Source organism: Dialister micraerophilus (assembly GCF_947090205.1).
Classification (GTDB): Bacteria; Bacillota; Negativicutes; order Veillonellales; family Dialisteraceae; genus Dialister; species Dialister micraerophilus.
Window position 1 is genome coordinate 57,672 of record NZ_CAMUNF010000004.1, and the last position, 57,671, is coordinate 115,342.

Annotated in this window: 48 protein-coding genes (2 of these 48 cut by a window edge); 33 read left to right on the forward strand and 15 right to left on the reverse strand. The window is 36.6% G+C overall.

Annotated features, from left to right (window positions below; translation table 11 throughout):
- The 4 genes from dnaA to recF form a co-directional block, all read left to right on the forward strand.
- Positions 1-1,100: the 3' portion of a chromosomal replication initiator protein DnaA gene (gene dnaA / locus P6922_RS03530; RefSeq protein WP_276874346.1), read on the forward strand. The gene continues 385 nt to the left of window position 1, outside the view; the window shows 1,100 of its 1,485 coding nt (coding positions 386-1,485); the start codon falls outside the window, past its left edge; it ends in the stop codon at positions 1,098-1,100.
- Between the two features lie 201 nt (positions 1,101-1,301).
- Positions 1,302-2,411 (forward strand): DNA polymerase III subunit beta, encoded by a 1,110-nt coding sequence (gene dnaN, locus P6922_RS03535; RefSeq protein WP_276874349.1) that lies wholly within the window; start codon positions 1,302-1,304, stop codon positions 2,409-2,411.
- Position 2,412: 1 nt separating this feature from the next.
- On the forward strand, positions 2,413-2,631 hold the full coding sequence (locus P6922_RS03540; protein ID WP_276874351.1) for an RNA-binding S4 domain-containing protein: 219 nt from the start codon (positions 2,413-2,415) through the stop codon (positions 2,629-2,631).
- Complete coding sequence (gene recF, locus P6922_RS03545) at positions 2,628-3,698, forward strand: DNA replication/repair protein RecF (RefSeq protein WP_276874353.1); 1,071 nt, start codon at positions 2,628-2,630, stop codon at positions 3,696-3,698. Before P6922_RS03540 ends, recF begins: the two co-directional genes overlap by 4 nt.
- Before the next feature lie 30 nt (positions 3,699-3,728).
- Here the strand turns inward: recF and P6922_RS03550 are convergent, their stop codons facing one another.
- A complete protein-coding gene (locus P6922_RS03550) occupies positions 3,729-4,595 on the reverse strand; it encodes a DciA family protein (protein ID WP_276874355.1) in 867 nt (288 codons plus the stop codon).
- A gap of 113 nt (positions 4,596-4,708) precedes the next feature.
- Here P6922_RS03550 and P6922_RS03555 point away from each other — a divergent pair, with 113 nt between their 5' ends.
- Complete coding sequence (locus P6922_RS03555) at positions 4,709-5,002, forward strand: TM2 domain-containing protein (protein WP_276874357.1); 294 nt, start codon at positions 4,709-4,711, stop codon at positions 5,000-5,002.
- 97 nt (positions 5,003-5,099) lie between these two features.
- On the opposite strand, the gene P6922_RS03560 is transcribed toward P6922_RS03555, so the two are convergent.
- From P6922_RS03560 to P6922_RS03570, 3 genes are read right to left on the reverse strand one after another with little or no spacing between them, the layout of a single operon-like run.
- Positions 5,100-5,543 carry a low molecular weight protein-tyrosine-phosphatase gene (locus tag P6922_RS03560; protein ID WP_276874358.1) on the reverse strand — a complete coding sequence of 148 codons (444 nt, stop codon included), beginning with the start codon at positions 5,541-5,543 and terminating at the stop codon, positions 5,100-5,102.
- On the reverse strand, positions 5,540-6,010 hold the full coding sequence (locus tag P6922_RS03565) for a hypothetical protein (RefSeq protein ID WP_276874360.1): 471 nt from the start codon (positions 6,008-6,010) through the stop codon (positions 5,540-5,542). The genes P6922_RS03560 and P6922_RS03565 overlap by 4 nt, the downstream gene beginning before the upstream one ends.
- A gap of 3 nt (positions 6,011-6,013) precedes the next feature.
- Positions 6,014-7,039, reverse strand: a complete 1,026-nt coding sequence (locus tag P6922_RS03570) for a YitT family protein (RefSeq protein WP_276874362.1) — start codon at positions 7,037-7,039, stop codon at positions 6,014-6,016.
- Positions 7,040-7,187: 148 nt separating this feature from the next.
- Here P6922_RS03570 and P6922_RS03575 point away from each other — a divergent pair, with 148 nt between their 5' ends.
- Both P6922_RS03575 and ispE read left to right on the forward strand, forming a co-directional pair.
- Entirely contained in the window at positions 7,188-8,738 is a 1,551-nt protein-coding gene (locus tag P6922_RS03575; RefSeq protein WP_276874364.1) for a ClC family H(+)/Cl(-) exchange transporter, read from the forward strand.
- Positions 8,739-8,745: 7 nt separating this feature from the next.
- Positions 8,746-9,594 carry a 4-(cytidine 5'-diphospho)-2-C-methyl-D-erythritol kinase gene (ispE, locus tag P6922_RS03580; RefSeq protein WP_276874366.1) on the forward strand — a complete coding sequence of 283 codons (849 nt, stop codon included), beginning with the start codon at positions 8,746-8,748 and terminating at the stop codon, positions 9,592-9,594.
- A gap of 85 nt (positions 9,595-9,679) precedes the next feature.
- On the opposite strand, the gene P6922_RS03585 is transcribed toward ispE, so the two are convergent.
- From P6922_RS03585 to trkA, 4 genes are all read right to left on the reverse strand, one after another.
- Positions 9,680-10,711 carry a glycosyltransferase family 9 protein gene (locus P6922_RS03585; protein ID WP_276874369.1) on the reverse strand — a complete coding sequence of 344 codons (1,032 nt, stop codon included), beginning with the start codon at positions 10,709-10,711 and terminating at the stop codon, positions 9,680-9,682.
- A 119-nt stretch (positions 10,712-10,830) separates the two neighbouring features.
- Entirely contained in the window at positions 10,831-12,273 is a 1,443-nt protein-coding gene (locus P6922_RS03590; RefSeq protein ID WP_276874371.1) for a TrkH family potassium uptake protein, read from the reverse strand.
- Between the two features lie 9 nt (positions 12,274-12,282).
- Positions 12,283-13,722, reverse strand: coding sequence for a potassium transporter TrkG (locus P6922_RS03595; protein ID WP_276874373.1), 1,440 nt, complete (start codon positions 13,720-13,722; stop codon positions 12,283-12,285).
- Positions 13,722-15,071 carry a Trk system potassium transporter TrkA gene (gene trkA, locus P6922_RS03600; RefSeq protein WP_007554886.1) on the reverse strand — a complete coding sequence of 450 codons (1,350 nt, stop codon included), beginning with the start codon at positions 15,069-15,071 and terminating at the stop codon, positions 13,722-13,724. Before trkA ends, P6922_RS03595 begins: the two co-directional genes overlap by 1 nt.
- Before the next feature lie 121 nt (positions 15,072-15,192).
- Here trkA and P6922_RS03605 point away from each other — a divergent pair, with 121 nt between their 5' ends.
- Both P6922_RS03605 and P6922_RS03610 read left to right on the forward strand, forming a co-directional pair.
- The gene (locus P6922_RS03605) at positions 15,193-15,999 is read left to right on the forward strand and encodes a class I SAM-dependent methyltransferase (protein WP_276874375.1); all 807 of its coding nucleotides are present in this window, start codon (positions 15,193-15,195) and stop codon (positions 15,997-15,999) included.
- A gap of 63 nt (positions 16,000-16,062) precedes the next feature.
- Positions 16,063-16,947 (forward strand): DMT family transporter, encoded by an 885-nt coding sequence (locus P6922_RS03610; RefSeq protein WP_276874376.1) that lies wholly within the window; start codon positions 16,063-16,065, stop codon positions 16,945-16,947.
- Positions 16,948-17,086: 139 nt separating this feature from the next.
- Here P6922_RS03610 and P6922_RS03615 read toward each other — a convergent pair whose 3' ends face one another.
- Positions 17,087-17,659 carry a flavin reductase family protein gene (locus tag P6922_RS03615; RefSeq protein WP_276874378.1) on the reverse strand — a complete coding sequence of 191 codons (573 nt, stop codon included), beginning with the start codon at positions 17,657-17,659 and terminating at the stop codon, positions 17,087-17,089.
- 228 nt (positions 17,660-17,887) lie between these two features.
- On the opposite strand from P6922_RS03615, the gene P6922_RS03620 reads away from it, so the two are divergent.
- Entirely contained in the window at positions 17,888-22,234 is a 4,347-nt protein-coding gene (locus P6922_RS03620) for an ESPR-type extended signal peptide-containing protein (RefSeq protein ID WP_276874381.1), read from the forward strand.
- 437 nt (positions 22,235-22,671) lie between these two features.
- Positions 22,672-23,139: a thioredoxin-dependent thiol peroxidase gene (gene bcp / locus P6922_RS03625; RefSeq protein WP_276874383.1), complete on the forward strand. Its 468-nt coding sequence runs from the start codon at positions 22,672-22,674 to the stop codon at positions 23,137-23,139.
- A gap of 72 nt (positions 23,140-23,211) precedes the next feature.
- Here the strand turns inward: bcp and P6922_RS03630 are convergent, their stop codons facing one another.
- Complete coding sequence (locus tag P6922_RS03630; RefSeq protein WP_276874384.1) at positions 23,212-25,044, reverse strand: sulfatase-like hydrolase/transferase; 1,833 nt, start codon at positions 25,042-25,044, stop codon at positions 23,212-23,214.
- Between the two features lie 744 nt (positions 25,045-25,788).
- Between P6922_RS03630 and P6922_RS03635 the strand changes: the two genes are divergently transcribed.
- From P6922_RS03635 to P6922_RS03645, 3 genes are all read left to right on the forward strand, one after another.
- Positions 25,789-26,628: a DUF2156 domain-containing protein gene (locus tag P6922_RS03635; RefSeq protein ID WP_338084751.1), complete on the forward strand. Its 840-nt coding sequence runs from the start codon at positions 25,789-25,791 to the stop codon at positions 26,626-26,628.
- 25 nt (positions 26,629-26,653) lie between these two features.
- The gene (locus P6922_RS03640) at positions 26,654-27,820 is read left to right on the forward strand and encodes a class I SAM-dependent methyltransferase (RefSeq protein ID WP_276874386.1); all 1,167 of its coding nucleotides are present in this window, start codon (positions 26,654-26,656) and stop codon (positions 27,818-27,820) included.
- A gap of 306 nt (positions 27,821-28,126) precedes the next feature.
- The gene (locus tag P6922_RS03645) at positions 28,127-28,657 is read left to right on the forward strand and encodes an ECF transporter S component (RefSeq protein WP_007554619.1); all 531 of its coding nucleotides are present in this window, start codon (positions 28,127-28,129) and stop codon (positions 28,655-28,657) included.
- Between the two features lie 41 nt (positions 28,658-28,698).
- Here P6922_RS03645 and pdxR read toward each other — a convergent pair whose 3' ends face one another.
- Positions 28,699-29,796 carry a MocR-like pyridoxine biosynthesis transcription factor PdxR gene (gene pdxR / locus P6922_RS03650; protein WP_276874388.1) on the reverse strand — a complete coding sequence of 366 codons (1,098 nt, stop codon included), beginning with the start codon at positions 29,794-29,796 and terminating at the stop codon, positions 28,699-28,701.
- 205 nt (positions 29,797-30,001) lie between these two features.
- Between pdxR and P6922_RS03655 the strand changes: the two genes are divergently transcribed.
- From P6922_RS03655 to P6922_RS03690, 8 genes are all read left to right on the forward strand, one after another.
- Positions 30,002-31,756: a 1-deoxy-D-xylulose-5-phosphate synthase gene (locus P6922_RS03655; protein WP_276874390.1), complete on the forward strand. Its 1,755-nt coding sequence runs from the start codon at positions 30,002-30,004 to the stop codon at positions 31,754-31,756.
- A gap of 208 nt (positions 31,757-31,964) precedes the next feature.
- Positions 31,965-32,324, forward strand: a complete 360-nt coding sequence (locus P6922_RS03660) for a hypothetical protein (RefSeq protein WP_276874393.1) — start codon at positions 31,965-31,967, stop codon at positions 32,322-32,324.
- Positions 32,325-32,673: 349 nt separating this feature from the next.
- Entirely contained in the window at positions 32,674-32,796 is a 123-nt protein-coding gene (locus P6922_RS03665) for a hypothetical protein (protein ID WP_276874394.1), read from the forward strand.
- Complete coding sequence (locus P6922_RS03670) at positions 32,793-33,329, forward strand: hypothetical protein (RefSeq protein WP_276874397.1); 537 nt, start codon at positions 32,793-32,795, stop codon at positions 33,327-33,329. The genes P6922_RS03665 and P6922_RS03670 overlap by 4 nt, the downstream gene beginning before the upstream one ends.
- Positions 33,308-35,197, forward strand: a complete 1,890-nt coding sequence (locus P6922_RS03675; RefSeq protein WP_276874400.1) for a hemagglutinin repeat-containing protein — start codon at positions 33,308-33,310, stop codon at positions 35,195-35,197. The genes P6922_RS03670 and P6922_RS03675 overlap by 22 nt, the downstream gene beginning before the upstream one ends.
- The gene (locus tag P6922_RS03680; protein ID WP_276874403.1) at positions 35,190-35,612 is read left to right on the forward strand and encodes a hypothetical protein; all 423 of its coding nucleotides are present in this window, start codon (positions 35,190-35,192) and stop codon (positions 35,610-35,612) included. Before P6922_RS03675 ends, P6922_RS03680 begins: the two co-directional genes overlap by 8 nt.
- Before the next feature lie 36 nt (positions 35,613-35,648).
- Complete coding sequence (locus tag P6922_RS03685) at positions 35,649-37,754, forward strand: hypothetical protein (RefSeq protein WP_276874405.1); 2,106 nt, start codon at positions 35,649-35,651, stop codon at positions 37,752-37,754.
- Between the two features lie 197 nt (positions 37,755-37,951).
- Positions 37,952-38,299: a hypothetical protein gene (locus P6922_RS03690; RefSeq protein ID WP_276874407.1), complete on the forward strand. Its 348-nt coding sequence runs from the start codon at positions 37,952-37,954 to the stop codon at positions 38,297-38,299.
- Positions 38,300-38,389: 90 nt separating this feature from the next.
- On the opposite strand, the gene P6922_RS03695 is transcribed toward P6922_RS03690, so the two are convergent.
- Both P6922_RS03695 and nhaA read right to left on the reverse strand, forming a co-directional pair.
- Positions 38,390-38,512: a hypothetical protein gene (locus P6922_RS03695; protein ID WP_276874408.1), complete on the reverse strand. Its 123-nt coding sequence runs from the start codon at positions 38,510-38,512 to the stop codon at positions 38,390-38,392.
- Positions 38,513-38,577: 65 nt separating this feature from the next.
- Positions 38,578-39,726 carry a Na+/H+ antiporter NhaA gene (nhaA, locus tag P6922_RS03700; RefSeq protein WP_276874410.1) on the reverse strand — a complete coding sequence of 383 codons (1,149 nt, stop codon included), beginning with the start codon at positions 39,724-39,726 and terminating at the stop codon, positions 38,578-38,580.
- 326 nt (positions 39,727-40,052) lie between these two features.
- Here nhaA and P6922_RS03705 point away from each other — a divergent pair, with 326 nt between their 5' ends.
- The 5 genes from P6922_RS03705 (at position 40,053) to P6922_RS03725 (ending at position 42,831) form a co-directional block, all read left to right on the forward strand.
- The gene (locus P6922_RS03705) at positions 40,053-41,312 is read left to right on the forward strand and encodes a GNAT family N-acetyltransferase (RefSeq protein ID WP_276874413.1); all 1,260 of its coding nucleotides are present in this window, start codon (positions 40,053-40,055) and stop codon (positions 41,310-41,312) included.
- Entirely contained in the window at positions 41,303-41,587 is a 285-nt protein-coding gene (locus P6922_RS03710; RefSeq protein WP_100069152.1) for a GIY-YIG nuclease family protein, read from the forward strand. The genes P6922_RS03705 and P6922_RS03710 overlap by 10 nt, the downstream gene beginning before the upstream one ends.
- Positions 41,584-42,207 carry a DUF2232 domain-containing protein gene (locus P6922_RS03715; RefSeq protein ID WP_007554627.1) on the forward strand — a complete coding sequence of 208 codons (624 nt, stop codon included), beginning with the start codon at positions 41,584-41,586 and terminating at the stop codon, positions 42,205-42,207. Before P6922_RS03710 ends, P6922_RS03715 begins: the two co-directional genes overlap by 4 nt.
- A 110-nt stretch (positions 42,208-42,317) precedes the next feature.
- Positions 42,318-42,575: a type II toxin-antitoxin system RelB/DinJ family antitoxin gene (locus tag P6922_RS03720; protein ID WP_007555971.1), complete on the forward strand. Its 258-nt coding sequence runs from the start codon at positions 42,318-42,320 to the stop codon at positions 42,573-42,575.
- On the forward strand, positions 42,568-42,831 hold the full coding sequence (locus tag P6922_RS03725; RefSeq protein WP_007554638.1) for a Txe/YoeB family addiction module toxin: 264 nt from the start codon (positions 42,568-42,570) through the stop codon (positions 42,829-42,831). The genes P6922_RS03720 and P6922_RS03725 overlap by 8 nt, the downstream gene beginning before the upstream one ends.
- A gap of 72 nt (positions 42,832-42,903) precedes the next feature.
- Here P6922_RS03725 and P6922_RS03730 read toward each other — a convergent pair whose 3' ends face one another.
- Positions 42,904-43,242, reverse strand: a complete 339-nt coding sequence (locus P6922_RS03730) for a branched-chain amino acid transporter permease (RefSeq protein WP_276874415.1) — start codon at positions 43,240-43,242, stop codon at positions 42,904-42,906.
- Complete coding sequence (locus P6922_RS03735) at positions 43,239-43,943, reverse strand: AzlC family ABC transporter permease (protein ID WP_276874418.1); 705 nt, start codon at positions 43,941-43,943, stop codon at positions 43,239-43,241. Before P6922_RS03735 ends, P6922_RS03730 begins: the two co-directional genes overlap by 4 nt.
- Before the next feature lie 232 nt (positions 43,944-44,175).
- Here P6922_RS03735 and P6922_RS03740 point away from each other — a divergent pair, with 232 nt between their 5' ends.
- The 6 genes from P6922_RS03740 to P6922_RS03765 form a co-directional block, all read left to right on the forward strand.
- Positions 44,176-45,912 carry an MAG1210 family protein gene (locus tag P6922_RS03740; RefSeq protein ID WP_276874421.1) on the forward strand — a complete coding sequence of 579 codons (1,737 nt, stop codon included), beginning with the start codon at positions 44,176-44,178 and terminating at the stop codon, positions 45,910-45,912.
- A 4-nt stretch (positions 45,913-45,916) separates the two neighbouring features.
- Positions 45,917-46,636, forward strand: a complete 720-nt coding sequence (locus tag P6922_RS03745) for a LemA family protein (protein WP_276874423.1) — start codon at positions 45,917-45,919, stop codon at positions 46,634-46,636.
- Positions 46,637-47,159: 523 nt separating this feature from the next.
- Positions 47,160-50,924 carry a DNA-directed RNA polymerase subunit beta gene (gene rpoB / locus P6922_RS03750; protein WP_485442257.1) on the forward strand — a complete coding sequence of 1,255 codons (3,765 nt, stop codon included), beginning with the start codon at positions 47,160-47,162 and terminating at the stop codon, positions 50,922-50,924.
- A 21-nt stretch (positions 50,925-50,945) separates the two neighbouring features.
- Positions 50,946-54,932: a DNA-directed RNA polymerase subunit beta' gene (rpoC, locus tag P6922_RS03755; RefSeq protein WP_276874428.1), complete on the forward strand. Its 3,987-nt coding sequence runs from the start codon at positions 50,946-50,948 to the stop codon at positions 54,930-54,932.
- A 299-nt stretch (positions 54,933-55,231) separates the two neighbouring features.
- The gene (locus P6922_RS03760; protein WP_276874430.1) at positions 55,232-55,909 is read left to right on the forward strand and encodes a hypothetical protein; all 678 of its coding nucleotides are present in this window, start codon (positions 55,232-55,234) and stop codon (positions 55,907-55,909) included.
- A 20-nt stretch (positions 55,910-55,929) separates the two neighbouring features.
- Positions 55,930-57,671, forward strand: the beginning of a protein-coding gene (locus tag P6922_RS03765; RefSeq protein WP_276874432.1) for a phosphoribosylformylglycinamidine synthase. The gene runs 1,996 nt beyond the window's last position; the window shows 1,742 of its 3,738 coding nt (coding positions 1-1,742); the start codon lies at positions 55,930-55,932; its stop codon lies beyond the right edge, outside the window.

Below are 57,671 nucleotides of genomic sequence, written 5' to 3' on the forward strand. Positions count from 1 at the left end.
GCATACAAAATTACTCGAAACAAACAAAAGTAAAAGAAAAACCGGTACATAAAAGTCCCAATCCGATAAACACTGAACACACATTTGAAACATTCGTCCACGGAAACTGCAACGAAATGGCATTCCAATCGGCACTGTCGGTTGCACAAATGGCTGTAAATATGGAAGAAATGGACAAAAAAATGAATCCTCTCTTCATATACGGACCGTCGGGACTGGGAAAAACACACCTTCTTCATGCAATATGTAACTACATAAGAGAAAATGCACCGCATCTCTCATACATATTTGTATCAAGCGAAACATTTACAAACGAACTTATAGCATCAATCAAATCAAATTCGATGCCGAAATTTCGTGAAAAATACAGAAATCCGGACTACCTTCTTATAGACGACGTACAATTCTTCGGATCGAAAAACTCATCGAAAATGGAAATCTTCAACACATTCAACACACTTTTCGACAACAAAAAACACATCATACTAACAAGCGACCGTACACCAAGCGACATTGAAGAACTCGAAGACAGAATACAGACAAGATTTTCAAGCGGACTTATAGTACCGATATCTCCGCCGGACTATGAAATATGCTCGATAATTCTGGAAAAAAGAGCGGAAAAAGAAGGAATAAACATACCGTCTGAAGTAATAAACTATATAGCTGAACACATAAATACAAACGTAAGAGAACTTGACGGAGCATTCAACAAACTCGTCACATATGCAAAAGTACAGAAAAAAGAAATGACACTCGAATTTGCAAAAGAAACACTCAAAGATCAAATTCCTTTGGAACAAAATCGTGAAATTACACCGGAAATAATAATAAATACGGTTTGTAACAAATTCAACGTAAAAAAAGAAAATCTATTAGGTAAAGGACGACCGAAAAATATAGTAATACCCAGACAAATAGCAATGTACCTTTGCAGAAAAGAACTCAACCTTTCATTTCCGATACTAAGAGACATATTCAAAAGAAAAGACCACTCGACAATATTGTATGCATGCGAAAGAGTAGAAAAAGACATTGCAAAAGACAACGAAACGAAAAAAATAATAGAAGAACTTTCAAACATGTTAAAAAACATTTGAAAAAAAATGCGGTTAAATTGTGAATAACTCAAGTTGACAATAAAACTGTGAATAAATTGAAAAAGAATTCAACAATTCACAAGATTTTAAACAATCCGAAAAACGCACAAAAACTGATTTTCACAGACTTATTCACTTTTTCACACCATACTACTACTACTACTGTTTTATTAATAAAAAACAAAAGCGAAAGGAAAAACGATGAAAATAATATTCAAAAAACAAGACTTGATAAACTCACTTGAAACTGTACAACGTGCAGCACAATCAAAAGTTACATCAAATACAAACAACGGTTTCTTTATTGCTGCCAAGGATAATAAAGTAGAATTTCAAGCAAACGATTATATTGTAGGAATAAAAACATACTGCAACGCACAAATCGAAGAAGAAGGCATAACAGTCATTGCAGCACCTCAATTATTGTCTACAATAAGAATGATACCTTCCGAAGAAATAACTATGGAAATAAAAAAGAATGAAACACTTGTAACATTTAAAGCTGGACAATACATAGCAAAATTTCCTACAAGATTACATGACGATTTCCCTGAAATACTGAATATGCAAAATACCTCGAAAGCAACACTTAAATGCAAAGACTTGGTAGAAATGACAAATCTTATACAATACGCTGCAGCAAACGATAAGCAAAAACCTTTATTTACAGGAATTTTATTTGAAATAAAAGATAAAAAATTTATAATGGCCGCAACAAATACACACAGACTTGCGGTAAAAGAAATAGAATTGGAAGAAAATGCGAACGGAGAAGCAAGAATAATAGTTCCGGCGGCAATAATGACAGACGTTATAAAACTTCTTCCTGAAGGCGAAGATGAAAAAGTTGAAATAACATGGGCAAAAAATCATGTAGCATTTACATTCAACAATACATACTTCATAACATCACTTATTAACGGAGAATATCCGGACTATAAACGTGTAATACCGTCACATTTCGATGCAAAAGCCGAACTTGACTTAAATGAATTTATAGATGCAGTAAGATTTGTAAGTCCGATATCAAGAGATGTAAACTATCAGACAATAAACTTTTTCTTCTCCAACGACAAACTTGAAATATACGAAGAAGATCCGGATATCGGTAAATCCGACACGACAATACCTTTGAAACTTGAAGGAGAAAATATTGAAATAACATTCAACTGTACATATATAGAAGACATATTGAAACACTCGAAAGGTGAAAAAATAATACTTAACCTTATAAAAAACGGACCGATGCTCGTAGAACAGGAATCCGACAAAACATATAAGTATGTAGTAACACCTATGAGAGGAAGATAAAATGTATATAATACAAATTACGGGAGAATATATTCAATTAGATCAATTACTTAAAAAAGAAGGACTTATACAAACCGGCGGCGAAACTGCAATGTTTTTAAGTGAGCATAAAGTATCCTTGAACGGTATAAAAGTATTTGAAAAAAGAAAAAAAATACGCAGCGGAGATGCACTCACCATAGACGACACAGTATACAGAATAGTCGGAGTAAATGAATGAAAATAAAGAAATTCAGACTCATACAAGTGCGTAATTTCGAAAATATAGAAATAGAAACGGATAAAAATATAACTATATTTACCGGAAAAAACGGAGCAGGTAAAACAAATCTTTTAGAGTCTGTAAATTTGGCATCATTCGGAAAATCATTTCGTACAAACAAAGACGAAGAACTTATAAAATTCGACAAAAACGAATGTACGACAATACTTACATTCAATAGCGGAAAAAGCAATCATGAAATAAAAATAAAAATTTCAAAGACAAACGGAAAACAAATATTTCTAAATGAAAACAGAATAAAAAACAAAGACCTTGTAGGGATATTCAAAACAGTTTTATTCAATCCGGACGAAATGCAACTTATAAAAGGAAATCCTCAAAAAAGAAGAAGATTTCTCGACATGGAAATATCTCAAATAAATCCGAGATACTACTATGAATGGATAAATTACAAGCGTGCGGTGCAACAAAGAAATGCCGAACTTAAAAATGCACAAATTAGAGGAGTAAAACCTCAAACCGATATATGGGACATGCAAATAGCAAAAGGTGCGGCATACATAGTAAGAAAAAGAATTGAAGCAATACAAAAACTTAATGAAAGTATAGAAAAAACTGAAGAAAGACTCACAAAAAATCGTGAAAATCTGAAACTTTACTACATACAAAAAGAAAGCAAAAAAAATGAAACAAACTTCGATGTAGAATGGTATATACATAAACTTTTGGAAAAAAGACATGAAGACATAAAATTCTGTCAAACATCCGTAGGTCCGCACAGAGATGACATACTTTTTCTCTTAAACGGAAAAGACATATCGAAGTACGGATCGCAAGGACAACAAAGAACTGCAATACTTTCCATAAAACTTTCCGAAATGGAATTTATAAAAAAAGAAACCGGAGAATATCCCGTACTTCTCTTGGACGATGTAGGAAGTGAATTGGACGGAGAAAGAAAAAAAATACTTTTTGAATATGTAAAAGAAAAAGATATACAGACAATTATGACAATGACGGAAAAACCTGCATATATAGAAGGAAAAGAAATACAAATAAAATAAACCCGCAAAAGCGGGTTTTTATTGTATCAATTAAAATTTACTTCTCGGAATATACTTCAAAGCATTATTTACTTCAAGATCACTGATATTTTGCAAAGGTTTATGAATAAGCAAAGAAAGTAAAAACTTCTTTTCATCAACGGTATCCTGATTTTTAAAAATTTTGTCCTTGTAACGTGAAATCAACATATTTCTTGCATCGCTGAAAGACTCGAAAGAACAAGGAAAAATTTCATTTACCTCATTGTAATTAAGATGAGGTTTTTTCTTTAAAATAATAACTATTGCATGCTTTTTCTTTCGTTCCAAAACATTTTCACACAAAACGCAAATTTTTTTACTCGGAGGACAAAGAGCGGAGCATAAAATACAAGGAGTATATGAAGATAAAAGCTCTCCTTTTCTTATTTTAAAAAGCTCCAACATAAAATCTTTAAAAGGTACTTTTAAATCATCATTTTTTATATGATTATCAATCCATCTTAAAATTTGATTTTTTTCTTTTTCATCCAAATCTGCGGAATGAATGTTTTTCAATAAATTATTGTTTTTATTTACCTTGTCTATTGAAAGAAAAGATTTTCTTTTTACAAAATTTGAACCTACGACAAAACGTAAATCCGTAAAATTGAAATTATAAGGAAGAGCATTTATTTTTGAAAGCAAATCTCTTTTCAACATATGCAACTGATTTTTCCAAACGGAATTTGTAACCTGAATGAAAAGAACGGAATTTACGAATTTCAAAACAAAAGACTCTTTTGCAAGGAGAGAACCTGCAATATTTTCCCAAGACTTTTGTAAAATAAAAAGTTTGTAATTTTCATTATTTTTAAAAAGGGAATCCAATAAAGAATTTTCAAAAATTTTAGAAACTTCGACTAATTTTCTATCCATAAATCCCCCTTTATGTTTCATGTGAAACTTTTATATATTTTAACATAAAAAATTATAATTCTGTTATAATGAAAAAAGGATATAAAAAAAGGATATCAAAAAAGGAGACAAATATGAATGAACGTATGATAAATCTCATAAACAGTTTGCCGAATGAACAGAAAAAATATGTACTTGACAATTTCGCACACAAAGAAAAAAGTTTGTTTATAGGATATTTATTATGGTTTTTCTTCGGATGTCACTATTTCTATGTAGGTAAACCTTTTGTAAATATACTTTATCTTATAACCGGCGGCGGATTTTTAATATGGGCATTTTGTGATTTGTTCAGAATGAAAGGTATAATACAAAGGAAAAATGAAGAAATAATTTTGAATTTAATTTACGAATCAAAAATGTTTTAAAATACTTAAACAGTTGTAAATTTTAAAAAGTGAAAAATATCTGATAAATAAAAAAGAATGAAAACAATAATTTCAGCGCTTTCATTCTTTTTTTGTTTTATAAAATTTTCAAAATTTCTTTACATGCTCTTTCTATATCATTGTATGTAGATTCAAAATCTCTTGTAAACCACGGATCGGCGACATTTTTATCTTCACCGACAAAAGACATCAACTTACGTATTTTTTTATCGGGGTCACCATTTGTTATTTTCTTTACCTGATTTACGTTATTTTCATCCATTACTATTAAAATATCCGCATTGTTGTAATCAACCAAAGTCATTTTTCTTGATTGACGTTTTGTATAAGGAATATTTTTTTCATCCAAAACTTCCTTTGTTGCATAATAAGTATCGTTACCTTTTTCATCATTTGTAGCGGCAAGCGAATTTATACTTACATTTTTTATTCCTGCTTTTTTTGCCATATCTTTCAATACAAATTCAGCCATAGGCGATCTGCAAATGTTTCCATGACAAATAAAAAGTATGTTTTTCATTTAATCTCCATATCTTCAAACTTCAAATTTTGAAAATCTACAGAATTTTTATCTACATGACTTGCATCTGTTTCAACAATTTTCCAATGATTTTCATCATCGCCCTCTTCTATATACAAAGCGTACTGCCTAACTATAATCAGAAAAGAGGTTTTATCATTGTTTATTTTTTTTGAAACACGAAAATCTCCGTTACTTACATTGTAAGTTTTTTTCCATACAATCACACCGTTTTGATGGATATTTATCGTCATTTTATTTCCAACACGTTCCATGTCGAATTGTGTAAGTTTATCCATATCGTCTTTCATTATGAAAGTGGAAGTTTCACGATCGGTATTAACATCGGAAACTTTTTTCGAAGTGTATGTCATTTCTTTTGAAATATTTATATTTCCGGCTTTCAATGTAAAAGGAATTGTTGTAAGTGCGAGTAAACAAAAAAATATTTTTGTATATTTGTTCATGATTTACTCCTTTTTGGGTTTTTCGTTATTTTTTAAAAGTTCGCAATGAACTGCTTCCTTGTGAAGTACATTTTCCCATGAATCAGTTGCGACCATTTCTCCTTCTTCATCTATGAAATATCGTTTAGAAGGGAGTAATCTTCCTGTTTTCAAGAAATTCGGAGCGGTAAAACCTTTACCGATAACATCTGTCGCATCGATTATGAAAATAAATGCGTTTTTATCTACTTCTTCCACCAATTTACGCAATTTGCTTATCTGTGTCAAGGAAATAATTGAAAAAACGATTTGCTTTTCACGTCCGCTGAACGTACCTTGACCGTAAAGAAGAGTTGCACCGTGATGGATATTTCTCAAAATAGTATCTGAAATTTCAAGAGGATAATCTGAAATTATAAATGCCGCCTTGCGTTTTGCAAAACCTAAAACAACACGATTTGAAAACATTGCATTCAAGTACATTGCAATGAGAGTGCATACCGCCGGTTCGATTTGAAATATGAACATGCTCGATAAAATTATCAAAATATTTATACATAAAACAACATTTCCTATTTCTATATTGTAATATTTTTTTATCATCGCACCGATAATATCAAGTCCGCCAGTAGAACTTCCGTAGCGATAAAGAAGACCCATGGACGAACCCATAATAAAGGCACCTGCAATTGCCGAAACTATGGGAGTATGTACCGGAACAATTTTTGAAAGTGAAACCGTAAGGTCCAAAAAACCTGAAGAAAGAACCGTACTTATAATTGCAAAGAGCGTGTACCTTTTACCCATGTACTTGTAAGATAAATAAAGTAAAGGTATGTTTGCAAGTAAATTCGTAAGACCGATAGGAAAACCTGTAATGTAGTACAAAATCATTGCAATACCGGTAAAACCGCCGGACAAAAATTTATGCGGTATCATGAACGTATTCAAACCGATTGCATAGATAAAAGTACCTATTAAAGTCACTAAAAACTGTATTAAAAAACTTTTTTTATCGATTGTTTTAATTTTTTTTGATCGAGTAGGCATAAATCCTCCTGAAAATAAAAAATTTAAGCAACCTATATTATACAACGTTTAAAATAAAAAATCTTCTTTATGTATTATGTATGTAATATATCCATATGGTAAAATAAAAAGTGTTTTATGAAGAAGTATTAACAAAAGAGGTGAAACCTTGAACTTCGGCAAAATCGGAAAAATTGCAAGCAAAAATAATGACATGTTCAACCATTTAAATACAAAAATAATTATAGAAATGGTTTTGAAAGGTGCAATTGTAGGACTTTTCGGAGGTATCGGAGGAGCGACATTTAGATACGGAATACAATTCATGGATCATTTCCGTGACAATTTGATGAGTTACACGGATATTACATCTGTAATTTTATGGATAATACTCGTTTCATTTTTGGGAATAATTGCATACTTTCTCTTGAAATGGGAACCGATGTCGGGAGGATCCGGAATACCGCAAATCGAAGGTGAAATGATGGGACTTTTCGACATGCGTGCAGTTCCGGTAGCGGTATCAAAATACCTAGGAGGACTTTTCAATGCTCTTGCCGGTTTTTCACTCGGACGTGAAGGACCGTCAGTACAACTGGGCGGAGCGATAGGAAAAGGAGTATCCAAATTATTCAAATCCACACTGCGTGAAGAAAGAATTCTGATATCGGCAGGAGCCGCCGCAGGACTTACAGCGGCATTTTCGGCACCGGTATCGGGAGCCGTATTCGTATTTGAAGAAGTACACAAAAGTTTCTATCCGAAACTTGTAATACCCACATTTTCGGCGGTACTCGTATCAAACTTCGTCACAAGCGTAATATTCGATCTTAAACCGTCACTGGGATTTTCCGTAATGAAAGGACTTCCTCTATACTACTTCGGACACCTTCTGTTTTTAGGAGTATTTGTAGGAATAGTCGGAGTAATATTCAACAAAGTATTACTTGGATACAAAACACTCTACAACAAAATAAAAATACACAATGCAATAAAACTTGTAATAACGTTTATAGCGGTATCGGCAATAGGATACTCATACCATGAACTCTTGGGCGGAGGAAACTCGCTTGTCGGAATGCTCGCACAACATAGATACGCCGCAATGTACCTCTTTATGATAATTTGCGGAAAAATTCTTCTCACATCATTTTGTTTCGGCAGCGGAGTACAAGGAGGAATATTTCTTCCGATACTAGTCATAGGAGCATCATCCGGAGCATTTATGCAAGAAATAATGCTCACAATCGGAATGAGTCTTCCGGAATACCTTCCGCAAATAGTAATATGTGCAATGGGCGGAATACTTGCATCCACAATCAGATCGCCATTGCTTTCGATACTTCTCGTACTTGAAATGACAAACAGCTTCAACAACATATACGCAATAGGAACGGTAACAATAGTATCCTACCTTGTAGCGGAACTTTTGAAAGAACCGCCCGTATACGACTCGCTGCTTTGGAGAATGATAAAAGGAGTAGTACCGACATCACTTGAACAAACATTCTTTGAAACGAAAATACCTGTCACAAGCACAAAAACAGGTAAAAAACTCAAAGAACTCGGTATACCACAACACATACTCATAGTAAGCATAGAAAGACTCGGAGCACACATAGTACCGGACGCAAATACGACACTGCAAGTAGGAGACTCGCTATCGGTATCATGTCCGAAAAAAGCACTCAAAGAAACAAAGAAATTTTTTAAAACATAAGAGAAAAATGGAAAAAATAACAGAAAAAGCACATGCAAAAATAAATCTTACACTGACGGTAGGAAAAAAACGTAAAGACGGATACCATGAAATAGACACGATAATGCACGCAATAGACCTACATGACACGATAACACTCGAAAAAAGTGAAAACCTGAAACTTACCGTAGAAGAAGGAAAAGCACCCGAAAAAGAAGAAAACCTCATGTGGAAAACGGCAGAAGAATTTTATAAAAAAATAAAAGAAAAACCGCAAGTACACATGAAATTATACAAAAGAATACCCGCACAAGCAGGACTCGGAGGAGGATCGGCAGATGCGGCGGCAGTACTTAGAGGACTGAACAAACTAACAAAAGCAAACCTCACAAAAGAAGAACTATGTGAAATAGGTGTAAAATACGGAGCCGACATACCCTTCTGTATCTATGAAGGAAGTGCAAGATGCAGAGGTATAGGAGAAAAAATAAAAGAAATAAAAAAATACGAAAATATACCCCTCATCATAGTACAAAGCGAAACTACAATAAGCACAAAAGAAGCATACGAAGAAATCGACAAAAGCGGAAAAAGAAACATAAATAAAAACGAAACGGTAATACAAGCAATAGAAGAAAGAAATATAAAAAAACTGAAAGAAAACATATACAACGACTTCGAAAAAGCACTCTTTGAAAAAAACAAAGAACTGAAAGAAATAAAAAAAGAACTGAAAAAAATATCGGAAACAGTCCAAATGTCGGGATCGGGATCCGCATTCTTCATAATATGCGAAAAAGAAGAACAAGAAAAAATAATGAAAAAATTGAAAGAAACAAAAAAATTCAAATTCATACAAAAAGCAACAACAATATAAAAAAAGAGCCGAAAGGCTCTTTTTGCATGTTATAGAGTTTTATTTTTTATTCAACGAACAACTCATAAACTCTCTTATTGTAAGATTATAATTTCAGAAGTTTTTCGGTAGATTTTATTACATTTTCTACCGGTACTTCATCAGGCGAAATAAATTCCGAACTTTCGATAAATTCAAAAGATTTATTTATAAATTCAAAAATTTGCTTTCCTTTAAGGCATATCGAATTTGTGCCGTATGGACCGAATGTTGTAGGATTTCCGGAACTGAAAATTCCAACAATCGGAAGTTTTTGAGATGCGGCGGCATGCATCGGACCGCTGTCATTTGAAATGAAAAGCGAGCAACGTTTCAATGCGGCGATAAATTCTCCTATTTTAAACTTACCGGTTGCAATTATAGGAGTAGTTTTCATGTGTGAAACTGTTTCATTTACAAGTTTTTTATCGAAATTGCTGCCGAAAATAATCGTTTTATAACCTTTATTTGAAAAATAATCTGCAACTTTTGCAAAATTTTCAGGTTTCCAACATTTTCTTAAAACTGCACTTCCTACATGAAAACCGATTAATTTATCGTCTTTTTTTATATTGTTTTCAATGTAAAAATTTTCAGCTTTTTTATCCCATTCGTTAGATGTAAAAATTTGAAGACCGCTATTTTCTTTATCTTTTATTCCTAATTGATTGAGTATATTTATAAAGCGTTCAGCATTATGTAAAGTATAATTTATAGGAGTGTAAAAATTGAAAAATTTTTTAAAAATCGGTGCTGAAGTACCTGTAAGTTTTTTCGATCGTGATAAAAGACATATTAATGAGGTACGTTCATTTGGATGAAGATTTATTGTTATATCGAATTTTTGTTTACGAAGTTTTTTTCCTATACGCCAAATACCGGAAATTGAATTATCTTTTCCTTTTTTGTCGATTGTTTCAATATGGTCTATATTCGGATTGTATTTAACGACATCTTCAAGTTTTTTATCAACCAGAAGTGTAATTTCCGAATTTTTTGCATTACGACGTAAAATTTCCAAAAAAGGTGTAATTGTTACCAAATCTCCGAAATACATAAGGTATGTAACTAAAATTTTTTTATTATTGAAGTCAAACATTTTAAACCTCTTATATTTTGTTTCAGTATTTTATTTCAGTATTGATTATATAATATATCTTTAATCTGTATTTTACAAAAAATTCTCTTGCTTCAGTTGCGAAACGAGAGAATTTTTGTTTACCATCCGCTTTTTCTCCAGAATGTCGGATAGAAGAGTATTATGAGCGGGAATGCTTCGAGTCTTCCTATAAGCATTGAGAAGCATATCGCTATTTTGCTCAGTGTCGGAAGTGCTGCATAGTTCATTGTCGGGCCGAATTGTCCGAATGCCGGTCCGGTGTCGCTCATTGTCGCTATTGAAAGTCCCAGTGCATCTCGTGTCGCTATTCCGTCAAAGAGGAATATGAGTATAAATATTATGCATAGTACCGAGTATACGAAGAAGTATCTGAATACGTCCAGGAGTACGGTATTGTCGTAGTTTTCCGTATCTGTGTGGAGGTGCATTGTGAATTTCGGATTGAGTTTGTATCTTATGAGTGCGTATACGCCTTTCAGGAGTATTATCAATCGTATTATTTTAAAGCCGCCGGATGTAGATCCGCCGCTTCCTCCTACGAACATGAGCATGAGGCATATCCATTTCGAGAATGTCGGCCATGTGTCGAAGTCTACCGTTACAAATCCCGTTGTCGAGGATAGTGATGATGCTGTGAAGAATGTGTCGTGAAGTGCTTGCATGAAGGGTATGTCGGCTTGCATATTGAGGTTTATCGCCGTTATAAGTGTTCCGAATGCGAGCATTGCAAAGTATCCTTTGAATTCCGCATCTTTGAATATTGTTTTCCAGCCTTTTTTCCATGCTATTACGTATACGCTGAAGTTTATTGCCGAGATTGCCATGAATATCGCTATGGCGGTTTCGAGCATCGGATTTTTGAATTCCGCTATGCTTCCGTTGTTTGTTGAAAATCCTCCGGTTGCCGTTGTGGAGAATGCGTGGTTCAGTGCGGTAAGGAAGTCCAGTCCGAGTACCATGTATACTGCGGTTGCAAGTAAGGTTATTATCGTGTATACGATGAAGAGCGCTTTTGTCATTTCTTTTATGCGGGGCATTGCTGTTGAGGATACGGGGCCGCTGCTTTCGGTATATAGCATTCTTGCCGTTCCTTTTTGGAATTGAGGAAAAAGTGCAATGAAGAATACTATTATTCCCAGTCCGCCTATCCAGTGTGTCATGCTGCGAAAGAAGAGCAGACTTTGAGGCATTGCTTCCACGTTGTTTATTATGGTGGCGCCGGTTCCGGTAAGTCCCGAGATACTTTCAATTAAACTGTCCAAAAATGAAATTGAAAAGAATGTGTAGGGTATCGCATATAAAAGTGAGATTACTATCCAACCCAACGATGTGACTGCCATGCCTTCACGTGTGGATATTTCTACGCTTTCACGTCCGTTTTGGTAGAAGAAAAGAAATAAAAGCAGTGATATGCCTATTGTTATAAAGTAAGGAGTTGAAGGTTCGTTGTAGAAAAATGCAAGCATGAGTGAGGGAATGAGTGCAAGTCCGCTTGCAAAAAGAAGTCTTGCAAGCATGAAAAAAAGCATTTCTATATTCATAGTCCCTCCTTACCAACGATTGATAATACGATCTTTTATTTTAAAGAACATAATCATTACCGGAAATATTTCACATCTTCCGATAATCATAAGTATAATTGAAAATGTTTTTATAAACGGAGAAAATGTCGAGAATTCGTTTATTCCGTAAATCATTGCTCCGCTTCCCGCACTTGTAAGGCAGCTTATGGAAATTCCAAGTGCTTCCGTCATTGTAAATCCGTCCAAAGACAGTATTGCAGATGATACGAATATTATGAAAATGTACGAAAAGAATAAAACGGGTATGTAGATAAAATCATTTACGGGTATGAGATTTTTACCGAGTCTTATGTCTGAAATTTGATGAGGATGTACCATTTGGCGTATTCCTCTTGATACCGTTTTGAAAAGTACGATAAGTCTGAAAATTCTGAATCCTCCGCCCATCGATCCTATGCAACCTCCGAAGAAGAGTAAAAGAAGCATGAGGAATTTATCAAATTCCGGGAAGTTTGCAATGGATTTCGTTGCAAATCCGGTTGTCGACAGGAATGATGCACTGTAGAAAAACGCAACTTTTACGGATTGAGTAAGGTCAAAGTATTTCGTACTGTACATATGAATTGCAAAGAGTGATGCTATTACAAAGAATGATGCAAGGTAAATATGCAGTTCTTTGTCGTTTTTGAATGAAATATTGTAATTCTTTTTGAATAAAGGATGATAGAACATCAAGTTTGAGCCGCCGATCAGTATTGCGATTATGCAAAGTACGAGTGACGAAAGCGGCAGATTTTGTATAGTCGAGGGTATGATTGCGCCTGCGGTCGAAACTGTGCGAAGTGCAAGTTTGAGTGAGCTGTATATCGGAAATCCCGCCAAGTAAAAAAGACAAAGTATAATAAGGGAAAGAAGTGAATATATTTTAAAAACGTCAATACTTATCGAAAGCATGCGATTGTGACTCGGACGGAAAATTCCTCTTGATGATATTGAAAGTATAGATCCAGAGCGTGGTGAAAGTCTTGAAAAAACCGTCAAAAGCATAATTGCGAAGTGGAGTCCGCCGCTCCATTTCAAAAGGTCTCGCCACAAAATCAAGGAACTCGGTGCATTTGTATGGTGAATTATATCCATTCCGGTGGTTGTAAGTGATGAAATGCTTTCAAAAAAAGCATCCAAAGGGACGAGCATACCGGAAAAAACAAAAGGGAGCATACCGAAAAATGCCAGCCAAATCCACAAAGAGGGCAAAAGATATACTCCTGTCATCAAAGGAAGAGTGTAATTATTTCGTTTGTGAAAATATACACAAATCGAGCCGATTATAAATGTAAATAAAAAAGAGAACACGAAAGGAACGACATTTTCAGATAAATACAAAGCATCTGCAATTGCCGGTAAATGAAGTAAAGATTGGAAAAGGGTAAAAAGACCCAATATGTAGAAATAAACTCTGAAATCCATTACGATTCATTTCCCTTTAAAAAATCCATAATATTGGAAGCATCGGAAGATTTCGTAATAATTATTACACGATCGCCGGTCTTGAGAATTGTTTTACCTTTAGGAATAAAAGCTTCTCCGTCACGTACGTAAGCGCCGATAAGGCATTCTTTCGGCATATCTATATCCATAAGAGGTTTGTCGGAAACGGGTGAACCTTCCTGAAGAATAAGTTCCAAAGCTTCGACTTTTGCATCCTCGAGGAACGAAACTGAAACAAGTCCTCCTTTACGTATAAAAGCGAGAACTTCTTCCGCTGCAATAAGACGAGTTGAAAGAACGACATCGACACCTATTTTTTCCATCAAATTTACATAATCGCTTTGTGCGACACGCACAACGGTTTTCTTTGCACCGGCATGTTTTGAAATGAGTGCCATCATCATATTCAATCTGTCATCTCCGGTAGTGCAGATAACCGCATCCGCATCGGAAACGCCTTCTTCCATAAGAAGATCTATATCGGTAGCATCGCCGCAAATAACCGCTGAATTGTTCAAAATCTCGGCAGCATCCTTGCAACGATCTTCATTATTGTCTATAAGTTTTACGGAAACACCGTTTTTCTCCAAAAGAGGAGCAAGAGCAAGACCGGTACGACCTGCACCGATAACTATTACACGATGAACCTTGCCCGTATCCATCGGAACGAAAGAGTGACTGAACTTTTCTATTTCCTTGGGATCTCCGATAAAGTAAACACTGTCGAAAGGGCGAATTATATCATTACCGTGAGGAATAATCATTTCATGGTCTCTGAAAATCATGGCGGCAAGAATGGTATCCGGAAGATTCAAATCTTTCAAAGCCATATTTGCAAAATGTGACTTCATGGGAATATTCGTCTCAAAAAGACGTACTTTGCCGTTTGCAAAATCTTCAATATTCAAAGAAAGAGGAGCCATTAAAATACGATTCATCTCGTAAGCGGTAACCTGCTCGGGACTGATTGCAAGATCGATGTCGAAATTTTCACGCATAAATTCATCGGTCTCGTTAATATACTTGCTGTCACGAATGCGTGCGATAGTATGAGAAATACCCATCTTTTTTGCAAGAATACATGCAATGATATTTACTTCGTCATAACGTGTCGTTGCAACCAAAATATCTGCGGAAGAAATATCATTATCACGCAAAGTCGAGGGTGAAGACGCATCCGACTCGATAGTAAGTACATCTAAAGTATTTTTTACAAGATTAAGAGAATCTTCATCATTATCCACAACGATGACATCATGATCCTCATTTGAAAGAAGTTCGGCGATACTGTAACCTAAATCACCGGCTCCCAAAATAACGATACGCATAAAAACCTCCTCTTATACTTTATACATTTTAACATATTTATAAAATTTGAAAACAAGTGAAAAAATATGAAAAATAATGTGAAAAATATGATATATTGTAAATAGACAGGAGGGAAAAACTATGAATACAAAGTGGGAAGGAGTTTCGGAAACGGCACTCATCACGTTGTACATGAGAGCAAAAGACCTTGACAGTGAAAGACCTATATTGTTCGATTTCAAAGCAAAAGAAATAGCTGAAAAAATAGAAATAAACGATAAAAAATTGAAAAAAGCATGGGCATCTTACTTGGGCTGCATAATACGTGCAAGAGTAATGGATAATGAAGCGAAAAAATTCATACAATCATACCCCGATGCAACAATAATATCGGTAGGAGCAGGACTGGATACAAGATTTTACAGAGTAGACAACGGAAAAATACACTGGTACAACATAGATTTTTTACCCGTAATACAAGCAAGAGAAAAAATTTTAGGAAAACACGCAAGAGTTGAAAATATAGCAATGTCGGCACTTGATCCCGCTTGGCCCGACAAAGTAAACCACAAAAACAGAAAAGTACTCATCATCTCCGAAGGAATGCTCATGTACTTTTCGAAAGAAGAAGTAAAAGAATTTTTGAAAATACTTACGGACAAATTCGACTCGTTTACCGCACAGTTCGACCTGCTTTCAAAAAACGCACTGATATTTGCAGGAAAACATGATGTGGTAGATCAGAAAAAAGCACCGTTCAAATTCGGATGCAAAGACGGAAGTGAAATAACAAAACTAAATCCTCTCATAAAACAGATAGGATACACAAATTTCACTGACGAAATGGAAAAACACGTAAAAGGCTGGAGAAAAATGATGATGCCTTTCATAAGATGCGTAAACAACAGATTGGGAATATACACTTACAAAAGAAAAATGAAAGAATAAAAAAATAGAGTAAACATAAAAATACCCGTTAATACGGGTATTAAATTTAAGTAGAGGAAAAACATGAGCGACAGAATAAAAGGAATAGCAATGGCAGCAACAGGAGCCATATTTTGGGGAAGTTCGGGAATAGCCGGACAATATCTTTTGAATGTAATAGGATTCTCCCCCGAATGGCTCTCATCGTTTCGTATGTTGACGGCAGGAATACTTTTGCTCATTTTCGATATAACTCAAAACAGACAAAACATATTTGAAATATTGAAAAAAACAAAAAACTTAAAAGACTTGGTAATATTCGGAGTGTTCGGCGTACTCGGAGCGCAATACACATACTTCGTAACGATAAAAGCAAGTAATGCGGCAGTAGCGACCGTACTCCAATACCTCATGCCGATAATACTCGTAATATGGGCATGCATCAAAGAAAAAAGAAAACCCGGAAAAATTGAAATGCTGTGTGCAATGCTCGCCACACTCGGAACTTTCTTCATAGTTACACACGGAAACTACGAAACATTGCAAGTATCTCCTAAAGCGCTCACATGGGGACTTATATCGGCATTATGTGCGGCAGTCTATACAATGCAGCCGCAAGAAATTTTGAAAAAATACAGAACCTCACTCGTAGTAGGTTGGGCAATGATAATCGGCGGAATATGCCTTTTATGCTATGCGTTAACAACACCATTTGTCGGAAAAATAAATACGGAATCGGTAGCGGCATTTATCTACGTAGTCATACTCGGAACGGTAATAGCATTCGGATTGTTCCTTGCAAGCACAAAGTACATAAAACCGCAAGAAGCCGGAATAGTAGGAGCACTGGAACCTCTTTCATCGGTAATATTCTCAATATTAATATTTTCGATATCATTCGGAATATACGAACTTATAGGAATGGCACTGATAATAAGTGCGGTAATATTCGTAACAAGACAAAAATGAAAATAAAAAATAATACTCCGGACATTTTTCAATCTGAACGAAAATGACTCCGTAATATTTTTTAAAACTAAAAAACGTAATTGATTTCACGCAAAAAAGCACGGAGACGAAAAAACTCCGTGCTTTTTGAATTTCAAAATTATAAATTTTTGTACTTTTTTCCGACCTCAAACGAATTTGCAACCTTACTTCCTAGACGGCGATAAGCGGAATGAACCGCATCGAAAATAACGGGATCCAACTTTTTGAAACAAATATTTCCTTTGTCATTCAAAATATTTTCATCAACGGAAATATTTACAATATCACTCACAAAATAAAAATCCTCGCCTACCTTCTCACACTTTGCCACCTTGCATTCAAGCACGAAAGGCAACTCATTGATAATCGGAGCATGAACGAAATCGCTCTTGGAAACGGTAAAACCTGCACGAGCGACCTTATCCGGTACATCATTACCCGAAACCATACCCAAAAAATCAATACGATCGATTGAAGACGCATTTGCAATACCTAAAGTAAAAGCATTGTTCAACATCAAATTTGAAGTAGTCTTGTGAGTATGAGAAAGCATAAACCCGATTTGATTCGTATCATAAATACCGCCCCAAGCCGCCACCATGGCATTCGGAACATTATCCTTATCGAAAGTGGAAATAACCATAACCGGCTGAGGAACCAACCAAGTCTTGGGCTCAAAATTTTTACGCATGAAAATCCCTCCCTTTAAAAATATTTTACTATAGAAAAAATAAAAATAAAAACAGCAAAACATTAAATAAAAAATAAACAAAAAGTATAAAAATTTAATTATATTAAATAAATTTAAAAAAATATTATTTTATAGTATATTAATAAAAAAAGATATTATTTTATAGTATATTATATATACACATTGTCTAAAATATTTTTAATGAATAAGAATAAAAAGGAGTTCAAAATGAACAGAGTATACAAATTAATATGGAATAATGCAAGAAATATGTATATTGCGGTATCGGAAATTGCCAAAAGTCACCGAAAAGAAACTTTGAGAAGCGGGAAAAAAACGGCAGCAATTTTTTTAGCCGCACTTTTTTTATGTGGAACGGGATTTGCAGAAAACACCGTTCAAGCTGAAAATAATTCACCGGTATTGACTGATGAACAGAAGAATGAAATTGCAGATAAAGTATTGGAAAAGCTTAAAAATAATGAAAATATAAAAATTTTGAAATCGCAATTTGGAATTCATTATTTTTCAGTGAAATCAGATGACAATACATCGCCTGATGGAACGAATTGGAATAATGATGGTGCAATCGGTGAAAATGCAATTGCTATCGGTAGTAAAGCGAGAGCATATGGATTGGATAGCAACGCAACGGGTGTAAATGCATGGAGTATAGGTAATTATTCTCAGGCTTGGGGTTATTTTGCATTGGCAGGAGTAGAAGAAGGTATAGACAAATCGGCTTATGATGCATTGTCTGATGAAGAAAAGAAAAATTATATCTTGCGTGAAATGAGCATTGGTGGAGTTGATAAATATTTATACTATAGAACAACGTTTAAAGAGTATACAAATGATGAATTTAATGCTTTAACAGAACAAAAAAGAAAAGATTTAATGTCTAATAAAGGTTATGGTTATCTCAGTGGTAAAAAGGTATGGACACCTACACCTCGCGCTATAGCAATCGGTCATTTATCGAAAGCTATTGGAGCTGCAACGGTAGCGGTTGGAAACTTGACCGAAGCGACCGGACTGCAGTCTACCGCCATAGGTACTCAGGCAAATGCGTCCGGAGGATTCAGTTTTGCTGCCGGTGATAGGGCCAGTGCGCAAAAGACAGGGACAATAGCCATAGGCATGAAAGCAAGCGCATCCGGTGAATGGAGTACGGCAGTCGGTTTGAGTGCAGAGGCTCAATCAGAAAAAGGGGTAGCATTAGGTGCTTCAGCGAGTGTGGATAAAAAGGGTGCAACGAGTATTGGTTATAAGGCGAAGGGGAGTGTAGAAAACGGAGTGGCTCTCGGTGCATACTCTACGGTAGACCGTGAAAAAGGAAAAATCGGATATGCCTTGGATGGTGATAACAGTACACTTGAAAAAGTTATGGAATCCACCGGACAAAAAGCAAAATATGATGAGCTTACGGGTAAAATTGATCCTTTGAAAGATGAATATAACGGATTATTAAAGGCCTATCTAGATGCACCGACAAATTCTCCGGAAGAAACAACTGCAAAACAAAAATCAGATGCATGGATAGCCGGACACTCAGATTTTATCTCTGCTGTAAAAGAGAAAAAACAGATGATTGCTGCTTGGCAATCCGGTAATGGAGCTGTATCTGTAGGAAGTGCAGGTGCGACAAGACAGATAACTAATGTAGCCGCCGGAAGTGAAGATACCGATGCGGTAAACGTGGCGCAGCTCAAGGCGTTAAATAATAAAGTTGATGCGAAGCCGGATGTTCACTATGTTTCTATTAAAAAGAATAAACCATTAAATGATAAATTGGCGGGCTCCAATTGGAATAATGACGGAGCTACAGGCGACGGTGCAATTGCTATCGGTAGTAAAGTAAAAGCTGAAAATAGAAATTCTATTTCAATCGGCGAAGGGATTACTAAGAATAAAGGCAAATTCGGTATTGCAATAGGTGCGACCGGAAACAGTGGTGAAGTGGCACCTGAAGTGAAGAATGAACACGGTATTGCTGTAGGTAGTGGTACGGTGGCGGATTCATCTGGTATTGCTTTAGGTTTAAAATCTAAAAATACGACAGGATATGCAATTTCAATAGGTCGTGAATCGGAATCGGGATACTTAGATATTGCTATGGGTTATAAAGCAAAGGCTGAAGATAAACAGTCAATTGCTATAGGTACAATGACACAAGTAAATGGATTTAGCTCAGTAGCAATTGGTTCGCAAGCTTCAGCAATACAGCAAACAACGGTAAGTATAGGTTATGCTGCAAAAACGGAATCAGAAGGTGCTACGGCAGTAGGTGAAGAAGCTTCAGTTGCGTCCGGAGGTAATTATGCTACGGCAATTGGAAGTAGTGCATATGTAGGTAAGATTATAACTTCAGGCGGTAATCCTGAAACTGGTGTGCCGGACAACTATTTCACAAAAACGGGAGAAGACGACACACCTACTATTGAAGCGGGCAAAGAGTATATGAATTCCATGGCGGTAGGCTTCGGTGCGAAATCTTATGGTTATCAAACTACAGCTATAGGTGCGGGTGCGGAAGCTTATGCAACGGATTCTTTAGCAATGGGTGTTCTTGCAAAAGCGAAGAGTAAACATTCTGTAGCTTTAGGTAAAGAAGCGTTTGCTGAAGGTTGGGCTTCAATGGCATTCGGTCGTCATTCTTTGAGTAAAGGAAATAATGCTGTAGCTTTAGGACATTATGCCTCTGTTGCAAGAGCGGATTTAAGTGAAGTACAAGACAGTGTAGCTTTAGGTGCTTATGCACGTGCAATGTCAAACAATTCTATTGCTATAGGTAAAGAATCACTTGCAAGAGTAAAAGAAGGAGAATTAGCGAAAGGTTATCTCACAAATTCTGTATTTAATGCTGTCAGTGGTGTTGTTTCTGTAGGTAATGAAGAATATCAATTAGGTGATAAGAAAATTGCTGCTAATTACAGACGTTTGACTAATGTAGCTGACGGTGCGGCAGATCATGATGTTGTTACAGTTGCTCAACTTAAAAAAGTTAAAGATATGTTAGATGCTAAAGTTGGTGATGTGACGACTATTAATCAAGATATTACGAATCTTAAAGGTGGATTTACCATTAAAGATACGGCAACCGGTACTGTAGATGTTACTTTAGGAGAAACGACAAAATCGGCTATTACCTTCAAAGCGGAAACACAAGATAAAGACGGAGCGACATCCGTTCTTACCGCAAAGGTAGATGACCAAAAGAATGTCACTTACACACTTAACACTAAAAAGCTCAAAGAAACATTGGGACTTAACCAACTCGGCACAGGTACAATGTCTTCATGGAAACTGAAAGTCGGTACTGATAGTACAGATATTTCAAATGGTAATGAAGTAACTTTTGCAGCAAGTACAGATAAAGATGCGAAGGGACTTTCCGTCAAAAAGAAAGGAAATGTAATTACTTACGGTATAAACAAAAGTGAACTTGTCGGTAATATTGCCGGAGATATTATAACGGAAATCAATAAGACTACGAATACTACCAAAATCACCAATGTAGATTGGTCAAAATTCCCCGGAATGAATTTCTATACGCAAGGAAGTGTAAATGGCGGTATATATACACCGGATGCAAGTGCTGATAATAAATGGAACAGCTCACATATAGTATTCGGTGAAGGTATTAAGGTTGAAAAGTTTAAAGATAAAGACGATAATCAAGTTACAAAAATATCGCTGGACGGTACAGGCGGAACCGGAACGAATGGTAAAGACGGAAAATCCGCTTATGAAATTTGGAGAGACCAGGAAGAAAACGGTGCTCAACCGAATAAAGGTAAGACGGAAAAAGAATTCCTTGACAGTCTGAAAGGTGAAAAAGGTAAAGACGGCGAAAAAGGTAAAGACGGTGCGAACGGCACGAAAGGTATTGACGGTAAAGACGGAACAAACGGAAAATCGGCTTATGAAATTTGGGAAGCACATGTAGATAAAGACGGAACTCAACCGAATAAAGGTAAGGGTGAACAAGAATTCCTTGACAGTTTGAAAGGTAAGGACGGAATAGGTGAAGAAAAAGTAAAAGAAATCAAAACTAAACTCAAAACGGAAATCACGAAACAGATGAATGAATTCAAAACCGAATCCGTACGTGGTGATGCTCTCGGGGCGGCGCTTTCCGCTTTGAAACCTTTGGACTACGATCCTTACAACAGAAGTCAAATCATGGCGGGCGTTTCTACATATAAAGGACAAGAAGCTATAGCACTCGGACTTGCGTACTATTCAAATGAAAATACACTTTTGCATGCAGGACTTTCATATGCAGGTTCAAGCGAACTCATGGCGAATGCCGGTATTTCCTATAAATTCGGTTCAAGTTACGATCGCAAACTTTTGGAAGAAAGAAATAAACTCATGCCGCAGTATAAAGGCGGAGTAATTTCATCGGTATACGTAATGCAAGATGAAATGGCAAAACTTCAGAAAGAAAATGCCGAACTTAAAAATGAAGTGAAGGAGGCAAATGAACGTACAAAACAAATTGAAAATGAAACAAATGCAAGAATTGCAAAACTTGAAGCTCAAATTCAAGCTTTGATTGCAGCGAGATAAAAAAATTTACCCTCTTTATCGTATGGTAGGGAGGGTATTTTTAAGGTTGAATATTAATGAATAAAATGATAAAAAATACAAATTTCCTAAGAAAAGTTTGTTTGTTATACAAAGTGTCGGCAAATATACAAGTTTATTATATTTAAGATAAATACGATAAAACATATGTATTTTTTCGAGCATTAGAAAAATAAACTTAAAATAAATTAAAAAGAAATAAAGGTATAAATATTCATATTTCGGTTGTGCTTTTCATTTGCATATGATATATTACAAAACATCAGTAAAGCCTTTCCTCTTTACTGAAAACGCTTAATTTTTCATTTTAAGCGCTCCGCAGATTTTATAGGTGAGAAAGCAGGTTAACTCCTGCTTTTTTGCTTTTTTATGAATAAATGTGTTATATCTATATAAAACAGAAGTGAAAGGGTGATACTATGAGTAATGTCGTTGTGGGTGAAAAAGCTCCGCTGTTTACTTTGCCTTCAGATAAAGGGCATGATATTTCTCTTTCCGATTACAAGGGAAGAAAAGTAATTTTATATTTCTATCCGAAGGACAATACTTCCGGTTGTACATTGGAGGCTATGGCATTTCGAGATCGTTTCGAAGATTTGAAACGTTTGGGATATGATGTCATAGGTATCAGTCGTGACAGTGTACGAAAGCATTGTAATTTTAGAGATAAAAATTCTCTGAATTTCCCTCTTTTGTCCGATGAGAATGAAGAGGTTTGCAATATGTACGGTGTCATGAAGGAAAAAAGTATGTACGGAAGAAAGTACATGGGCATAGAGAGGTCCACTTTCATTATTGATGAAAAAGGAGTTTTGATTGCCGAGTATCGAAAGGTGAAAGCTTCTACACATGTGGAGGAACTTTTCAAAGAGTTGTCCGGAAAATAAATAATCCCCGTTTTTATGATTTTCATTTTGTATCTTTTACGATATTTATGAAGTCATTTGACGGGGATTTTTTTATTTGTTCGGGAAGTTGGGATCTTTTGAGATTTCCACTTTTCCGTAAAGTGTCAAAAATCTGTGAGGGTCGTCATCGTATGAATTTTTTGTGATGTCGTTTGTACTTTCATAGATGCCGCCGAGTTTTATATCCATTATCGAAAGCAAAGTGTTGAATATCAAATCGTTTGTGAAATATGTTTTTTCATGTTCTTTCAATATGTTTATCGTTTCCTTGCGGTTTTGCATATAATCGTCCGAGAATGTCATGAACATAGGTATATATGTCATTTCCGGCACGAAAAGTGTCGCATCGTGTGCAAGTCCCTGATCTACCGCATCGGTATGGTCGGAGAAGTATATTATGCCTTTGAAGTTAGGTATTTCTTTTGCCGTTTCATAAATATTTTTTAAAACTTCGTCCGTATAGCGTATGCTGTTGTCGTACTTGTCTATGGAGATGTCGTTTCCTTTGTAGTAATCGTATCCGTCGGGGTATCTTGCTCCGTAGGGGGTGTGGTTTCCCATGAGGTGTATGACGATGAGCATTTTGTCGGTCTTCGGAAGGTTTTTCAGCTCCGTTACCAGATTTTCATCGTAATCTCCTTTACGGTTTCGATTTTTGTCTACTTTTTCGGTCCATTCACGTTTTGTTTCGCCTGCCGTTTCGTTTATGAATTTTTGGTATTTCGCATCCGATGCGATAACGGTAATCGGCGTGTTGAACATTCCGTATTTTCCTTGGTTGCTGAGCCATGCCGTAGTGTATCCTGCGGCATTTGCAACTTCGAGTATCGAGGGCGCTTCTTTCATTTGTATACGGTTGTATTGATTTTTTGCGGTGAGTGCAAATGTGAGTACCTGTACGGTTTGAGTGTGGCACGATCTTGCATGGTCGAAGAATATGAAGTGCGGATCGTTTTTTATACTTGAAAGGAAAGGAGTTGTATCACGATTGTATCCGTATACTTGCATATGGTCACGATTTTGGGATTCGCCTATTATCAGAACGTATACGCCTTTTTCGTCTTTTGCCTGTAAATTTTGCTTGATAAATTGTTTTCGTGCTTCTTTATTTTCGGCAAATTCTCTGTATTTGTCCATGTATTCTTTAGTTTGTATAAAAGGTGCGGCTATCGAGTTGCGTGATGTGTGAAATATCAAAAGTCCGTGTAAAAGTAAAAGTAAAATCGCAATAACAACGGAATATTTCGGAAGATTTGTATTTTTTACAAGTTTTTTATAGGACAAAATTGAAAGTCCCAAGACAATAATCGGAAAAAGGAGAAGAAGTCCGTAAATACTTGAGTTGAACATACCTTGCATATATGCAGAAGCTTCGCTGAAGTCGGTTTGACTTATGGCGAGAAAAGTTTCCGGAAGCATCAATTTTTTTGTTATCGTCCAGTATCCCCAAAGAATTGCAACCGGAAGCAATGTAATGAAGAATGTCACGAATGCAGTAAAGATATGTGCAATTTTGTTTTTTACAAATCTTAAAATTATAAGTAAAGGATTGTAGATGCAAAGTGTAAAGCCCGCAAAACGGTAAAAGTCTTGTGCATCATATGTAAGTCCGGAAAATCTGCGGATAAGGTATGCGGATGCAAATAAAACGAAAAGCGGCAGAAGTGTAATCAGGTATGATTTACTTTTACCGAAGTAAAAATATGTGAGTGATACTGAAATTGCCGCATACAGAGCATAGCTTTCATTACCGCTGATCGGAGTGTATCCGTTTATCAGTGCGGATATGACAAAAATAAATATGAAACCGATGAAAACGGAAAATAAAAATTTCATCAGATTTTTTAAATTATTTGCGTTTAAAAATTTTTTTATGAAAGTCATATAGAATACCTTTTATTATAATTTTTTTTAAATTCATAACTGATATTTTAATACAAACTTATGAAAAATGCGACAACTGTGGTAATATATAAATATAGATTATTTTCGATATATTTAAATGAGAATAACGAAAACAAAAACGGAAGTTTGTATTTTCCAATGTGTAATTTTTTGAAAACGAAGATGTAAAAACTGTGTAAAATACGCAGTTATTCACCTTTTTCACATACTTATTCACAGTTTTCCACAGGGTGTGACAATAACAAATTTATAAATTGAAAAAATACAGTAAAAATGCAATTTTTGTGAAGTGTTTACAAGGAGTGTACAAAAATACAGGTTTAAAAATGTGAATAAAATTTTCGTTGTTTTAATTGAGAATAGCAAAAAAACTTTATTTTGTCGAGTTTTTCAAGGTGTGGAAATATGAAAAATATTTGTGAATAACTGTGAATAACTTTTTATTTTACAAAATTAAAATGCAGATTTTATTGATTTTAATGTTGTATTTTTTGTAAAAAACACGTAAAAAAGGAGTTTTTTTATTTTAACGAACAAATTTTCATGTTTTTGTATTTTCGTTGTGAACAGTTGCGTAAATTTTCTAATATTATAGTTTGATTTGAAAATTTTCCGATAAAGGTTTAAATTATGGGTAGGACTTCGGTATAATTTTTATTCGAAGGTCGGAGGGAGGCGAAAATCATAGAATTCCGACGGTTTAATATAGACGATAAGGAAAGAATAAATGATTTTTTCAAGGTTCATCATTATGAGCAATGTGATTGTTCGTTCAACACATTATTTTTATGGCAAAATTCTTACAATACGATGTGGGCAGAGCAGGACGATATTTTGTTCATACGTGCAGGAAGGGGAAATCAAGTCTATTTCATGCCGCCGTTTGCAAAGGAAGGTGCTTCTTTTTCTCACGGATTGGAATTAATTCAGCATGAGTTTGATAAAACAGGTCATCCTTTCATGTTGATGGGTGCCTCAAAAGAGGTTGTAGAAAAAATTGAGACGCAAGTACCGGATAAGTATCTTTTCACGCCCTTTCGTGATGATTGGGAGTATATTTACAAGACGAGTGATCTGATCAATCTTTCCGGAAAGAAATTCAGAATGAAAAAGAACCACCTGAATCATTTTTTAAGAGAATATGGTGACTATGTGTATGAACCCGTAAATGATACAAATATGGAGGATGCTCGTAGAGGAATAAGTGAATGGTTCGTGCGTCATGGTGATATTGAAAAAGAGGAAGAGGCCATAAATCTCGCTTTCGATAATTGGAAAGCGTTGGGCTTAAAGGGTGCCGTTATTCGTATTTATGGCAAGGTAGAGGCTTTTACTTGCGGAGATTTGCTTAATGAAAATGTCGCACATATACATTTTGAAAAGGCAAATCCTGAGGTGCGCGGTTTATATCAGGCGATAAACAGAGATTTTATTCTTAATGAGTTCAAAGATACCGAGTTCGTAAATCGCGAAGAGGATTTAGGTATTGAAGGCTTGAGGAAAGCAAAAAACGAGTATCATCCCGATCATTTTGCGGAGAAATACAATGTCACGCTTAAGTAAAAAAGTGTGAAGGGATGTGTATCGGATGTCGATGCTTGATTTATTTTTGATTCATTATTTGCAGCGTTTCGACAAAGTTTGTTTTAATGTAAGTTTACATGGAAAAGTTTATAAAATCGGAGAAGGTGAGCCGAAATTTACCGTCAAGGTAAATAAAGATATTCCCAAGAAGCAGTTGTTTTCATCTACTACGCTTGCGCTCGGAGAAGCATATATGCGCAAGGATATCGAAATTGAAGGCGACCTTTACGAAGCTTTGTATGCAATTTTGAGTCAAACAAATCAATTTTCATTGGACAAGGGTGCTTTGGGCAGTATTCTGCATACATCGGAATCCAAAGCAAATCAAAAAAAGGAAGTTTCTTCTCATTATGATTTAGGAAACGATTTTTACTCTCTTTGGCTCGATCCGTCAATGAGTTATTCGTGCGCTTATTTCAAAAATGAAAAGGATACTTTGGAAGATGCACAGCGTAATAAGGTGCATTACATACTTGAAAAGTTACATCTTGAAAAAGGCATGAAACTTTTGGATATCGGTTGCGGCTGGGGATATCTTTTGATTGAAGCTGCAAAGAAGTACGGTGTTTCTGGTTACGGTTGTACTTTGAGCGAGGAACAGTGTAAAAAAGGTCGTGAACGTATAAAGGCTTTGGGACTTGAGGACAAAGTACATATCGATCTTGTGGATTATCGTGATTTGGAATCAAAAGGTTTGATGTTCGATCGTATAGTAAGTGTAGGTATGATTGAGCATGTAGGTCGTTCGAATTATTCACTTTATATGGAAACGGCAAACCACCTTTTGTGTGATGGAGGAGTTTTCCTCTTACACTACATAAGCGGTAATACCGAAGGTGTGAAAAATCCGTGGATGCGTAAGTATATTTTCCCGGGCGGAACGCTTCCGTCACTTCGTGAAATGATATACCGCGCATACGAGAATGATTTCCGTGTGCTTGACGTTGAAAGTTTACGCAGACATTATTACAAGACTTTGAAATGTTGGTACGAGAACTTCCAAAAAGTTCGTGAAAAAGTTAAGAGTGAACGTGGTGAAGAATTCGTTCGCATGTGGGATTTGTACCTCTGCGGATGTGCCGCCGCATTCAAGCTCGGTAATATAGATTTGCATCAAATTCTTATGACAAAAGGTGTAAACAACGATTTACCGATGACAAGATGGTATTAAAAAAATAAAAACGGTTAAGGAAATTGAGTCGTCATTAAAAACGGTGAAGATTTCCTTATCCGTTTTTTATTTTGTGTTTTATGAAATATTTGTACTTTGTAAAAACGTGTCGGATGAGAATATTTGTCTTAAATTTATAAGTGCATTTGATGCTTCAATATGTATTTTGTTTTCGCAAATAAAAATTACATTTGAAACTGGTATTATAAAATTGTTCAATTTTGGCAATTTTAAGATTTCAAAAAATATTTTATAATGTTTTAAGAATGAACGCCATGGGTTCAAAAATACTCTTTGGAGGCATATATGAAACATGAATATGGAAGTTTGCCGCATAATACACAGTGGCTTTGTTTGACTGCGCTTATGATGGCGATAAATGTAATTTTAAGTTCTTTCAGTATCCCTGTTCCGGGCGGTCATTTTTATTTTAATGAAATCATTATAACCATTGCCGCAATTTCGTTGGATCCGGCAGGAGCGTTTGTAGTTGCGGGTATCGGTGCGTTTTTGGGAGATTTCTTCTTCTATCCGGCTCCGATGTTCGTATCTCTTGTAGTACACGGTATCCAAGGTGTCGTGATTTCGGTGATTGCACGTAAATGTCTTACCGATAAACCGATTGTCGCATCGGTTATGGGTGTTACGGCAGGTCAAATCATCTCATGCATCGGATATTTCTTGGGAAGAGCATTCGTATACAGCACTATGGAATACGCAATGATTAAGATACCTTTCGATTTGCTGCAAGGTGTAGTCGATTGTGTTATCGGTCTCTTCATTTGTTGGAAGTGGAGTTTCCCTTCAATTGTACAGAGAATTATTATTAAGAAATAAAAATAAGGCTTACTTAATCTTGAGTAAGCCTTTTGAATTGCCTAATTTTCCAAAAGTTCTTTTCTTTTTTTTCTTCGTATACGGTTTATGTGACGTTCAAAACTTCCGTTTGATATAAATTCGGCAAGCACCAATTGGTCGAATACCGGAACCGTACATGAATAAAAACCTATATTTCTTTCAAATTTTTCCGTCAATCTTTTCGGTATTACCATGTAACCTACACGCATTGACGGTGCTATGGTACGTGAGAACGTATTCATATATATTACCGAATCGGGAGCTAATGAAAACAGTGTGTCTTCAGATTTTGAAAGTAAGGTGAATTCCGAATCGAAATCGTCTTCAATCAAAATTCCGTTACGTTTTGATGACCATTTAATGTATTCTCTTCTTTTAGAAGCGCTTGCGGTTACTCCGCTGGGATAACTGTTGTAAGGTGTTACATGCAAAACTTGTGCATTACTTTTTTGCAGCGCCTCCGTTTCTATACCTTCAACGCCCATTTTCAGTTTTTCTATTTTCGCACCGTTTGCCAAGTATACCTGTTCGATTTTTTCGTATGAGGGATCCTCAAGACCGTACAAAACGTTTCGCCTTAAAGCTTGTACCGTAAGTCCGTAGAGGTATTCCGCACCGGCACCGATGAGAATCTGATCTTCATCTACAATTATATCTCTGCTTCGTGCCAGGTACTCGGCGATTGCTCTGCGAAATTCCGGTTGTCCCTTGTTGGGTGAACGGCTCAATATTTTTTCACCGTACATTGTAAGTATACGTCGCATCGTTTTTGCAAGAATTGAAAACGGAAAATCTTCACGTGAATAAAGACGTCCCTGCTCGATTTCTATGTTTTTACGCATTGAAGGGGAAATATTTATCGGCTTTTTTCCCACCGCAAAAGAATTGTCCTCACTGTAAATTACAAAATATCCTCTACGTTGACGCGGCTCTATATATCCCTCTTCCGCCAAAAGTTCATACGCATGCTCAACCGTTATGACACTTACTCCCATTCGTTCGGCAAGCTGACGTTTTGAAGGTAATTTACTTCCGTACTTGTAAACTTTGCCGGTTATCGAACTTCTGATTTTTGTGTACAAACGCATATATGCGGATATTTTCTTATCGTGTTCCATTTTTTACCTCTTAACAAAACAGAATACTTAATTAGAATAATATTATACTTGATAGTAACATAGTATATGTTCAAATTCAAACAAAAGTATATAACCAAATAAAAGCAATTCGTGAAATTTATTTATATATCGATTTAAATATAAGGAAGCGGTGTGAATTATGGTATACTATACTTATACTTGTTGAAATTTGAAAAGGAATAATATGTACATAGAAAAAATAAATACTCCCGCAGATTTGAAAAAGATGACTGCGGAAGAAAAGCAGGCTCTGGTTGATGAAATCAGAACTCTTTTAATTCACAGAATGCCGACAACCGGAGGACATGTAGGACCGAATTTGGGAATGATAGAACCTACGGTCGCTTTGCATGACGTATTTACGATGCCTTACGACAAAATTGTTTTTGACGTATCTCATCAGACATATACACATAAAATACTTACGGAACGTAAAATAGCATTTACCGATCCCGATCACTACTTCGATTTATCGGGATTTACAAGTCCGGATGAAAGTGAATACGATCTTTTTACAATCGGACACACATCCACATCGTTGAGTTTGGCGTTGGGACTTGCAAAAGCACGTGATATGCGTGGAAGTGATGAAAATGTAGTGGCGATTATAGGTGACGGCTCACTCTCGGGCGGTCAGGCACTCGAATCTTTGAGCATTGCCGGCGAACTCGGTACCAATTTCATAATGATAGTAAACGACAACGGAATGTCCATTGCCGAAAATCACGGAGGATTGTATGAAAATTTGAAAAAACTTCGTGAAACGAAAGGCGCTTATCCGTGCAATATTTTCAAAGCGATGAATTTGGATTACATTTTCGTTGAAAACGGAAACAATTTGAAAGAAATCACCGAAGTGCTTAAAAGAGTAAAAAACATTTCAAAACCTGTTGTAATACACATGGTTACACAAAAAGGCATGGGATATGATTATGCCGAAAAAGAAAAAGAAGTATGGCACTACCACCAACCGTATGACGAAAAAACGGGTAAAAACATAAACAACACCCAAATTGAAACGTACACGACACTCACACGAGATTACATACTTGAAAAGACGAAAAAAGACAAAGAAGTTACGGTAATACTTGCCGGTACACCCAGCGTTGTCGGATTTTGGGACAAAGAGCGTAAAGAAGTCGGCAAACAATATATGGACGTAGGAATTGCCGAAGAAGCCGCAGTATCAATTGCAAGCGGAATGGCGAAAAATGACGGCAAACCGCTCCTTGCGATATACAGTTCCTTTTTGCAACGTGCATTCGACCAACTTTCTCAAGATGTATGTATAAACAAAACTCCGATAACAATGCTCGTAAACAACGCATCATTGTACGGAACACGTGACAAAACTCATTTGGGAATATTCGACATACCGCTTATATCTCACATACCCGAACTCGTATACCTTGCACCGACAAATGCAAACGAGTACATGGCGATGCTCGAATGGTCGCTTGAAAATAAAAAATTTCCCGTAGCGATAAGAATGCCGGTAGGAAAAACGAAGTACACGAAAAAAGAAGTAAGAAAAAATTATGACGAAATAAATAAATCGGAAATAATACAAGACGGAAATACCGTAGCGATTTACGCACTCGGACAAATGATGACGAAAGGCGAAGAACTTGCCGAAGAAATACAAAAAACGCTCGGCATAAAAGCTACCCTCATAAATCCGATTTACATAACGGGAATTGACGAAAAAATCGCACAAAAAGTAAAAGAAAAACACAAAATAATAATCACACTCGAAGACGGAATAAAAGACGGAGGATACGGAGAAAGAATAGCGGCATACTTTTCGTCTACCGATATAAAAGTGAAAATCTACGGATTGGCAAAAGAATTTTTGGACAGATACGACATCGAAGAAATATTGAAACAAAACGGAATGACGGTTCCGCAAATAATTCAAGACATAAAAGAAATTTTATAAAAAAGAACCTCGATTTGAAAGTGAAGTGTATCCCAAAAACTGGACACAAATATTAAATTTTTACATCATGGATGCTAACCTATAAGTTATAGGTGGCATCCATTTTCTTTACTTTGAATTTTCTTTGTTGTATTTCCCCTTTACAAAATCAACGTTAAAAATATATAATAGTTTCAAGATTTAATAATTATTTAATATAAGGGGTGCTATGTTTACATACGATTTAAATAAATTCTATAAAGATCATTTCAGTGCAATTGTTCTGACAATATACTTTGCGGCATACGGAATCGCAATGTACTTCAATTGCCGTCAATACGCATACTACAGTTGGCTCATTTTGGCTTTCATTGCAATGTATCAGGATTACAAACATCACGAATTTTCCGGTTACTTGGCTTTCGGTGTTTTTGCAACTGCCATACTTAATATGATTTTCGAAATTATATATTTTGTTACTATATTTTCTTCTTTCAGTCTGTTTTTGACATATCTGTTTTTATATGCATTCAGAAAAGATACTCCTACCATATATGCATGCATATGGACTACTTCACTTATTCGGTAATTATATTAATACCCCGCTTGTAGATGTTATAGTTTCAATCGCAAATCCTGAGTTGAGAGAAAAATATCCCGGTCGTATCATTTATTATCTCCCGTCATTAATATTTGCAACAATAGCAATATATCTATTATCTATTTACTTGACCGTAACTACAGGAAAATATTTAGCATTATACATATACTAAAATTTTATGTAAAAATAAAAAAATCAACACATTATAGATATTAAACTTGTAATATCTATTTTAAATAACTGTAAAAATCCGATAAAACTAATATATTTTCTATACATACTTATACATATTAGAAAAATGTTATAATGTTATAAAAATAAAGCCGGATTTAATAGAGTGGGTTCAGCATTTCATATAGAGCCTATCGCATGGAAAATGTCAATACCGTTTAAACTTATACAAAACGATTTAGGCTATTTTGATTTAAATATTTTGAAAGATAAAAAGGCATTGATATGAATGAATGGAAACGATTTAATACTTTATTAGGGTTACTTTTATTATGTAATGTTACATTTATAATTGTTGATATTTTATTTCCGTTAAGGGATTTCTATGGTATAAATTATGATTTAAGATTTTTATGTAAATTATTTATATCTGAATTTTGGATATTTTCTTATTACTTTTTGTATAAAAAAATAAATAGAATTTTAATATATAGATTTATAGTTTCATCTTTGCTTTGGATAAGTGTTTACTATTTATTTTCTTATTTGTTTTATTATGGGACGAAATGGTTTGTTGTATGGATTTTACCTGTAATTGCCGTTTTACTTATTATATTTATTGCTTGTGTTTCAGATTTAGAAAATTTAGGTATTAGCGAGTTTTATATTTTTAAATTAAAATATACTGTTATAGAGATTTTATATAATCTAATTTTTGTATCGGGTATTTTGTTAAGTGCCATACTTTTTGAGGCTATTATATATTTTTTAGGTAAATTAATTTATAAAAAAGTAAAAAAATGTTTGATGCAGAAAGAATAAATTTAAGTTACATGCAAAACAAAGGAAACGAAAAAGAGATAGTACAAACACACACAATGAGCCGGTTCAATGCAAATAAAATAAATCTAAACAGCAATAAAAATACAAATATAACTCAAAGCGAAATAAAAGCCGACAAAGTACAAATATCGGCGGAAAATTTAAACCTTGAAAGTAAACAAGACATAAAAACAAATAAAGAAATACAAAACAATGTAAACATCGGAATAGATATCGACATGCACAAAAACATAAATGTAAAATCGGGAATCGGTAATCAGAAAATCGAAAGCACCTATAAAGCCGTAACTACACAAGCCGGAATATATGCAGGAAAAGACGGCTACGATATAAATGTAAAAAACAAAACGAAATTAACAGGAAGCACCATACAAAGCAAAACCGACAAAAACAGCCTTACAACGGGAACGCTTGAATACAAGCACATACAAAACAAAGCGGAATACAAAACCGACGGACAAGGAATAAATATAAACACAGACAAAAAAGGAAAACTTAACGAAAAAGGAATAACACCGCAGATACACCCGTCACTAAACAAAAAAGAAACAAACGAAACAAAAACTACAATACAAAACGCAAACATACAAATAAGAGACAAAGAGAACCAAAAACAAGACATACAAGAAATACAAACAAATGCAGAAATAAAACTCGAAACACTCAAAGAAATCTACGACAAACAAGAAATTGAAGAACAAAAAGAAATGATAAAAACATTACAAGAAATCGGAAACAAAACAATACACAAAATAGCACAAAAGAACGGTTGGAAAGAAGGAAGCAAAGAAAAACTCCTAATGCACACGGCACTGGGAGCGATAGAAGGAAAACTCACGGGAAACACAGCAACAGGAGCCATTGCCGGAAGTCTGAATGAAGCAATAATAAGCAAAATAGAAAAAGAAAAAGGCAAACAATGGATAAAAGACCACCCCGACACACTCCAATGGATCAGCTACCTGATTGGTGAAACCGTAGACCAAGTAACAAGAGGAAGAACAGGAAAACAAACCGCCGTTGCAGGAACAAAGTGGAACTACTTTGCATTTGAAGAACGAACCGTAAAAGTGGCAAAAATAGGGAAAATATTATTAGAGAGATTAGATAAAAAAGAAATTACAAACAAAGAATTAATACAGATACTAGTAGATTTAAACACTATAATGATAGAACAAGAACCTGAAAAAGGTAATGCAAATGTTTTTTATGCGGAAAATACGGCATCATACAAAAAAGGAATACAATACCTTATGACCAAAGGAATAACAAAAGACAGTGCAATAAGTTTCTTTAAAGAATACAATAGATACCTAAGGGAACAAGACTGGAGTATTATTGAATTAAGAATAAATATAATAAAAAATTCTAAAGGACGAATATATGCATTTGACAGAATAAAAGAAATGCCTACACCTCCGGAAAAATATAATCCGAGCAGTTTCAGTTTAGGAGAAAATTTTGTATCGGAAATTATTTCAAGCAAAGCGGACATGACACCTGAATTGATAGTAATACAATATGTAATAAAGAGTCCTTTAGCTAAAACGGCAGTAAAAATCGGAGGAGTAACTCTACTTATGACAGGATATGAAATGTATCAAGATTATTATAAATATGACGGTTGGAACTTAGGTAAAGCTTGGGTTGCAGATGTTATTCCTACAGGTGGAGCTATATTGGGTGGCGGTATTGGTAATGCTTTGTTACCCGGTGTTGGAGGTATTGGAGGATCTGCCTTAGGTAGTTTAGGAGGAGAATATTTTAAAACTTTACTAAAAGATGATATCCCGACTATAAAAGAAGAACAATCACGTAGGATATATGAAGGTGAAGTAAATGATTAAACTATTTCAGCATATTATATATTCCGGAGATGTTCGTGTATGGGGAATGGTATTAGGATTTATATTTTTTACAAAAGGGGTTATTGTACATTTTTCTAAACAAAAAGATTATAAATTACTACGTTTTATTATAGAAATTCCTTCCATAATATTAGTTCTTTTAGGCTCTCTGATGGCTTTTTTGGGCATGCTAAATATTATTTCTAAAAAATATGCTTTTTTGGGTGTTTTTATATGGGGATTGGCAGGTTTAGCGGCAGCAATATCTTTCTATTTAAAATTAAAAAAATACTCATATATTTTTATTGAAAACGAAGAAAAAAGGAAATCAATAAAAAAATATATAATAATTTATTTAGTTGCAAGTATATTTTATATTTTTATATATTTTTTATTCAATAAAAATTTTGAGTGATTAAAAAACTAAAAAGAGATAGTACAAACATACACAATGAGCCGGTTCAATGCAAATAAAATAAATCTAAAAAGCAATAAAAATACAAATATAACTCAAAGCGAAATAAAAGCCGACAAAGTACAAATATCGGCGGAAAATTTAAACCTTGAAAGTAAACAAGACATAAAAACAAATAAAGAAATACAAAACAATGTAAACATCGGAATAGATATCGACATGCACAAAAACATAAATGTAAAATCGGGAATCGGTAATCAGAAAATCGAAAGCACCTATAAAGCCGTAACTACACAAGCCGGAATATATGCAGGAAAAGACGGATACGACATAAACATAAAAAACAAAACAACATTAAAAGGAAGCACAATACAAAGCAAAGCGAATAAAGACAAAAACAATTTAGTAACGGGAACACTCGAATACAAACACATACAAAACAAAGCCGAATACAAAACCGACGGACAAGGAATAAATATAAACACCGACAAAAAAGGAAAACTGAACGAAAAAGGAATAACACCGCAGATACACCCGTCACTAAACAAAAAAGAAACAAACGAAACAAAAACTACAATACAAAACGCAAACATACAAATAAGAGACAAAGAGAACCAAAAACAAGACATACAAGAAATACAAACAAATGCAGAAATAAAACTCGAAACACTCAAAGAAATCTACGACAAACAAGAAATTGAAGAACAAAAAGAAATGATAAAAACATTACAAGAAATCGGAAACAAAACAATACACAAAATAGCACAAAAGAACGGTTGGAAAGAAGGAAGCAAAGAAAAACTCCTAATGCACACGGCACTGGGAGCGATAGAAGGAAAACTCACGGGAAACACAGCAACAGGAGCCATTGCCGGAAGTCTGAATGAAGCAATAATAAGCAAAATAGAAAAAGAAAAAGGCAAACAATGGATAAAAGACCACCCCGACACCCTTCAATGGATCAGCTACCTGATTGGCGAAACAATAGATCAAATAACAAAAAACAACACAGGAAAACAAACCGCCGTTGCAGGAACTAAATGGAACAGACTTGCATATGAAAACTTTACAATAAACGAAGTGAAAGAAATAATGAAAAAGAAAGACGGAAAACAAATGACTGACAAAGAAATAGTATATCTATTGAAAGATATAATAAACAAAGCAAAAGAAAAAGACCCGAGTGCGGATAAAAGTCAGTACTGGGAACTTGGAAACAAAGAAGCAGTTCAGGCGATAAATGAAACACTCAAAGAACACAATATCTCTGAAAAGAATATAATCGAATTTATGAAAACATCAAAAAACAAAGTAATAGAACTTATACAAGAAGACCTCAAACTTGAAGAAGAATATAAATTAAAACTTGCAAAATATAAAAAAGATGGCACGTCTACCCTTCCTATGGTTTACGTGTACGGAATACGCATCAGATCACCCAAACTTGAAGAAGAATGCGAACACTCAGATTTATACGAAGCGGAAAAAGATTTAAAAAGAAACCTCGAAAAAACATTGAGTGAAAATATGAAAAACAGATTTATAAATCTTGCAGTAAAAGAAAACAAAGCAAGCATGGTTCCTGTAAGTTCTGACACTGCTTGGTTTCTTGCACAATATAGCTTGGATGAATTAAAAACTGTTACTTTTGCATATGATTTATTGAGACATGGTTTAGCGGGTAAAGGACAATCTCAAACTTTCTACAAGGGTTCAACATTAACAAATGATATAGAGGATTCGGATGAATTAACATATAAAGTAAAAGAACTTGCAAAAAATATAAATAACGGAGAAAAGAAAGCGTATTACAGTTCACTCGATTATAATAGAAGCGGCAATTTAAATCGAAAATTAGCATACGGGAAAGTAAAACTTGCAATTGAAATATCGAAAGATAATAACGGCAATATTTCATATAAAGGAATTGTCGGAGATACGTATAATTTTGAATACAATTTTGATTTAGCGTATTATTATAATAAAATTTTTAAAAGTAATTTAAATAATACCGAAAAGAATGAATCCGGCATACTTTCGCATATAGGAACGGAATTTTTAAACAACGGTGCTTATTTTGTTCAAAAATATGGATCATTAATCCCGTATAATTGGACTGCTGAAATAGGCGGTAAATTATGAAAATAAAAAAAATAATTCAGTTTTTCATAATTTGTTTTCTTCTTTTCTTTTCGTACAACATATATAAGGGATATAAAAGTTTTGTGAGAAATCCCGGAGGTTTAAGTGAAAATCAAATAGCTGTTTTTTACGTGGGGAATAATATGAATGAGAGAAATATCTTTATATTATATAATCCCGAGAGGTTTAAATATGAAATGAAAGATGTTTATTTAAAAGAAAGACCTGAAATCAGATGGACTCCGCATTATACTGTTATTGAAAGTGATGTATATGATTATGAAATAGAAAGAAACTTATTTTATGACGATAAAATGTGTTACGTATTAGGACGTGAAGGATTTTGGATTATTCAAGCCGTTCCTTTCAGCATAACCGTTTTAAAAAGAGATTTGTCCGACGAGTACCTAAACAAAAAATTTGACCACCCCATATGGAAAGACGTTCCGATTACAAAATTGAATTCGGAAAAAGATTTGTCCGAAAAAGAGTTTAAAATTTATAAAAAACTGAATAGACGACTAATGTTGAAAAACAAAACTTAATATGTTTCATTATGCATATAAAAGGGTGTATCGTAATGCAAAAAGTTAGATTTTTTTAGCGTAGCAGTTTATATGGCTGCTACGCTATTTTTATGCACCCAAGAGTCTAAGCCTGTATTGCACCGGGCTTAGCCATCCTATAGGTGTTTTAGGATATTCATCTTTTTTGTATTTTTGAACACATTCTTTTTTAAATTTATAATTATATTTCACTAAAAATACCCCCTTTACCGGTTTGTCCGGTAAGGGGGTACATATCAAACAAGACTGTATTTTATTTATGATTTATGCAATTTTTCATCGACTTTGAAAAGAACCATACCGATTATACCGGAAAGGAGAGAAGCGCAAAGTATGGAAAGTTTTGCAACTTCCAAGTGATGAGGAGTATCCATTGCAAGAGATGCGATGAATATCGACATTGTAAATCCGATACCTCCCAATGCGCCGGTTGCAATCAATTGCAATTTACGTGCTTTGCCGGGAATATCTCCCTTGAAAAGTTTTTTGATAAGCATAACCGCACCGCAAATGCCCAAAGGCTTTCCGACACAAAGACCGAGTATAATACCTATACCGATAGGCGAAAATACATCTCCTATACCTCCGCTTACGGAAACACCGGCATTTGCAAGAGCGAAAACCGGCATTACGAAAAATGAAGACCACGGAGCAAGCGTATGCTCAAGTTTTTCAAGCAGTGAATTTTCACCGGCGGGAATTGTAAATCCGAGCAATACACCGGCAATCGTAGGATGAATACCGGCATTCAGGAACGCATACCACGCAACAAGTCCGGCAAGAAGGTAAGGAATAAACGATTTTACCTTCATGCGATTGAAAATGAAAGCGATAAGCAATGCTGCAAGTCCGGACGCAAGAGCGATGAAAGATACATCGGTACTGTAGAAAAGCGCAATAACGATAATTGCACCCAAATCATCCACAATTGCAAGAGCAGTTAAAAACACCACAAGACCGGGAGGTGCATTACGTGCGACAAGCATTATTACACCGAGTGCAAAAGCTATATCGGTCGCCATCGGAATACCCCAACCGCCCGAAGTCGGAAGACCGGCATTAACCGCAAAATAAAGAATTGCCGGTACAATCATACCGCCTATAGCTGCGGTAATCGGCATAATTGTCGCAGAAAGCGACTTCAACTCACCGTAAAGAAACTCATGCTTGATTTCCATACCTACAACAAAGAAAAAGATAACCATCAATCCGTCATTGATCCAATGAAGGAAAGACATTTCAATTCCGAAAGAAGAGAAACCGAGAGTAATTTCCTGATGAAGTAAATGCTCATAACAATATGCGAGCGGAGAATTTGCGATAATAAGAGCCAACACCGCAAAAAACAACAATATCATACCGCCGGCGGCTTCGTGATTTATAAATGAATTAATTAACTTTTTCAAAACATACTCCTTTTTCAAAAAAGGGGAAATCCCGTTAAACAGCAGCTTAATTATATCATAAAAAATAATATATTGATATACTTCAATTTTAGTTATAATAAACAAAAAGTAATATGTATAAAAATCATAAACAAAAAGTCATGAAATAAAAATGCGGAATAAATATTTCAAAAACAAAAATGAAATTGCACTTGAACGTAATGAAAAATAAAAGTATAAATGCAACTAAACGTGTACGAAATATTGTAAATCTTCTAAAATTTAAAGACAATTCAATTTGTTTTGTGTATACTGTATAAAAAGTATTTACAGAAAAAGGAGCATATATGCAAGTTCGCAGAGCAAAAAAAAGCGATGAAAAGTCAATAGAAGCGTTATGGGATTATTGTTTTGAAAAAAGAGGAGAACCGTTTTTTGATTGGTACTTCAACGGAATATGTGACATAAAAGACGTTTTGATCGGTGAAGAAAACGGTAAAGCTGCATGCAACTTACACTGCAGACCCTATAAAATACGATTGAGAAACGAAATATTCAATGTAGACTACCTTGTCGGACTTGCCACACATCCTGCCGCACGAGGAAAAGGATACGCAAAAGAAATCATACGCTCGGCACTTCGTCTTGCGTGCAAAAAAGGACAGGCGATTACAATACTTATGCCGTCCGATGCATCAATTTACTATCCTTTAGGATTCGGATTTTATGCCTTTCAATGGGAAAGAAGTGCAAGACCCGAAGATTTGAAAAAAATATCCGAGCGTGCATTTAAAACGCAAACGATAGAAGATACAAAAGAATGGAAAACATTGGATTTCATATACAGAACATATACAAAAGATTTTGAAGGTTGTACAGTGCGAGATGAAAAAGCATGGAAAAACCGCATAGAAGGACAACTTCAAGAAGGATACATTGCAATAATGTATGACGAAGAAAATCCATGCGGATACATTTTCTATGCAATAGTCGAAAACTCCATTATATGCAACGAAATCGCATTCACAAACGAATATGGCAGACGTGGAATTTATGCATACATGGCATCACATATAGGGCAAGTCGAAAAATGCACATGGTACGAACCGATAAGCGACACATCATACCTCTACTGGAATGACGGTGCCGAACACCAATACATAGAAAACCGTACATTTCCATTCATGATGATGCGTATAAACGATCCGGTAATGGCAATTGACGGACTTCCGTGCAATCCTTTGCTCGAAGGAAGTCTGAGCTTTATAGTGACTGACCCCTTCCTTTCGGAAAACAACGGAATTTACCATCTTCGTGCAAGAAACGGATACATACACGCAGTAAAAGAAGACGTACTCTATGATCTGAAACTTCACATAGAAGAAATATCCGGACTGAAAATGGGAGACCAAGTACCCGAACCGTATTTTTGCATAAAAATCGGAGACCTTTCACAACTGCTTGCAGGAACGACAGATCTCAAAACACTTTCGGAAAAAGGACGTATAAAATGGTTGACGGAAGAAGAACAAGACAAGAGATCTGCGATACTTTTCTGTGAAAATATGTTTCCGCACGCAAAAACATGGATAAGTGAATGGTACTGAAAACAATGAAAGAAAAGAAATACTTCACATACATGCTGAGATGCTGCGACAACAGTTTGTACAGCGGATACACAACCGACCTTCAAAAACGACTTGAAACGCACAACGAAGGAAAAGGAGCGAAATACACAAGAAGCAGACTTCCCGTCACGCTCGTATGGTACAAAGAATGGAAAGACGAACACACTGCAAGAAGTGAAGAAATAAAAATGAAAAGACTCACAAAAGAACAAAAAGAAGAAAAAATAAAAAAATTCGGAAAGGCGACAGAATGAATTCATCTGTATTGAAAGCGAAAAAACTGACGGAATCATCATTGGCAGCGGCAATATCGGCAATACTCGTACTTTTGAAACTCATAGCACCGTTCTTCGTATTCATCACGATGCTGATATCCCCCGTTCCGATAGCTATAATATGCGCATTCAGCGGAATGAAATGGGGAATTGCGACATCGGTAATAGTAGTACTTCTGGTAAACCTCATCGGCGGACCGGAAATAGGACTCACAACGGCATTCTATGCGGCGGCACTGGGCCTTGCAATGGGATACGCATTTCACAAAAAATGGTCCTACGTAAAAACACTGCACATCACCGCACTTGCATACATAATCGAAATGAGTTACAAAATAATATTCTCAATCTACATACTGGGAATAAAAGACATACTTACAACATCCATAGAAAGACTTGTAAAAATAATAAAATTCATCTGGATACCGCTCGCACAAATGACAGGCTTCGATCCGGATCCGGCAAAATCGGTAAATACGACATCCGGAATAATAGCCGTAACGGTAATATTCATAATAAACGCATATTGCTATGCATATTTCAATCAGGAAATAGGAAGAGAAATATACAAAAAACTGAAAGAAGCATTAAGAAGATAAAAAGAACCTTATCGACGATACTCAAAAGAGAAATCGAAGATAAAGTTCTTTTTTTGACAAATTTCAGAAAAATATATACAATGTATTTATGATGTATATAGGAGGTAAGTATGGAACAGGCAACAATTAATTTTCGTATAGATAAAAATATAAAAAAGAATATGGAAAAAGCATGTAAAAGTATGGGACTTACCATGACGGCGGCATTTACTTTATTTGCGGTAAAAGTTGCACGTGAAAATCGAATCCCGTTTATGATAGAAGCGGATCCTTTTTATAATGAAAAAAATATGAAAAGACTTAAAAAATCTATAGAACAACTTGAAAACGGAAAGGGAACAATTCACGAGGTGGAGTTCTATGATTAAATCGTGGTCTGACGAAGCATGGGAGGACTTCAATTATTGGATAAAACAAGATAAGAAAACATTGAAAAGAATTTTGATGTTGTTGAAAGATATAGACAGAAATTTGTACGAAGGAATTGGAAATCCCGAACCGTTGAAAGGCAATTTTTCAGGGTATTGGAGCAGGAGAATTGACAGTAAAAATCGTATAGTATATAAAATAAAAAACGATACCGTTTTAATAGCACAATGCGGTTCCCATTATAGAGACAAGTAAAAAGAACCTTATCGACGATACTCAAAAGAGAAATCGAAGATAAAGTTCTTTTTTATTTAAGTCTTTATATTTCTAAATGAAAATCATCTGTACGGAAATCATGTAAACAATTGTACCGACAACCATTGAAATCATCATATTTTTCTTATAAAGATGAACTGCAACCGTTACCGCGATACCTATGATTTCCGGTATACCATAAGGATACCTGCAAACGGGAGTATTTCTCAAACAATATACAACAATCATACCGAAAACCGCACCGGGGAGAACCTTTCCCAAGTACTCCATATAAGGCGGCAGCGGCTTATCCGGCTTGAAAATCAAAAAAGGAACAACTCTGGTGGCAATTGTAACGACGGCACAAATCGCTATAACTGCAATTTGCTGATAAAGGGGCATACTTGTCATTTTTCATACCTCTTTTCAATTTGTTTACGGAAAATTGTAAGTAACGCTACAAGAGCAATCATAGTCGGAATTGTAAACGAATCGGCACCGAAAATAACAAGACAAATCGCCGAAACGAAAAGACCCATGTATGAAGATAACTTACTTCTTTCATTTCTCATATGATTTAAGAATATTACGATAAACAACGTAACGATTACAAAACTCAAACCGTTTGTATTGAACGTAATGAGATTACTTAAAAGACCGCCGAGAAAAGCTCCGCTTACCCAATATATATACAAAAGCAACGAAATCCATAAATAAAACCATGAACGATCCACATCCTTGGGAATGCGTGCCGAATAATTCAAAGCGAAAGCCTCGTCACTGAGCCAAAAAAGTAAAAACGGTTTTTTCCTACCCGTTCCTCTGTACTTCTCCAAAAGAGAAAGACCGTAAAAAAGATGCCTTGCCTGAATTATAAAAGCAATCAAAGCCGTTTCCAAAGGAGCGAAAGAAGAAAGGAGCATTGAAACGGTTACAAACTCCAAAGACCCGCCGTAAATAATTGCCGCCATAAGTGTAGGATAAATAAAACTGAACCCCATTGAATGCATGTAAACACCGTAAGAAATACCCACAAACCAAAAACCGGCAAAAAGAGGTATAGTATACGGAAAAGCCTCCTCAAAAGCCGTAAATGCCGTACTCTTATGCAATATAACGCCCCCTTCGGTCTGTAAAATAAAACATGAAAGTGCCTACAGGAAAAAACGATTTATTCACTTTGAACTCAATCGAAAATTTTATAAAACAAGTAAAAACCTTCGTAAAAATGTATATAAAATTGTAATACATTCTTGCAAAACAGTAAAGAGATAAAGATAAAAAACAAAATGAATGTTTACAAAGAAATGTTGTATAATATACACAAAATTGAAAGAGGACAATATGCGAAACTATGACGAAGGACTTCTCGAACCGGCGAAATATTACAGAGAACAATTAAAAGACAAATTCAAAAACGAAACGGAAAAATATTTTGACGAACTCGTAAAAAAATCCGGTTTGAATATAGAAGAAAACAGAAAACTTATAAAAGAATATGACGAACTCTACCAAGATAGTCAAAAACTTTCGAATGCGAAAAAAAGTCGGGAAAATATTTTCGGACTATTTGCACTCTGTCTTTTTATTGCAATCGGAACAGGACTTTGGTTTTACTTTATCGACAAAAATCAAAATCCTATAAACTACATAATTATTCTGATTGTAATAATCTTAAGTATTATAGGAGCGATAAACTTCAAAAAGAAAGCCGAAATTTTCGCAAACCTTTTGCAACAAAAAGAAGAAAACCTCATGCAAAAACAAAGAGAAGCATACAAACAAATGTATCCTTTGAACTCGCTGTTTCATAGAGAAACGACACACTTTCTCATACGAAAAGTAATCCCGTTCATAAATTTGGACTACAACTTCAATATGAAACGCTTTGAACAACTTGTAACAAAATACAACCTATACGAAACGAAAAATGAAGACTACTCCACACTCGATCTCCTCTCGGGAGATATTCTGGGAAATCCGTTCGTATTCATAAAAGAACTCGTACACAGCATAGGCACATACACATACACCGGACAAAGAACAGTATCATACACCGTATACACCACCGACTCACAAGGGAAAAGACACTCAAGAACCGTCTATCAGACACTCACGGCAAGCGTAGAAAAACCCGGACCCTACTACAACGAACAAACGACACTCGTATACGGAAACGATGCTGCGGCAAACCTTACATTCTCACGCATTCCTCATAGCAAAAAAACTACACTCTTCGATATAAAACAAAAAATTTTAAAAATAAGAGAAATGACCACAGACGGAAAAATACAAGGAATGTCAAACGAAGAATTTGATGCGACATTCAACGCACAAAACCGAAACAACGAAGTAGAATTCCGCCTTCTCTTCACACCGCTCGCACAACAAAACTTCAAAGAAATATTTGAAAACTCCCCATATGGAGATGATTTCATATTCAGAAAAAACCGGAAAATAAACGAAATAGAAGCAAAACATACGAGAAACTGGGTAATGGACACAACACCGGAAAACTACATAGACTTCTCATATGATCGAACACGCGAAAAATTCATAAACTACAACTGCGAATACTTTGAGCATATGTTCGCATCATTCATGCCGCTGCTTTCAATCCCCTTGTACCAACAAATGAAATCAAGCGAATACATCTACAAAAAACGCTACAACTATAACTGCAACACATACCTTATGGAAATGCTTGCAAACCTTCTTGACATAAATCTGCTCAAACCGGCAAACGCGGTAAATGTACGAACAATGTTGAAAACACGCATACGAGAAGAAAAAAATGAAAGCGACATCGTAGAAATAACCGCACACTCATACAAAACAAAAACTCACACAGACTACATACCGAGAATGGCGGGGAACGGACGAATTTACTCCGTACCGGTACAATGGGAAGAATACATACCGATACAAAAAACAACACAAATGGAAATAAAAAAAGTAAACACCGACGCAAGCGAAAATGATATTATAAAAATAGCAAACGAATGCGAACTGAACAAAACAAAAGGAAGAAAAATATACAAAGACTACTACACCGCACAAATTTATACGAAAAAGAGGTAAAAAAATGGCAAATCAATTAGACGAAATGAACAGCGAAATAATGAAAGAAGGACGAGAAATACACGTTATACCCAAACAAATCGCAGTAACCGCGACAAGCGGCGAAAAAATATTACCCTACATAGTAATACTCGTAGGAATACTACTCATCGCATACGGAATATACTCCAAAGACTACATAGTAGGAGCAATCGGCCTCGTCATAGGAATATACCCGTGGTTGGCAATGGGAAAAATCAGCGCACACTTCAACGCAATGGAACAAAGAATACAAACGGCAGCATCCGAAATAGACAACTACATGGAACAAAGAGTAATAATACTTGAAAACCTTGCAAAACTCGTAGAAAAATCCATCAATACCGATGAAAAAATATTAACCGATATAGCAAAATACAGAAGCGGAAACATCACAGACGAAACAAGAAACGAAGCCGACAGAAAAATGAACATTGCAACCAAAAACATAAACATAGCACTCGAAAACTACCCCGAACTCAAAAGCCAAGACACCATACAAGATGCAATACAACAAAACTCATACCTGCAAAGAGAAATCACTGCGGCAAGAACACTCTACAACGATGCGGTAAACACATGGAACAGAGAAATATTCGAATTCCCGCTGAAAAAAATAGTAGCGGCAAAAGAAGGCAGAACAACACGCATACCGTTCATCGCAAACGAAGAAATAAAACAAAAATCAAAAGAAGTATTCTTCTGAAAAAAGAAAAATTGAAAAAATTTTCATAAAAAACACAAAAGGACGTATGAATTTATTTTGTACGTTCTTTTTATTTTTACAAATATTTTTGTTTTTGATGTGCAATTCTTCTTTCGTTTTTTATTCGGAATTTTTCCTTGAAATTTTTTGTGTATGTTTTTATTTGTGCGTGTTTTTATATAAGGTTTTATAGTGCGTTTTGTTGTGCGTGGTATTTTTTTGTTTATTGTGTTATTATTATTTCAGTATGTTTATGGGAAAGAGGTTCATTTGATAAATATTTTTTTAGCAAATAACGTTTTTCGTTTAAAATTTAATATGAAAAAACAGAATGTCAATTTATTCTAGAAGTTGACATATATTTGTCGTGGTGGTAAAATATTCTTTTGTAATGAATTTTATTTTGCAGAAAGAGGTTTACAGATAAAAAAGCAAGGTTTATAGTGTGAGGACCTTGCTTCGTTTTTTCATCTGATATCGGTGTTGTGTAGAAAGGGTGAGGCACGGAATGCCCAAGAGCAAAATGTTCAGACCTGTTCAGGTCGGTAAGAGAAAGAGATATACTTACGCGAGGTCGCAAGAGGTTCTGGAAATGCCCCATTTGTTGGATCTTCAGACTCGTTCTTATGATTGGTTTAAGGCTGAAGGTTTGAAGGATGTATTTGCGGATATTTCTCCGATCGAAGACGGTGCACATAAGTGGGCACTGTATTTCGGTAGTTATTCTTTCGGTGAGGAAAAATATAATATTGAGGAGTGTAAGTCTCGAGATGCGACTTATTGTGCTCCGCTTCATGTGCAGGTGCGTTTGGTAAATAAGGAGAGCGGTGAAATCAAGGAACATGAGCTTTTCATGGGTGATTTCCCGATTATGACCGATACCGGTACATTTATTATCAACGGTGCGGAACGTGTTATCGTTTCTCAGCTTGTTCGTTCTCCGGGTGTGTATTACAAGAAAGAGTTGGATACTTTCGGTAAGGAAATTTACAATGCGCAGATTATTCCTAATCGCGGTGCTTGGATTGAACTTGAGACGGATGCCGGCGGTGTGATTTCCGTACGTATCGACAGAAATCGTAAGATGCCTGTGACCGTACTTGTTCGTGCGTTGGGTTATTCTTCGAATGATGAAATTTTGAATTTGTTCGATCACGATATTCATATTATCAAGACTTTGGAGAAGGATTCGACTACTTCTACCGAGGAGGCTTTGCTTGAAATTTACAGAAAGCTTCGTCCGGGTGAACCGGCTACCGTTGAGAGCGGTACTACTCTTTTGAATAATTTCTTTTACGATCCTCGCCGTTATGATTTAGCGAAGGTCGGACGTTATAAGTTGAATAAGAAGTTGTCTTGGAAGAATCGTTTGCTCGGCAATCGTACCGAGGGACCGATTGTAAATACCGAGACGGGCGAGATTGTTATCGATGCCGATTCTTATATCGACAAGGAAGCTATAGAGCTTTTGGATAAGAGCGGTGTTTTTGCAAATACCGATCAGGTTGAGGTTATGACTCAGAAGGAAGACGGTACTCCTGTAAAGGTTATTTGTTCTTCCGGTAACAGAGAGGATAATTTCCGTATTTTGGAACGTGCGGATATTATCGCTTATATAGATTATCTTTTGAATATGATGCAGGGTTACGGTTCCGTGGATGATATAGATCATTTGGGAAATCGTCGTGTTCGCTGTGTGGGCGAGTTGCTTCAGAATCAGTTCCGTATAGGTCTTTCCCGTATGGAGCGTGTTGTTCGTGAGCGTATGACTACTCAGGATCAGGACAAGATGACTCCTCAGGTGCTTGTAAATATTCGTCCGGTTGTTGCCGCTATTAAGGAATTTTTCGGCAGCAGTCAGTTGTCTCAGTTTATGGATCAGACGAATCCTTTGGCGGAGCTTACTCATAAGCGTCGTCTTTCGGCTTTGGGTCCGGGCGGTCTTTCTCGTGAACGTGCAGGTTTCGAAGTTCGTGACGTGCATTATTCTCACTATGGACGTATGTGTCCGGTTGAAACTCCTGAAGGTCCTAATATCGGGCTTATTTCGTCTTTGTCCAATTACGGTATTATCAACAAGTACGGTTTGATTGAAACTCCGTATCGCCTTATAGATAAGAAGGCTCATCGTGTAACGAATGAGTGCAAGTACTATACTGCGGATGTCGAGGATTCTCTTGTAATTGCTCAGGCGAGTGAACCTTTGGATGATGAGGGACGTTTTGTACATAAAAATGTAGCAAGTCGTCATGGTGCGGATGTTTTGGAAGCAGATTCCGCAGAAGTTGATTTGATGGACGTTTCTCCTAAGCAGGTCGTTTCTATCGGTACGTCTTTGATTCCTTTCTTGGAACACGATGACACGAACCGTGCATTGATGGGTGCGAACATGCAGCGTCAGGCCGTTCCGCTTTTGCGTCCGGAAGCTCCTCTTGTAGGTACCGGTATGGAATGGGTTGCAGCTCAGGACTCCGGCGTTTGTCTTTTGGCAAAACGTTCCGGTGTGGTTGAAAGAGTTACAGGAAAGAAGATTATCGTGCGTGCGGATAACGGTGAGCTTGATACTTATGAGCTTACCAAGTTCTTGCGTTCAAACCAGTCTACCTGTATAAATCAGCGTCCTCTTGTTTACAAGGGAGATCGTGTTGAAACCGGTTCGACTTTGGCTGACGGTATGGCTACCGACGGCGGTGAACTTGCATTGGGTCACAACGTTTTGGTTGCGTTCGTTTCTTGGGAAGGTTACAACCACGAAGACGCAGTTTTGATTTCAGAACGTTTGTGCAAGGATGATTTGTACACTTCAATCCATATTGAAGAATACGAATGTGATGCCAGAGATACGAAGCTCGGCGAAGAAGAAATTACACGTCAGTTGTCTTCCGTAAGTGAAGATGCCGTTCGTTACTTGGATGAAAACGGTATTATTATGGTCGGCGCAGATGTACGTCCGGGGGATATTTTGGTAGGTAAGGTTACTCCTAAGGGTGAAACCGAACTTACTCCGGAAGAACGTCTTTTGCGTGCGATTTTCGGCGACAAGGAACGTGAAGTGCGTGATACATCTCTTCGTGTACCGCACGGTGAATTCGGTAAAGTTGTCGATGTCAAGGTGTTTACACGTGAAAACGGAGATGAATTGGCTCCGGGTGTAAATAAGCTTGTACGTGTTTATATAGCTCAAAAACGTAAAATTCGTGAAGGTGACAAGATGGCAGGTCGTCACGGTAACAAGTGCGTATGTTCACGCATTTTGCCGGTAGAAGATATGCCGTTCACTCCGGACGGTCGTCCTGTGGATTTGGTATTGAATCCGTTGGGTGTTCCTTCCCGAATGAATATCGGTCAGATTTTGGAAATACACTTGTCTTGGGCATGTCACATGCTCGGTGAAGAAATCAAGAAAAATCCGAAGGAAGTTGAAAAGAGACTTCGTGCTTTGGGTTATGATTTCGACAAGTACGGAATGCCCGAACCGGATGAATCCGGAATTCATATCGCAACACCGGTATTTGACGGTTGTCGTGATGAAGATTTGGCAGCAACTTTGAAAGCTGCAGGTTTACCGGAAACGGGTAAGAGTGTTATCTATGACGGACGTACCGGCGAGAAGTTGGACGGTCCGGTTACAATCGGTTGGAAGTACATGCTTAAACTCCACCACTTGGTAGATGACAAAATTCACGCACGTTCCACAGGTCCTTACTCACTTGTTACACAGCAGCCGCTCGGAGGTAAAGCTCAGTTCGGCGGACAGCGTTTCGGTGAAATGGAAGTTTGGGCATTGGAAGCATACGGTGCGGCATATACATTGCAGGAAATTTTGACAGTTAAGTCCGATGATGTCGTAGGACGTGTAAAGGCTTACGAAAAGATTGTAAAGGGTCAGAATATTCCTTCTCCGGGAGTTCCGGAATCGTTCAAAGTATTGATGAAAGAATTGCAGTCAATCGGTTTGGATGTTCGTGTATTGAATGAAAACGGTGACGATGTAATTTTGAAGGAATTGGACGAAAACGAATATGATTCCGGCAATGAGCATGAAAAGCTTTATAAAGCTCCGGAAGAAAATAAAGAAGAAAAAGAAGATATAAAGAAACTTATTGAAGGTGATGATGCGCTCATTCACTCACGCTCGGTATTTGAAACAGGTATGTCGGGTGAAAACGTTGTAGAAAACAACGATGTGGCATCATTCAACGATGTGCAAAATATGGATACGGATGCGCCGTCCGACGGCGGATTCGTACCGGGTGATTTTGAATCTGACGACGGTCAGGATTCATAAGTACGGAAAGGGGTGCTGTAATTGTTGGATGTAAATGAATTTGACTCTATGAAGATAGGCATCGCCTCTCCGGAAAAGATTCTTGAATGGTCTCACGGAGAAGTTACCAAGCCGGAAACAATCAACTACCGTACACTCAAAGCTGAAGCGGACGGACTTTTCTGCGAAAAGATTTTCGGACCGACAAAAGATTGGGAATGTAAGTGCGGTAAGTATAAGAAGATGCGTTACAAGGGTACGATCTGCGACAAGTGCGGCGTGGAAGTTACAAGTTCCAAAGTTCGTCGTGAACGCATGGGACATATCAGCCTTGCGTGTCCGGTATCGCATATTTGGTATTTCAAAGGTACACCGAGCCGTATCGGATTGATTTTGGATATTTCTCCACGTCAATTGGAACGTGTACTTTATTTCGCGGCTTATATCGTTTTGGACAAGGGTACGACAAACCTTGAAGAAAAACAGATTTTGAATGAACAGGAATATCAAGAAGCCGTTCAGATGTACGGAAGAGGCTCTTTCAAAGCTCAAATGGGAGCCGAAGCCGTACAGGCATTGCTCCGCAGACTTGATTTGCACAAATTGGAAGCGGAACTTAAAGATGAAGTAATAAACGGAAGCGGTCAGCGTAAAATCAGAAGCATTCGCCGTTTGGAAGAAGTGGAAGCATTCATTTACTCCGAAAATAAACCGGAATGGATGATTATGAATGTACTTCCGGTAATTCCTCCGGACTTGCGTCCTATGGTTCAATTGGACGGCGGTCGTTTTGCAACAAGCGATTTGAATGACCTTTACCGCAGAGTTATAAACAGAAATAACAGATTGAAACGTTTGCTCGGACTCGGCGCACCTGAAATCATCATTCGTAACGAAAAACGTATGCTTCAGGAAGCTGTAGACGCATTAATCGACAACGGCCGCAGAGGACGTGCCGTAAGCGGTCCGGGAAACAGACCTTTGAAATCTCTCTCGGATATGCTCAAAGGTAAGCAAGGACGTTTCCGTCAGAACCTTTTGGGTAAACGTGTAGACTACTCGGGACGTTCCGTTATCGTTGTAGGACCGGAACTTAAGATGTACCAATGCGGTCTGCCTAAAGAAATGGCAATCGAACTTTTCAAACCGTTCATCATGCATGAACTCATTGAAAGAGGAGTTGCCGGAAATCTGAAAATTGCCCGTAAAAAAGTAGATAAACTCGCTCCGGAAGTTTGGGATATTTTGGACGATGTAATCAAGGAACATCCGGTACTTTTGAACCGTGCTCCTACATTGCACCGTTTAGGTATTCAAGCATTCGAACCGATACTTTGGGAAGGAAGAGCAATCAAGCTTCATCCGCTCGTATGTCCGGGATATAATGCGGACTTTGACGGAGACCAGATGGCGTGCCACTTGCCGCTTTCGGTAGAAGCTCAAGCGGAAGCAAGAACATTGATGCTTTCCATCAACAACATTCTGTCCACAAAAGACGGAAAACCGGTTGCAATTCCGTCTCAGGATATGATTTTGGGATCATACTATCTCACAATCACGAATGAAAGTCCGGAAGAAGAAGCTGCTTTGGATCCGCGTACATTACACGCATTCACCGGCTATGACGAAGTAATGACGGCATATGCGTTGAAAGACGTAGGAATACATGAATTCATTTTGGTAAGAATACCGGGACACGGAAAAGTAGTTACAACACCGGGTCGTTTGATATTCAACTTTGCAATTGCCGAACCTCTCCGTTTCTACTACAAGAGAAGTGACGGATACGAAGGTCTGGGAATTACAATCGACAAAAAGAAAATGGGTAAACTTGTAAATGACTGCTTCAAGAAACTCGGCTTTACAAAAACCGGCGAACTCTTGGACAGCATTAAGGCCCTCGGTTTCCATTATGCATTGGTATCCGGTATTTCAATCGGTATCAATGACGTAGCGGTTCCGGAAAGCAAGGACAAAATACTTGCCGACAGCGACAAGCTTGTAGAAAAAGTAAAGAACTACTACAGAAGAGGTTTGATGACCGAAGAAGAACGTTACAAACGTGTAGTTGCAATATGGAGTAAAGCAACCGATCTCGTAGGTGCGGCAATGAAAGAATCTATGAAGAAATTCAACCCGCTTACGATGATGGCACAATCCGGTGCCCGTGGTAACGACAACCAGATTCGTCAGCTTGCAGGTATGCGTGGGCTTATCGCCGACACATCCGGTAAGACTGTAGAACTTCCGGTTAAAGCAAACTTCCGTGAAGGACTTACCGTATTGGACTACTTTACATCTTCACACGGTGCCAGAAAAGGACTTGCAGATACGGCGCTCCGTACTGCAGACTCCGGATACCTCACACGTCGTCTTGTAGACGTATCACAAGACGTTATCGTACGTGAAGAAGACTGCGACATAAAAGTATTGAACTTCGACAAAGAATTCAAAAACATCGCAATCGAAAAGAACGCCAAGAAAGTAATGGAAGAAATACGTGAAACCTTAATCGGTACAATCACACAGGAAGATATTTGCGATCCTCGTACAAAAGACGTGCTTATAGTAAAAGGCAAAGCACTCGACATGGAAGATACATACATTATTCAGCGTGCATTGGTAAATCAAATCTCCGTCTTGAAACAAGGTGAAGACGGAACATCCGAAATCAAGGATATAGATTTGGGAACAAGCGGAATAATTGAAGAATACAAGAAAGCGATGAATCACAGACTTCACGCAAACTATGTAGGTAAAAAACTTGAAAGTGCCGTATACGACAAAAAAGGAAAACTCGTAATCGGCAGCGGAAGCGTCATCACAGACGAAATCGCAGACACACTTCTAGATGCAAACATATCGGAAATCCGTGTACGCATGGAACAATCCGAAGGCGTAGAAGTAAAGAAGATAGTGGAAACGGGTGCATTGATCGAATCCCTTGCAGACCGTATTACCGGACGTTGTCCGCTTGAAAACGTAATCAATCCGGAAACGGGCGAAGTATTGGCCAAGAAGAATGAAGAAATCAGCGACGACGTAGCGGAAGAAATTGAAAAACACTATGACTCGCTCGTTGTACGCTCCGTTCTTACCTGCCATGCGGAACAAGGTGTATGTGCAAAATGTTACGGACGAAACCTTGCAACCGGTCGCCACGTTGAAATCGGAGAAGCGGTCGGAATTATTGCGGCACAATCAATCGGTGAACCCGGTACACAGCTTACAATGCGTACCTTCCACACCGGCGGTGTTGCATCTGCAGAAGATATCACACAAGGTTTGCCGCGTGTAGAAGAATTGTTCGAAGCACGTAAACCGAAAGGAAATGCAATTATATCGACAATTTCCGGTACAGTTGAAATTTCCGAATCCGAAGACAATGCAAATGTAAAAGTTGTAACCGTAACAAACGAAGAATCATCCGACAGCTACAAGATACCGTTCGGAAAGAGAATTTCCGTAAAAGACGGAGAAGAAATCAAAGCCGGAACACGTTTGATAGAAGGTAACGTAAACCCGCACGACATACTCAAAGTACTCGGTGTACAAGCAACACAAAACTACATCGTAAAAGAAGTACAAAAAGTATATCGTTCACAAGGTGTAGAAATTAATGACAAGCACATAGAAGTCATCGTACATCAGATGCTCAGAAAGATAAAAATTATCGACTCGGGCGACTCGAAATGGCTTCCGGGCGAAGTAGTCGACACTGTCGCATACCGTAGAGAAAACAACCGACTCGAAGACGAAGGAAAAGTAAAGGCACAAGGCGAAAACCTGCTCTTGGGAACAACCAAAGCGGCACTTGCAACAGACTCCTTCCTCTCGGCGGCATCATTCCAGGAAACGACAAGAGTACTCACCGAAGCGGCAATCAAAGGAAAAGAAGATCCGCTCTTGGGCTTGAAAGAAAACGTTATCATCGGTAAACTTATACCGGCAGGAACGGGAATGGCGAAATATCGCAAACTCGAACTTGAACGAAAAGACAAAAAAACCGTTCAACCGTTTGAAGAATAATGAAAAAAACCGAATTCTTACAAAAAGGAATTCGGTTTTTTCTTGTATAAATTTCATATAAACCTTACAATGTAAAAGGAAAGATATAATTTGGAAATATAATTTGCACCGTTTCTCATAATAATGCCGACAATTGCGGCACGTAAATACGATATACATGGAAAATCTATTTCAAAATACAAAAATTACAAATACAAACGATAAAAGACGGTGACAAATATTTATCCGAAAAAGTAAAATTATCTGAAGCCATGTGGTATAAAACGCCAACTCAAAATGTACAACATAAGGAGTACAATATGAATTTGAAAAAAATATTTTATACCGTAATCTGTCTTGCATTTACCATGTCGATAACTGTCGGAGCATCATTCAAAACGATTACGGAAAAAATATCGAACGACTTTTATAAATACGACGAAGATGCGACACTCGGAAAACTTGAATTCGACAAAGAAACATACAATTACACCTCCGGCGAACTTATAGGACAAGACGAGCGGCACAAAATATTTACCTGCGGACACATTCTGCAAACGCAACTTTCCGAAAAAGACAAAAAAGAAATCGCTCCGTTTTTCAGAATGAATCTCACAAAAGACCAATGGCTCGAACTGTCGAAATTCAATGTTTCGATAATGAAAGACGGAAAAAATTTCGGAGAAATCGCACGAAATATATTGACGGTGAAATCGAAAGACGAAAATGAAAAGAATTTTTACGAAAATGCGAAAATAAATTTAAAAGAAATCGAACCGGTACGAAAAATAAATTCCGGCAAAAAATACATATACATCTCGGGAGGTATATTAGACTTTGAAAATGAAGGCAAGAAATTTCCCATTTACATGAAAATTTATATATATCCGGAAAAAGACGATATGAAAGTTGTAATTTTAGTTGCGAAAGCTGAAGAAAAATCTTTACTTTTATACGCATTCGACAATGTTGTACTGCGAATGGCAAACGGTGAATAATCTCAAGAAAAGAGGACACTATGATACAAAGAATTTACGTAAGAAAGAAAAAACAATACAGACAAGCGGAAGAAAGATTGAAACTGAAACTTGAAGAAATAATCAAAGGTAAAATCGAAAATACAGGAATTTACAACCGTTATGAAGTGGAAGGTATAACGGAAGACGAATTTGTAAAAGCTACCGCAACGATATTCTCAGAACCGCCGGTAGACAATGTTTATAAAGACGCACCGAAAGGAAATATAATTATCGGCGTGGAAACACTTCCCGAACAATTCGATCAACGTGCGGACTCGGCAAAACAATGTGTTACCGTACTTACCGGAAAAGATGATGTAGCGGTACGATATGCCGCAATATATGCACTTTGCGGAAACTTCAAAAAAGGCGATCGTGAAAAAATCGTAAAATTCCTTATAAATCCGGCAGAATGTAAAGAAGTCGATCTCGGTATTTCAGAAGACTTTGAAATAAAAGAAAGCGAAGAAAAAACCTCATCCGTCATCGAAGGATTTACATTCATGAGTTCGGGAGAACTTCAGACACTTGGAGAAAATTTGAACTTGGTAATGAACATCGGAGATTTGAAATTTATCGCCGAATACTTCAAATCACGTGAACACAGAGATCCCACGATAACCGAACTTCTGATTTTGGATACATTTTGGTCGGATCATATACGTCATACGACATTCAAAACCAACGTGAAAAATATAGAAATTCAAGACGGAAAATACACACAACCCGTAAAAGAAGCATTTGACGCATACTTGGATATGCAAGAAGAAGTATACGGTAAGAACATAAAAAATCCGATAACATTCATGGACATGGCGACATTACCCATGAAAGCACTTCAAAAAGAAGGCAAACTTGAGAGGCTTGAAATATTGAAAGAAGTAAATGCCGCCGGAATAAGAACGGATGTCGAAGTGGACGGAAAAAACGAAAAGTGGATAATGTTTTTCAAAAATGAAACACACAACCATTTAACGGAAATAGACCCGTTCGGCGGAGCCGCAACCTGTCTCGGAGGATGCATACGAGACCCGCTTTCGGGACGTGCATACGTATATCAGGCGATGAGAGTAAGCGGCGCCGGAGATCCTCATGCACCATTTGAAAAAACACTTGAAGGCAAGCTCCCTCAAATGAAAATCGTCACCGAATCCGCAAAAGGATTCAGTTCATACGGAAACCAAATCGGAATTACGGCAGGGCAAGCACAGGAATACTACCATGACGGATTTATAGCAAAAAGACTTGAAGCCGGGGCGGTAATTGCCGCAACGAAAGAAAAAGATATCATATTTGAAAAGCCGAAAGAAGGAGATCTCGTCATACTTCTGGGCGGACGAACGGGACGTGACGGAATGGGCGGAGCAACCGGCTCATCGGCAAAGCGTGACAGTAAAAAAATAAAAGACTTTTCGTCACAAGTACAAAAAGGAAATCCTCTTACCGAACGTAAAATACAATGTCTGTTCAGAAGAAAAGAAGTAACGAAACTCATAAAGAAATGCAACGACTTCGGCGGCGGCGGAATTGCGGTAGCCGTAGGTGAACTTGCGGACGGAGTATACATCAATCTCGACATGGTGCAAAAGAAGTACGAAGGACTGTCGGGAACGGAACTCGCACTTTCTGAATCACAGGAACGTATGGCGGTAGTAGTCGACAGAAAAAATGCACAACAATTCATAAAATACGCAGGAGAAGAAAACCTTGAAGCATCCGTCATAGCGGAAATTACCGACAG

What these genes read in the sequence shown, in the direction of transcription:
- rpoB (WP_485442257.1), top strand. Translation starts at nt 47,160, where the DNA reads ATGTTCAGACCTGTTCAGGTCGGTAAGAGAAAGAGATATACTTACGCG.
- P6922_RS03720 (WP_007555971.1), top strand. Translation starts at nt 42,318, where the DNA reads ATGGAACAGGCAACAATTAATTTTCGTATAGATAAAAATATAAAAAAG.
- P6922_RS03640 (WP_276874386.1), top strand. Translation starts at nt 26,654, where the DNA reads ATGTCGATGCTTGATTTATTTTTGATTCATTATTTGCAGCGTTTCGAC.
- P6922_RS03690 (WP_276874407.1), top strand. Translation starts at nt 37,952, where the DNA reads ATGAAAGATGTTTATTTAAAAGAAAGACCTGAAATCAGATGGACTCCG.
- P6922_RS03645 (WP_007554619.1), top strand. Translation starts at nt 28,127, where the DNA reads ATGAAACATGAATATGGAAGTTTGCCGCATAATACACAGTGGCTTTGT.
- P6922_RS03685 (WP_276874405.1), top strand. Translation starts at nt 35,649, where the DNA reads ATGAGCCGGTTCAATGCAAATAAAATAAATCTAAAAAGCAATAAAAAT.
- P6922_RS03615 (WP_276874378.1), bottom strand. Translation starts at nt 17,659, where the DNA reads ATGCGTAAAAATTTTGAGCCCAAGACTTGGTTGGTTCCTCAGCCGGTT.
- pdxR (WP_276874388.1), bottom strand. Translation starts at nt 29,796, where the DNA reads ATGGAACACGATAAGAAAATATCCGCATATATGCGTTTGTACACAAAA.
- P6922_RS03675 (WP_276874400.1), top strand. Translation starts at nt 33,308, where the DNA reads ATGTTTGATGCAGAAAGAATAAATTTAAGTTACATGCAAAACAAAGGA.
- P6922_RS03595 (WP_276874373.1), bottom strand. Translation starts at nt 13,722, where the DNA reads ATGGATTTCAGAGTTTATTTCTACATATTGGGTCTTTTTACCCTTTTC.
- P6922_RS03655 (WP_276874390.1), top strand. Translation starts at nt 30,002, where the DNA reads ATGTACATAGAAAAAATAAATACTCCCGCAGATTTGAAAAAGATGACT.
- P6922_RS03550 (WP_276874355.1), bottom strand. Translation starts at nt 4,595, where the DNA reads ATGGATAGAAAATTAGTCGAAGTTTCTAAAATTTTTGAAAATTCTTTA.
- P6922_RS03760 (WP_276874430.1), top strand. Translation starts at nt 55,232, where the DNA reads ATGAATTTGAAAAAAATATTTTATACCGTAATCTGTCTTGCATTTACC.
- P6922_RS03565 (WP_276874360.1), bottom strand. Translation starts at nt 6,010, where the DNA reads ATGAACAAATATACAAAAATATTTTTTTGTTTACTCGCACTTACAACA.
- P6922_RS03630 (WP_276874384.1), bottom strand. Translation starts at nt 25,044, where the DNA reads ATGACTTTCATAAAAAAATTTTTAAACGCAAATAATTTAAAAAATCTG.
- P6922_RS03730 (WP_276874415.1), bottom strand. Translation starts at nt 43,242, where the DNA reads ATGACAAGTATGCCCCTTTATCAGCAAATTGCAGTTATAGCGATTTGT.
- P6922_RS03745 (WP_276874423.1), top strand. Translation starts at nt 45,917, where the DNA reads ATGGCAAATCAATTAGACGAAATGAACAGCGAAATAATGAAAGAAGGA.
- P6922_RS03715 (WP_007554627.1), top strand. Translation starts at nt 41,584, where the DNA reads ATGAATTCATCTGTATTGAAAGCGAAAAAACTGACGGAATCATCATTG.
- recF (WP_276874353.1), top strand. Translation starts at nt 2,628, where the DNA reads ATGAAAATAAAGAAATTCAGACTCATACAAGTGCGTAATTTCGAAAAT.
- trkA (WP_007554886.1), bottom strand. Translation starts at nt 15,071, where the DNA reads ATGCGTATCGTTATTTTGGGAGCCGGTGATTTAGGTTACAGTATCGCC.
- P6922_RS03725 (WP_007554638.1), top strand. Translation starts at nt 42,568, where the DNA reads ATGATTAAATCGTGGTCTGACGAAGCATGGGAGGACTTCAATTATTGG.
- P6922_RS03680 (WP_276874403.1), top strand. Translation starts at nt 35,190, where the DNA reads ATGATTAAACTATTTCAGCATATTATATATTCCGGAGATGTTCGTGTA.
- P6922_RS03590 (WP_276874371.1), bottom strand. Translation starts at nt 12,273, where the DNA reads ATGAATATAGAAATGCTTTTTTTCATGCTTGCAAGACTTCTTTTTGCA.
- P6922_RS03585 (WP_276874369.1), bottom strand. Translation starts at nt 10,711, where the DNA reads ATGTTTGACTTCAATAATAAAAAAATTTTAGTTACATACCTTATGTAT.
- P6922_RS03540 (WP_276874351.1), top strand. Translation starts at nt 2,413, where the DNA reads ATGTATATAATACAAATTACGGGAGAATATATTCAATTAGATCAATTA.
- P6922_RS03660 (WP_276874393.1), top strand. Translation starts at nt 31,965, where the DNA reads ATGTTTACATACGATTTAAATAAATTCTATAAAGATCATTTCAGTGCA.
- P6922_RS03555 (WP_276874357.1), top strand. Translation starts at nt 4,709, where the DNA reads ATGAATGAACGTATGATAAATCTCATAAACAGTTTGCCGAATGAACAG.
- P6922_RS03605 (WP_276874375.1), top strand. Translation starts at nt 15,193, where the DNA reads ATGAATACAAAGTGGGAAGGAGTTTCGGAAACGGCACTCATCACGTTG.
- dnaN (WP_276874349.1), top strand. Translation starts at nt 1,302, where the DNA reads ATGAAAATAATATTCAAAAAACAAGACTTGATAAACTCACTTGAAACT.
- ispE (WP_276874366.1), top strand. Translation starts at nt 8,746, where the DNA reads ATGGAAAAAATAACAGAAAAAGCACATGCAAAAATAAATCTTACACTG.
- P6922_RS03710 (WP_100069152.1), top strand. Translation starts at nt 41,303, where the DNA reads ATGGTACTGAAAACAATGAAAGAAAAGAAATACTTCACATACATGCTG.
- P6922_RS03610 (WP_276874376.1), top strand. Translation starts at nt 16,063, where the DNA reads ATGAGCGACAGAATAAAAGGAATAGCAATGGCAGCAACAGGAGCCATA.
- P6922_RS03620 (WP_276874381.1), top strand. Translation starts at nt 17,888, where the DNA reads ATGAACAGAGTATACAAATTAATATGGAATAATGCAAGAAATATGTAT.
- P6922_RS03570 (WP_276874362.1), bottom strand. Translation starts at nt 7,039, where the DNA reads ATGCCTACTCGATCAAAAAAAATTAAAACAATCGATAAAAAAAGTTTT.
- P6922_RS03560 (WP_276874358.1), bottom strand. Translation starts at nt 5,543, where the DNA reads ATGAAAAACATACTTTTTATTTGTCATGGAAACATTTGCAGATCGCCT.
- P6922_RS03705 (WP_276874413.1), top strand. Translation starts at nt 40,053, where the DNA reads ATGCAAGTTCGCAGAGCAAAAAAAAGCGATGAAAAGTCAATAGAAGCG.
- P6922_RS03670 (WP_276874397.1), top strand. Translation starts at nt 32,793, where the DNA reads ATGAATGAATGGAAACGATTTAATACTTTATTAGGGTTACTTTTATTA.
- bcp (WP_276874383.1), top strand. Translation starts at nt 22,672, where the DNA reads ATGAGTAATGTCGTTGTGGGTGAAAAAGCTCCGCTGTTTACTTTGCCT.
- P6922_RS03740 (WP_276874421.1), top strand. Translation starts at nt 44,176, where the DNA reads ATGCGAAACTATGACGAAGGACTTCTCGAACCGGCGAAATATTACAGA.